The 57,671-nt window shown below is 68.0% G+C and carries 50 protein-coding genes and 4 pseudogenes (1 of these 54 running past the window's edge); 29 read left to right on the top strand and 25 right to left on the bottom strand.

What is annotated here, in order from left to right; genetic code table 11:
* The 3 genes in view from ACPCJR_RS24470 to ACPCJR_RS24460 are tightly spaced (each overlapping or abutting the next) and all read right to left on the bottom strand, a layout consistent with a single transcriptional unit that may run on beyond the window.
* Positions 1–300 carry the 5' portion of a YcbK family protein gene (locus ACPCJR_RS24470; protein ID WP_391515831.1) on the bottom strand. 291 nt of this gene lie to the left of the window's left edge, so the window shows 300 of its 591 coding nt (coding positions 1–300); its start codon is at positions 298–300; its stop codon lies beyond the left edge, outside the window.
* Positions 297–1,430, bottom strand: a complete 1,134-nt coding sequence (locus ACPCJR_RS24465; protein WP_391515833.1) for a type IV secretory system conjugative DNA transfer family protein — start codon at positions 1,428–1,430, stop codon at positions 297–299. The genes ACPCJR_RS24470 and ACPCJR_RS24465 overlap by 4 nt, the downstream gene beginning before the upstream one ends.
* The gene (locus ACPCJR_RS24460; RefSeq protein WP_391515835.1) at positions 1,427–1,561 is read right to left on the bottom strand and encodes a hypothetical protein; all 135 of its coding nucleotides are present in this window, start codon (positions 1,559–1,561) and stop codon (positions 1,427–1,429) included. The genes ACPCJR_RS24465 and ACPCJR_RS24460 overlap by 4 nt, the downstream gene beginning before the upstream one ends.
* Positions 1,562–2,150: 589 nt before the next feature.
* Here ACPCJR_RS24460 and ACPCJR_RS24455 point away from each other — a divergent pair.
* The 11 genes from ACPCJR_RS24455 to ACPCJR_RS24405 all read left to right on the top strand — a co-directional run bounded on the left by ACPCJR_RS24455 (position 2,151) and on the right by ACPCJR_RS24405 (position 16,665).
* Positions 2,151–3,092 carry a DotH/IcmK family type IV secretion protein gene (locus ACPCJR_RS24455; RefSeq protein WP_391515836.1) on the top strand — a complete coding sequence of 314 codons (942 nt, stop codon included), beginning with the start codon at positions 2,151–2,153 and terminating at the stop codon, positions 3,090–3,092.
* 188 nt (positions 3,093–3,280) lie between these two features.
* Entirely contained in the window at positions 3,281–4,612 is a 1,332-nt protein-coding gene (locus tag ACPCJR_RS24450) for a DotG/IcmE/VirB10 family protein (protein WP_391515838.1), read from the top strand.
* 42 nt (positions 4,613–4,654) lie between these two features.
* The gene (locus ACPCJR_RS24445; RefSeq protein ID WP_391515840.1) at positions 4,655–5,911 is read left to right on the top strand and encodes an FHA domain-containing protein; all 1,257 of its coding nucleotides are present in this window, start codon (positions 4,655–4,657) and stop codon (positions 5,909–5,911) included.
* A gap of 26 nt (positions 5,912–5,937) precedes the next feature.
* Positions 5,938–7,275, top strand: coding sequence for a type VI secretion system baseplate subunit TssK (gene tssK, locus ACPCJR_RS24440; protein ID WP_391515842.1), 1,338 nt, complete (start codon positions 5,938–5,940; stop codon positions 7,273–7,275).
* Positions 7,276–7,468: 193 nt separating this feature from the next.
* Positions 7,469–8,905 (top strand): type IVB secretion system protein IcmH/DotU, encoded by a 1,437-nt coding sequence (gene icmH / locus ACPCJR_RS24435; protein WP_391515843.1) that lies wholly within the window; start codon positions 7,469–7,471, stop codon positions 8,903–8,905.
* Positions 8,902–11,769: a type VI secretion system membrane subunit TssM gene (gene tssM, locus ACPCJR_RS24430; RefSeq protein WP_391515845.1), complete on the top strand. Its 2,868-nt coding sequence runs from the start codon at positions 8,902–8,904 to the stop codon at positions 11,767–11,769. Before icmH ends, tssM begins: the two co-directional genes overlap by 4 nt.
* A complete protein-coding gene (gene tagF / locus ACPCJR_RS24425) occupies positions 11,766–13,262 on the top strand; it encodes a type VI secretion system-associated protein TagF (protein WP_391515847.1) in 1,497 nt (498 codons plus the stop codon). The genes tssM and tagF overlap by 4 nt, the downstream gene beginning before the upstream one ends.
* Entirely contained in the window at positions 13,259–14,323 is a 1,065-nt protein-coding gene (locus ACPCJR_RS24420; protein ID WP_391515849.1) for a protein kinase domain-containing protein, read from the top strand. The genes tagF and ACPCJR_RS24420 overlap by 4 nt, the downstream gene beginning before the upstream one ends.
* An 82-nt stretch (positions 14,324–14,405) precedes the next feature.
* Positions 14,406–15,374, top strand: a complete 969-nt coding sequence (locus tag ACPCJR_RS24415; RefSeq protein WP_391515851.1) for a DUF4123 domain-containing protein — start codon at positions 14,406–14,408, stop codon at positions 15,372–15,374.
* Positions 15,371–16,201, top strand: coding sequence for a hypothetical protein (locus ACPCJR_RS24410; RefSeq protein ID WP_391515853.1), 831 nt, complete (start codon positions 15,371–15,373; stop codon positions 16,199–16,201). Before ACPCJR_RS24415 ends, ACPCJR_RS24410 begins: the two co-directional genes overlap by 4 nt.
* Entirely contained in the window at positions 16,198–16,665 is a 468-nt protein-coding gene (locus ACPCJR_RS24405; RefSeq protein WP_391515854.1) for a hypothetical protein, read from the top strand. Before ACPCJR_RS24410 ends, ACPCJR_RS24405 begins: the two co-directional genes overlap by 4 nt.
* Before the next feature lie 72 nt (positions 16,666–16,737).
* Here the strand turns inward: ACPCJR_RS24405 and ACPCJR_RS24400 are convergent, their stop codons facing one another.
* The 17 genes from ACPCJR_RS24400 to tssA all read right to left on the bottom strand — a co-directional run bounded on the left by ACPCJR_RS24400 (position 16,738) and on the right by tssA (position 31,797).
* Positions 16,738–17,259, bottom strand: coding sequence for a DUF3617 domain-containing protein (locus ACPCJR_RS24400; protein WP_391516819.1), 522 nt, complete (start codon positions 17,257–17,259; stop codon positions 16,738–16,740).
* Positions 17,260–17,326: 67 nt separating this feature from the next.
* Positions 17,327–18,364, bottom strand: a complete 1,038-nt coding sequence (gene tssG, locus ACPCJR_RS24395) for a type VI secretion system baseplate subunit TssG (RefSeq protein WP_391515857.1) — start codon at positions 18,362–18,364, stop codon at positions 17,327–17,329.
* A complete protein-coding gene (gene tssF / locus ACPCJR_RS24390; RefSeq protein ID WP_391515859.1) occupies positions 18,361–20,169 on the bottom strand; it encodes a type VI secretion system baseplate subunit TssF in 1,809 nt (602 codons plus the stop codon). Before tssF ends, tssG begins: the two co-directional genes overlap by 4 nt.
* Positions 20,170–20,407: 238 nt before the next feature.
* The gene (locus ACPCJR_RS24385; protein ID WP_391515861.1) at positions 20,408–21,073 is read right to left on the bottom strand and encodes an ankyrin repeat domain-containing protein; all 666 of its coding nucleotides are present in this window, start codon (positions 21,071–21,073) and stop codon (positions 20,408–20,410) included.
* A 2-nt stretch (positions 21,074–21,075) separates the two neighbouring features.
* Complete coding sequence (locus ACPCJR_RS24380) at positions 21,076–21,648, bottom strand: hypothetical protein (RefSeq protein ID WP_391515863.1); 573 nt, start codon at positions 21,646–21,648, stop codon at positions 21,076–21,078.
* Positions 21,649–21,660: 12 nt separating this feature from the next.
* Complete coding sequence (locus tag ACPCJR_RS24375; RefSeq protein WP_391515864.1) at positions 21,661–22,131, bottom strand: hypothetical protein; 471 nt, start codon at positions 22,129–22,131, stop codon at positions 21,661–21,663.
* Positions 22,132–22,134: 3 nt separating this feature from the next.
* On the bottom strand, positions 22,135–23,112 hold the full coding sequence (locus tag ACPCJR_RS24370) for a DUF4123 domain-containing protein (protein ID WP_391515866.1): 978 nt from the start codon (positions 23,110–23,112) through the stop codon (positions 22,135–22,137).
* Positions 23,102–23,590, bottom strand: coding sequence for a type VI secretion system baseplate subunit TssE (gene tssE, locus ACPCJR_RS24365; RefSeq protein ID WP_391515868.1), 489 nt, complete (start codon positions 23,588–23,590; stop codon positions 23,102–23,104). Before tssE ends, ACPCJR_RS24370 begins: the two co-directional genes overlap by 11 nt.
* Before the next feature lie 4 nt (positions 23,591–23,594).
* Positions 23,595–24,398: a type VI secretion system accessory protein TagJ gene (locus ACPCJR_RS24360; protein WP_391515870.1), complete on the bottom strand. Its 804-nt coding sequence runs from the start codon at positions 24,396–24,398 to the stop codon at positions 23,595–23,597.
* Positions 24,399–24,423: 25 nt separating this feature from the next.
* Positions 24,424–25,773: a type VI secretion system contractile sheath large subunit gene (gene tssC / locus ACPCJR_RS24355; protein ID WP_391515872.1), complete on the bottom strand. Its 1,350-nt coding sequence runs from the start codon at positions 25,771–25,773 to the stop codon at positions 24,424–24,426.
* Between the two features lie 98 nt (positions 25,774–25,871).
* The gene (locus tag ACPCJR_RS24350; protein WP_391515874.1) at positions 25,872–26,363 is read right to left on the bottom strand and encodes a hypothetical protein; all 492 of its coding nucleotides are present in this window, start codon (positions 26,361–26,363) and stop codon (positions 25,872–25,874) included.
* Between the two features lie 339 nt (positions 26,364–26,702).
* A complete protein-coding gene (locus ACPCJR_RS24345; RefSeq protein WP_391515876.1) occupies positions 26,703–26,942 on the bottom strand; it encodes a DUF7336 domain-containing protein in 240 nt (79 codons plus the stop codon).
* A gap of 33 nt (positions 26,943–26,975) precedes the next feature.
* Positions 26,976–27,296, bottom strand: coding sequence for a hypothetical protein (locus ACPCJR_RS24340; protein WP_391515877.1), 321 nt, complete (start codon positions 27,294–27,296; stop codon positions 26,976–26,978).
* Positions 27,297–27,541: 245 nt separating this feature from the next.
* Entirely contained in the window at positions 27,542–28,531 is a 990-nt protein-coding gene (locus ACPCJR_RS24335) for a DUF4123 domain-containing protein (RefSeq protein WP_391515879.1), read from the bottom strand.
* 7 nt (positions 28,532–28,538) lie between these two features.
* Complete coding sequence (gene tssC, locus ACPCJR_RS24330; protein WP_391515881.1) at positions 28,539–30,059, bottom strand: type VI secretion system contractile sheath large subunit; 1,521 nt, start codon at positions 30,057–30,059, stop codon at positions 28,539–28,541.
* A 2-nt stretch (positions 30,060–30,061) separates the two neighbouring features.
* A complete protein-coding gene (gene tssB, locus ACPCJR_RS24325; protein ID WP_391515883.1) occupies positions 30,062–30,607 on the bottom strand; it encodes a type VI secretion system contractile sheath small subunit in 546 nt (181 codons plus the stop codon).
* 122 nt (positions 30,608–30,729) lie between these two features.
* On the bottom strand, positions 30,730–31,797 hold the full coding sequence (gene tssA / locus ACPCJR_RS24320; RefSeq protein WP_391515885.1) for a type VI secretion system protein TssA: 1,068 nt from the start codon (positions 31,795–31,797) through the stop codon (positions 30,730–30,732).
* A 283-nt stretch (positions 31,798–32,080) separates the two neighbouring features.
* Between tssA and tssH the strand changes: the two genes are divergently transcribed.
* From tssH to ACPCJR_RS24270, 10 genes are all read left to right on the top strand, one after another.
* The gene (gene tssH / locus ACPCJR_RS24315; RefSeq protein ID WP_391515887.1) at positions 32,081–34,714 is read left to right on the top strand and encodes a type VI secretion system ATPase TssH; all 2,634 of its coding nucleotides are present in this window, start codon (positions 32,081–32,083) and stop codon (positions 34,712–34,714) included.
* Positions 34,715–34,788: 74 nt separating this feature from the next.
* On the top strand, positions 34,789–35,265 hold the full coding sequence (locus ACPCJR_RS24310; protein WP_391515889.1) for an Hcp family type VI secretion system effector: 477 nt from the start codon (positions 34,789–34,791) through the stop codon (positions 35,263–35,265).
* Positions 35,266–35,374: 109 nt separating this feature from the next.
* Positions 35,375–36,397 carry a LysM peptidoglycan-binding domain-containing protein gene (locus tag ACPCJR_RS24305; RefSeq protein WP_391515891.1) on the top strand — a complete coding sequence of 341 codons (1,023 nt, stop codon included), beginning with the start codon at positions 35,375–35,377 and terminating at the stop codon, positions 36,395–36,397.
* Positions 36,398–36,410: 13 nt separating this feature from the next.
* Complete coding sequence (locus ACPCJR_RS24300) at positions 36,411–38,924, top strand: type VI secretion system Vgr family protein (RefSeq protein WP_391515893.1); 2,514 nt, start codon at positions 36,411–36,413, stop codon at positions 38,922–38,924.
* A 6-nt stretch (positions 38,925–38,930) separates the two neighbouring features.
* A complete protein-coding gene (locus ACPCJR_RS24295; protein WP_391515895.1) occupies positions 38,931–39,887 on the top strand; it encodes a DUF4123 domain-containing protein in 957 nt (318 codons plus the stop codon).
* Positions 39,887–40,594, top strand: a complete 708-nt coding sequence (locus tag ACPCJR_RS24290) for a hypothetical protein (protein ID WP_391515897.1) — start codon at positions 39,887–39,889, stop codon at positions 40,592–40,594. The genes ACPCJR_RS24295 and ACPCJR_RS24290 overlap by 1 nt, the downstream gene beginning before the upstream one ends.
* Before the next feature lie 13 nt (positions 40,595–40,607).
* Entirely contained in the window at positions 40,608–41,057 is a 450-nt protein-coding gene (locus ACPCJR_RS24285; RefSeq protein WP_391515899.1) for a hypothetical protein, read from the top strand.
* Between the two features lie 160 nt (positions 41,058–41,217).
* Entirely contained in the window at positions 41,218–41,637 is a 420-nt protein-coding gene (locus ACPCJR_RS24280) for a tetratricopeptide repeat protein (protein WP_391515901.1), read from the top strand.
* Positions 41,638–41,673: 36 nt separating this feature from the next.
* Positions 41,674–42,381: a hypothetical protein gene (locus ACPCJR_RS24275; protein WP_391515902.1), complete on the top strand. Its 708-nt coding sequence runs from the start codon at positions 41,674–41,676 to the stop codon at positions 42,379–42,381.
* A gap of 453 nt (positions 42,382–42,834) precedes the next feature.
* Positions 42,835–44,436, top strand: coding sequence for a hypothetical protein (locus ACPCJR_RS24270; protein WP_391515904.1), 1,602 nt, complete (start codon positions 42,835–42,837; stop codon positions 44,434–44,436).
* 120 nt (positions 44,437–44,556) lie between these two features.
* Here ACPCJR_RS24270 and ACPCJR_RS24265 read toward each other — a convergent pair whose 3' ends face one another.
* The 3 genes from ACPCJR_RS24265 to ACPCJR_RS24255 form a co-directional block, all read right to left on the bottom strand.
* A complete protein-coding gene (locus ACPCJR_RS24265) occupies positions 44,557–44,895 on the bottom strand; it encodes a hypothetical protein (RefSeq protein ID WP_391515905.1) in 339 nt (112 codons plus the stop codon).
* Positions 44,896–44,922: 27 nt separating this feature from the next.
* A complete protein-coding gene (locus ACPCJR_RS24260) occupies positions 44,923–46,059 on the bottom strand; it encodes a S8 family serine peptidase (protein WP_391515907.1) in 1,137 nt (378 codons plus the stop codon).
* Positions 46,060–46,827: 768 nt separating this feature from the next.
* Positions 46,828–47,007: a hypothetical protein gene (locus ACPCJR_RS24255; protein WP_391515908.1), complete on the bottom strand. Its 180-nt coding sequence runs from the start codon at positions 47,005–47,007 to the stop codon at positions 46,828–46,830.
* A gap of 144 nt (positions 47,008–47,151) precedes the next feature.
* Here ACPCJR_RS24255 and ACPCJR_RS24250 point away from each other — a divergent pair.
* The 3 genes and pseudogenes from ACPCJR_RS24250 to ACPCJR_RS24240 all read left to right on the top strand — a co-directional run bounded on the left by ACPCJR_RS24250 (position 47,152) and on the right by ACPCJR_RS24240 (position 51,768).
* Positions 47,152–48,294 (top strand): annotated as a pseudogene (locus tag ACPCJR_RS24250) (IS3 family transposase).
* Between the two features lie 596 nt (positions 48,295–48,890).
* On the top strand, positions 48,891–50,816 hold the full coding sequence (locus tag ACPCJR_RS24245) for a hypothetical protein (protein WP_391515910.1): 1,926 nt from the start codon (positions 48,891–48,893) through the stop codon (positions 50,814–50,816).
* Entirely contained in the window at positions 50,764–51,768 is a 1,005-nt protein-coding gene (locus ACPCJR_RS24240) for a carbohydrate kinase family protein (protein ID WP_391515911.1), read from the top strand. The genes ACPCJR_RS24245 and ACPCJR_RS24240 overlap by 53 nt, the downstream gene beginning before the upstream one ends.
* 27 nt (positions 51,769–51,795) lie before the next feature.
* On the opposite strand, the pseudogene ACPCJR_RS24235 reads toward ACPCJR_RS24240, so the two are convergent.
* Positions 51,796–52,233: pseudogene (locus tag ACPCJR_RS24235) on the bottom strand (NADAR family protein); the annotation flags it as partial.
* A 163-nt stretch (positions 52,234–52,396) separates the two neighbouring features.
* On the bottom strand, positions 52,397–52,660 hold the full coding sequence (locus ACPCJR_RS24230) for a hypothetical protein (protein WP_391515913.1): 264 nt from the start codon (positions 52,658–52,660) through the stop codon (positions 52,397–52,399).
* 129 nt (positions 52,661–52,789) lie between these two features.
* Here ACPCJR_RS24230 and ACPCJR_RS24225 point away from each other — a divergent pair, with 129 nt between their 5' ends.
* The 5 genes and pseudogenes from ACPCJR_RS24225 to ACPCJR_RS24205 form a co-directional block, all read left to right on the top strand.
* The gene (locus tag ACPCJR_RS24225; protein WP_391515915.1) at positions 52,790–53,911 is read left to right on the top strand and encodes a phosphoribosyltransferase-like protein; all 1,122 of its coding nucleotides are present in this window, start codon (positions 52,790–52,792) and stop codon (positions 53,909–53,911) included.
* Positions 53,908–55,806, top strand: a complete 1,899-nt coding sequence (locus ACPCJR_RS24220) for a hypothetical protein (RefSeq protein ID WP_391515916.1) — start codon at positions 53,908–53,910, stop codon at positions 55,804–55,806. Before ACPCJR_RS24225 ends, ACPCJR_RS24220 begins: the two co-directional genes overlap by 4 nt.
* On the top strand, positions 55,799–56,986 hold the full coding sequence (locus tag ACPCJR_RS24215; RefSeq protein ID WP_391515917.1) for a hypothetical protein: 1,188 nt from the start codon (positions 55,799–55,801) through the stop codon (positions 56,984–56,986). Before ACPCJR_RS24220 ends, ACPCJR_RS24215 begins: the two co-directional genes overlap by 8 nt.
* Before the next feature lie 239 nt (positions 56,987–57,225).
* Positions 57,226–57,492 (top strand): annotated as a pseudogene (locus tag ACPCJR_RS24210) (GNAT family N-acetyltransferase); the annotation flags it as partial.
* 81 nt (positions 57,493–57,573) lie between these two features.
* Positions 57,574–57,671, top strand: a pseudogene (locus ACPCJR_RS24205) (transposase); the annotation flags it as partial.

Below are 57,671 nucleotides of genomic sequence, written 5' to 3'. Positions count from 1 at the left end.
GAGATCGAACAGACGCGGCTCCATCCAGACGGCCCGGTCGTCGTCGCGGATGTCGCGCATGAACCAAGACAGAAGCAGGATCTGCGTCCTGTCGTAGCCATCCGCATCGCGGAAGCGGCTGAGCACCTCCGAACCGTCCGGGCGCACCAACCAGAGGCGGTCGCGGCCCGCGGGCGCGGCGCGCAGCGGCTCGACCGCTGCCGCCACGGCCCGGTCGAGACCCGCCGCGAGGCCGACGCCGCCGAGCAGGGCGCGGCGCGTGAGGCCGGCGCGCGTGGGGCCGGCGGCGGAGCCGCTCACCGGAACGCGGCCGGCGAGGCCGCCCGGAACTTCGGGCTGACGGTCAGGCTGACCGTGCGCTCGCCGACGAAGGCGCGCTCGCCCCCGGAAGCGACCCGGACGGTGCGGGCGGTGCGGGCAACCACCGGCAGGCTCACCGCGCCGCTGCGGGCGAGGTCGTGATAGCGGCCCATGCCGGCGAAGTCCCGGTCGAGCCGGTTGAAATTCGCGGTGAAGCTCGCCCGCGCCTCGGCGATGCCGACCGTGAGGCCCGATTCGAGGGCGATGCCCCAGACGCCCTCCTCGGTCGAATCCTCCGGCCGCACCGCCGCAGCCGGGCCCGAGGGGGCCGCCGGCACGCCGGTGTTGTAGAGGTAGTCGCGCCAGTTCGGCGGCCGCAGCGCGAGGCGGGCCGGGCGGGCGATCTCGAACGCACCGAGCGTCAGATAGAGCCGGCGGTCACCCCTGCGCTCCGCGAGCCTGTTCACCTCGGTGATCACCGGAGGAATCAGGGTGCGGTCGATCATCAGCGGTTCGAAATCGTAGCGCCGGTCGAGTTCGGCTCCATAGGCGCCGTCGAGTTCCGCGTTGATCCGCGCGGTCTCCTCGGCGAAGCCCTGGCGGATGCCGACGCCCCGGGCGGCCTGGGCCAGCACCTGCTGGCGGATGTCGCCGTTCTTCGAGAGCAGACCGCCGTAGCGGCCGTAGATCGGCGAGCCGGGATCCTGCAGCAGCTCGTAACTCGTGTTGGGATCGGGGGTCGGCAGCGTCGCCGCGCCGCTTCCGCCGGGTCCGCCACCACCGCCACCGGGCCCGCCACCGCCACCGCCGCCGGACCCTCCACCGCCACCGTTACCGGACCCGCCACCGCCGCCGGACCCGCCACCGCCGAGGAGTCCCTGCATCGGCGTCGCCCCCGCGCGGCTCGCGATGTTGGGATTGTTCTGCCCCTGGGCGATCGGGTTGAGGCCGGGATTCTGGGTCTGGTAGGGCGGATAGAAGCCGCCGTAGCCGTAGGGGATCACGGGAGGACCGAACAGGAATCCGGGTGGGGGCGGCACCTGGGTTGCCGCGACGATCGGGTTCAGCTGGGCCAGGGCCGGCCCGCCGCCGAGTGTCGCGAGGACGGCGGAAAGGACCGCCCGCCTCACAGACCGCGCCGGCCCATCTCTTCCTTCAGGAAGGTTCGCGTGCTCTCCGGCGATCCGGAGCGCCCCGCGAGAGAGCAGGCCTGCAGGGAGAGCGCGCAGGAGAGAGCGAGAACCAGCCATAACGACTTCATGTCCGATCTTTCCGCCTACCAGAAGTTTTGTCATGGTCGCTCGCTCCGGTCGCCGTCAATCGATCGATCCGGGCCGATCCGGCGTGATCCACCGTCTGTTGCGCGTCGGTCACACGGTTGCCGCGCGAGGGGCGCTTCGGCAGACCATCTCGCCACAGAACTGGTCATTCTGTCACTTATATTGGTAAAAGAAGCGGTGTGATCCGAGCAGCATTGCATTATGTCGCCCTGAGGCGGCACAGTCCCGCGCCACGGCGGATCGGGCAGGGGCGGACGAGGCCGGCAGATGAGACGGATTTCGGCGGCGGGATTGATCGCCCTGTCGGCGGCGCTAGCCTCCGGAGACGGGCCGGTCGCGCAACCACTGCGCGTATCGCAGAGCCAAGGAAGTGCCGCGGCAACGCCGGCGCCGTCGGCGCGCGCGGCCCCGGGCGCTGCTCCGCAACAGCCGGCCCAGGCTCAGCCCCCGCAGGCCCCAACGCCGCAGAATCCACCGGCCCAGGCGGCGGGCGGCGGAAGCGGCACCGCGTCCACGCCACCGCCGCCGCGCGAGCTGACGCCCGCGGAGATCTCGGCGCTGCAGAGCGTGATGACCGACCGTTCCGGCGGCGCGATTCTGACTCCGGGCAATGTCGGGGCGATCCGCAACCGGGTGATCGACGCCCAGAGCGCCGCCACCGCCGCCGGCTACTCGGACGAGCCGCCGCCCAAGGTACGGCCCCGGCTGATGAGCGTGCAGCCCCAGGTGGACATGAGCGCGCCGCAGACCGTCCACCTCGCCTTCGGCATGGTGACGCCGATCACGATTCTCGACGCGGGCGGGCGGCCCTGGCCGATCACGGCCTCCGCCTACGACCCGCGCATGTTCTCGGTCGATGGCGGCGGCTGCGGCGGGCAGGCCGCCGCGCCGGGCGAACGGCCGACGACGATCCACATCATGCCCTGCCGGGTCTCCACCTACGGCAACATCTCGATCACCCTGGAGAACTACCCCCTTCCGATCGTCCTGATCGTGCGGAGCGGCGGTCGCGGGGTCGAGGCGGTGGATCTGCCGGTCACGATCGAGGTGCGCGGGCGTGCCGCCCCCGCCCGCACCGCCGAAGCCGAGCCCCCCGCCCTGACGAGTGCCGCCGCCGCGAGTGCCGCGATCCGGCCGCCGGACGCGCGCCAGATCCCGCCCGGCCGCCACACGGCGCTGGCGGCTGCGCCGGCGGGGCCGGTGCGCACCATCGCGGCGCGGACGGGGCGCGGCGGGAGCGGACACGATCCCGACCGGCTGATGGACGATTTCGGCCTCGGCACGCCGCCGCGCGGTGCCGTGCGGCTCCAGGCCGACGATGCCGCCGTCACGGCCTGGAGCTACGGCGGCCGGCTCTACGTCCGCGGGCCGGTCATCGTGGTGAACCCGGTGCAGGACGCGATGGCCCAGACCCCGGACGGGATGCGGGTCTGGCGCTTCGACCGGCCGGTGCCGCGCCTTCTCGTCACCGATGCGGACGGGCGCGAGCGGGCCGTCACGATCGAGTTCTAGAGCATCGTCCCGAAAGGTGGCCGCCGGCTTTCGGAAAAAGACGATGCGAAACAAGAGGCTAGACCATCGTTCCGGCAGGTGGCCGCCGGCCTTCAAAAAATGACGATGCATGAACGGGGACCCGGAGCGTCGTCCTCGATCGAAGATCCGGGACGACGCTCCAGCACCACCGACGGGAGGGTTTCGGGATGCCGACCATCGCACTGATCCTCGCCGCCGCGCTCGCCGGGCCGGCGGACGGGCTGGTGATGCGGACGCAAGCGGAGGGGGCAGAGGCGGCCGCGGTCCAGCCCGCGCCGCAGGCCGCCGCTCCCTTCGTGCAGCCGCCGCTCCCGGGACAGGCCCCGGCCGCGCCCAGCGTAGTCTACCAGGGACCGCCGGGACAGGCCCTGTCCGATCCGGCGATCGAGGCGCGCATCAACGCGCAGATCCAGGCCCTGATGACCCCTCCGAGCGGCGGCTTCACGGTGCAGCGCTACGCGCGGCCGGAGAACGGTTCGGGTGGTGCCGCATCCTCCGGCACGGCCGGCGGTGGGCTGTCGCGCCCGGCGGCTCCTCTGCAGCAGGCGGCCTACCCGCAGGCCGGCGGCGCGGGCGGCTTCCCGGGCCAGGGCATGCCGAACCAGGGCGGCTTCGGACAAGGCGGAGCGGGCTCGGGTGGTCCGGGGTTCGGCGCTCAGGGTCAGTCCGGCTTCGGGCAGCCCGGTCATTCCGGGCAGGCCGGCTATCCGAATCCGGGCGGCTTCCCGCAGGGTCAGGGCGGCTTCGGCGGGCCCGGCGGGGCGCAGGGCGGCTACCCCGGCCAGACAGGGGGCTACGGGGCGGGGGGACCCGGGGGCGGCGGCTTCGGGGGCAGGCCCGGCGAGCGGCTCTACGCCGTGGCCCGGGCGGGTGACACCGTCTACGCCTCGCTCGATCAGGGCTTCAACTCGGACGATCCCCAGGCGCCGATCTTCGCCACGGTCTACGACGTGGACGGGGCGGGGCAGTCCGGCCCGCTGCACGGTGTCCGCCTGATCGGGCAGATCGTCTACAGCACGAATCAAGCCGCGATCCAGTTCACGCAGATCGTGCTCGTCGACGGCCGCCAGTACCCGCTCAAGGCCTACGCGATCTCCCCGCGCGACGCCCGGACCGGCGTCTCGCGCGATGTCGACGACCATGCCTTCGAGCGCTTTGCCGGGCTCTTCGCGGGCGCGCTGATCCAGGGCGCCGGCCAAGCCGGGCAGCTCCTGCTGCAGACGAACCGCAACTTGGTGATCGACCCGGTGACGGGCTTCGCGGCCTCGTCGCCCGGCGGCGGCCTGCGCACGCAGGCCGCCCTCGGCGCCCTGCTGCCGCTCGGCCAGACCGCGACCGCGGTGGGTGCGCAGAACTTCAACAAGCCGGCCACCATCGCGGGGGCGCCGGGCCTGCCGATCGGCGTGGTGTTCTTGGAGCCGCCGGCCCTGCCGCGGGACGCGATCACCGTCGGTGCGCCGGGCTCCCGACGGCCGGCCGGGATCTCACGCCTGAATTGAGCCGAGCCGGATCGGCGAGACCGCGAGAACTTCAGTGGCGCGATGACATTCCTGCTTCGGATCCTGCAAGCGCCGGGCGGTGTTCCGGAGGCCGGCGCGCGGCGTCTCGATCCCGGCGCCGGCCCGCTCACGATCGGGCGGGGCTCCGACAGCGACTGGATGCTGCCGGACCCGGAGCGGCACATTTCCAAGGTGCATTGCCGGATCGAACCCGGGGCGGACGGCCTCTACCTCGTCGACCTGTCGAGCAACGGCGTGTTCCTCGCCACCGAGGCGCGGCCGGTGGGGCGCGGCAACCGCCGGGCCCTCGACGCGGGCGACAGCTTCCGGATCGGCGATTACCGCATCGGGGTCGCGCGCGAGGCGCCGGAGGGCTCGCCGGGCGTGGGCGATGCGCCCGCCCCGGTCGCGGTCGGCATCTCCGCGATCCTCGACGGCACGAGCGAGGGGCACGAGCAGCGCGCGGCCCGCAGCCTCTCGGCTCCGGCGAGCGACTGGCTCGCCACGGTGCCGGGCGGCGCGGCCGAAGCGCAGGTCGTGCTGCCCTATGGCTGGCAGGGGCCGCCGGCCACGGACCTCACCGAACTGCCCGAGGCGCAGGCGGAGAGCGTCAGCGATTTCGCCGGCCGCAGCGAGCATGTCGCCCCGATCAACGAGGCTCTGCACCTCGCCGAGCCCCGGGTCCTGCTGCCATCCAACTGGAATCTCGGGACAGCCGCCGGGTCCTCCCCCAGCGGCACGTCGAAACCGGCAGAACCGGACTGGGCCGAGGCTTGCGCCACCCTGATCGAGGGGACGGGCCTCGGCGGCCTCGCACGGCAGACGGACATCGTATCGGGGGCCGCCGACCGCGACGCCCTGGTTCGGGCAGGCCAGCTCCTGCGCCGCCTCGTCGATGTGCTGGCGACGGTCGAGGCGGTGCAGCGCACCACCGAGCGGGATCTCGGCCTCGCCGAGCGACCCTCGGGCGCCGACCTGCCGGGTCTCGTGGCGGACCTCATCGCGGCGGGCGACGCGGAATCGGGCGATCGTCTGGTCGCACGCCTCGCGGACGTGGCGCGCGACGCGCGGGCGCTCGGCGTCGCGGTGGCCGAGGCCGCCGACGCGGTCGGAGCGCAGATTCAACCCGAGGCGATCGAGGACGCCGCCCGGGAGGGCACGCGGCTCGCGGTCGGCCCGCTGCTCAAGGCGGCCTGCTGGGAACGCTACGCCGCCGTCCACGCCAACCTCACGGGCGGGGCGGGCGCCGCCGACGCCGTCCTCGCCACCCTGCGCCGTCTCTACGGCCGCAGCGCCTGACATCCGACAGCGATCCCGGAGCCCCGATGCTGAACGAGAACCGCGTGGTCTGGTCGGAGGGCATGTTCCTCCGGGTTCAGCACTTCCAGCAGGCCGACCGCTGGACCGAGCGCTTCGTGCGCGGCCTGACCCGCGACCTGATTCCCTACCCCTGGGGCTTTTCCGAGATCGGCATCAACCGCGAGCTGCTCGGGGTGGGCCGCTTTGCCCTCTCGCATGCCCGCGGCATCTTCCCGGACGGCACGCCCTTCGAGGCGCCGGGCGACGCCGACCTGCCGCCACCCCTCGAATTGCTGCCGGGCACGCGCGAGGTGACGATCCATCTCGCGCTGCCGATGCGCCAGCCCGGCAGCCCCGAGGTCGGGGCCGACCGGCGCGAGGACGTGGCCGCCCGCCTTCGGCGCACCGCCTACGACGCGCCGGACGCCAACGGCGACGGCTTCGCCACCGCGAGCCTGGAGGTGGGCCGGCTGCGCCTCTCCTACGCGCCATCGGACGGGCCGCTCGCCGGCACCGAGCGCCTGCCCGCCGCGCGCGTCGTCGAGGTCCGCTCGGATCTCACGGTGGTGCTGGACGAGAAGTTCGTGGCGCCCTGCCTCAACTGTGCCGCGGAGAGCCCGCTCGCCGCCCTGGTGGCCGAGTTGCAGGGGCTGGTCTCGCACCGGGCCGAGGCGCTCGCCGCCCGCATCGCCGACCCGACCGTGCGCGGCACCGCCGAGATCGCCGACTTCCTGCTGCTCCAGGCGCTCAACCGGGCCGAACCGCTGCTGCGCCACGCCAGCGCCCAAGCGGGCCGTCTCCACCCGGAGGCTTTCTACGGGTTCTGCCTCGCGCTCGCGGGCGAGATCGCGACCTTCACGGCGCCGTCACGCCGCGCGACGCAGTTTCCCGATTATCGGCACGACGACTTGGCCGGCACCTTCGCCGCGGTCTTCGCCGACCTTCGCGCGGCGCTCTCCGCCCTGCTGGAGCAGATTGCCGTGGCGATCGACCTGCAGGAGCGCCGTCACGGCGTGCGGGTGGGCGCGATCAACGACCGGGCTCTGCTGCGCGGGGCCGGCTTCGTCCTCGCCGTGCGCGCCTCGCTGCCCGCGGAGAACCTGCGCCGCGCCCTGCCGAACCAGATCAAGATCGGCCCGGTCGAGCAGATCGCCCAACTCGTCAACGTGGCGCTGCCGGGCATCGGCGTGCGTCCGCTCGCGGTCGCGCCGCGCCAGCTCCCCTATCGCGGCGGCACCACCTATTTCGAACTCGACACCACCAGCCCCCTCTGGCGCGAGCTGGAGCAGTCGAGCGCGATCGCGATCCACGTCGCCGGAAACTTCCCCGATCTCGATCTCGAACTCTGGGCGATCAAGGGATAGCGGCGCGTCTCTCAGGACGACGCACGACTCCCCACCCCGGCGCCGGACACCGGCTCCGTGACGCCGAGCGGGCCTTGTGCGGTTCTTTCCCGTTCTGGTAGCGGCCAAGTCGCAAAAATATCCTAAGTTTCATCTCCGGATGCGAGCCGTGCGGGAGCGGGGGCGGGGCGATGAGGATGAGTCGGAGAGGGCGATGATGGAGGCGGATCCGCGCGCGTTCGACTCCGAATCGACGGTGGTGAAGCCGACGCCCGGCGGGGTGCGGGCGGCACCGGTGCTGCGGGTCGATCCGCCGGCCGCTCCGCCGCCCGAGCCCGGCGCGCGAGAGCCCGAGGCCGGCGACTTCGCCCGCACCGGGATGCCGCCGATGGTCGAGGCGGCACTGCCGCTGCTCAGCCTGATCGCGCGGCTGCGCGCCCTGTCCGGCGCGCCCGACCTTGAGGCCCTGCGCCTGCGCGTGATCGCCGCCGTGAAAGCCTTCGAGGCGGCGATCCTCGGCGTCGCGGTGACCCGCGAGCGGGCGCAGGCGGCCCATTACGCGCTCTGCGCCACGATCGACGACGTGATCCTCAACGCCTCCTGGGGCGCCTACAGCGTTTGGGCCCGCCAGGGCATGGTCTCGACCTTCCACACCGACGTCACCGGCGGCGAACGCTTCTTCGATCTGCTCGCCCACCTGCACAAGGATCCGGGCTCGAACCGGGACGTGCTGCTCCTGATGTATCACTGCCTTTCCCTGGGCTTCGAGGGGCGGATGCGGGTGCACCCCCAGGGGCATCTGGAGATCGGGCGCATCCGCGAGGGCCTCTACCGGACGCTGCGCGGCGAGGCCGAGCGGGAGTTGTCGCCGACGTGGCGCGGCATCGACGCGCGATTGACCGAGACCGGCAGCCGGCGCCTGTTCTGGGCGGCGGCGGGGCTCGCGGTCCTGGCGCTCGCGGGCCTCTACCTCCTGCTGCAGACGGCGGTGAACCGGCGCTCCGACGCGACCTTCGCGGCCTTCATCGCCGCACCGCCGAACGCGCCGCCCAGCCTGCACCGCGAGCGCGCGGCCGCCCCCGAACAGCCGCCGGAGACGAAGCCGGCGAAGGCCGAGAGCACCCTGTCCGACAGCCTGCGGCAGGTGCTCCGGCGCGAGATCGACGACGGGACGCTCGACGTCGTGCCCAACGGCAACGGCGCCACCCTGCGCATCCGCAACGCCGGCCTGTTCGACAGCGGCAGCGCCGAGGTCTCGCCGGGCTTCGTCGCCCTGTTCGAGCGGATCGGCCGGGCGCTCCGCAACGACGACGTGACGGTTCAGGTGATCGGCCACACCGACAACGTGCCGATCCGAACCGTGCGCTTCCCCTCGAACTACGAGCTGTCGGTGGCCCGCGCCGAGGCGGTGGCGGCGATCCTGGCCAAGTCCGTCGGCACCGACGCGATCCGCGCGGAGGGGCGCGGCGAGGCCCAGCCGGTCCGCCCGAACGACAGCGCGGAGAACATCGCCCTCAACAACACCCGCGAGGGTCGGGCCCAGAACCGGCGCACCGAACTCGTGATCCGCCGCAACGACCCGGGCCGGGAGGCGCCCCCCGAGGGAGGCGGACAGGCGGCCGGGGACGAGTCCGCGGGAGGCGCGCCGTGAACATCCTCAACTGGATCTACGAGATCCGCTCCTACGCCACGACCTATGCGGGCAAGGTCAAGGCGTGGTGGCTCGTCGCGCTGATCTGGGCGCTGGTCGCCGCCTGCGTGGTGTTCTTCTACGGCGAGGCCGTCTCCTTCGGGACATGGCGTCCGTTCGCGGCCATGCGGACGCGGCTCTACGCCGTCGCCGCGATCGCCGCCGCCTACGTCGTCTACTGCCTCTACCACCTGATCCGCGGGCGCCGCCGCGACCGGGCGCTGATCGACGCCGTCTCCGAGGCCGACCCGGCCCGGGCGGCGCAGGACGACGTCGCGGAGCTGCGCGCGCGGCTGCGCGACGCCCTGAAGCTCCTGCGCCGGACCATGGGCCGGCAATCGGTCTACGCCCTGCCCTGGTACGCGCTGATCGGGCCGCCGGGCTCGGGCAAGACCACGGCCCTGCGCAATTCCGGCCTGCGCTTCCCGCTCGCCGACAGCGTCGGCGAATCGGTCTCGGGCGTGGGCGGCACCCGGCACTGCGACTGGTGGTTCACCGACGACGCCATCCTGATCGACACCGCCGGCCGCTACACCGCGCAGGAGGGCGACGGCGAGGCCGACGCGGCGGGCTGGCAGGGCTTCCTCAAGCTCCTGCGCAAGCACCGTCGCCGCCAGCCCCTCAACGGCGCCATCGTGATGGTGGGCGTCGACACACTGATCCAATCCTCCGCGCCGGAGCGGCTCCACCACGCCCGCACCATCCGCAAGCGCCTGCGCGAGCTCGACGCGGCCTTCGGCCTGCGGGTGCCGGTCTACCTCGTGCTCACCAAGGCCGACCGGCTCGCCGGCTTCCAGGCCTTCTTCGAGGATCTGCCCAAGAGCGACCGCGAGCAGGTCTGGGGCGCCACGCTCGGGCCCCCGAAGGGCGGCACCGAGGGCCGGGACCTCGCCGACCGGTTCGGCCACGCCTTCGACGGGCTGGTGGCGCGTCTCAACGACCTCCTGCTGAAGCGGCTCCAGGACGAGACCGATCCGGAGCGGCGCGCTCAGATCTTCGCCTTCCCGAGCAAGCTCGCCCTGTTGGCCGAGCCCCTGCACGAGACGGTGGGCGAGATCGCCGCCGCCTCGCGCTTCGACCCGCCCCCGCGCATCCGCGGACTCTACCTCGCCTCGGCCGAGCAGGACGGCGCCGTCCTCGACCTCGTCAGCCGCACGGCCAGCCGCCACTTCGCCCTCGACCTGCCGCGCTTCGGCCCGACGGGGGCGGGCGGGCACCGCAGCTTCTTCCTGGCGCGGCTGTTCCGGGACGTGATCTTCAACGAAGCCAACCTCGTCTCGACCAACCCGGTGACGGAGCGCCGCCGGGCCATCCTGCGCCGGGTCGCGGGCGGGCTGGCCGCCGCCCTCGTGCTGGGTCTGACGTTGGTCTGGCTGGCCGCCTACCTGCGCCAGGAGAGCCGACTGGCCGACACGGATGCGCGGCTCGCGCGCTACACCGCCCTGGCCGCCGCCCTGCCGGTGGAGGCGGTCGCCGATGCCGACTTCGTGCGCGCCGACGCCGTGCTGTCCGGCGCCCGCGACGCCGCCGCGGCCTACGCGCAGGATTCGACGCCGCGCCTCCTCGCCGCCTTCGATCAGGAGGCGAAGGTGCGTGCGGGCCAGAGCAATCTCTACGAGCGGGCGCTGAACGGCTACCTGCTGCCGCGCCTCCTCGTCGCGCTCGGCACCGACCTGCGGCGCGGCGCGGCGGGCGGCGACCGGGCCGCGGAGAGCGGGGTGGACAGGCAGGGGGAGCGGGCCGGCGAGAAGCCTGTCGGGAAAGCGGGAGAAAAGCCCGCCCCGGGGGCGCGGGCCGCTGCGCTGTCGGCCGCTTCCGAGCCGCCCGCTCGGCCGAAGAAACCGCGGAGCCGGCAAGGGGAGACCAGCGCGGACACCACCCCGGAGGCCGCGCCGCCGGCCTCACCGACCCTGCAGGAGACCCTGCGCCTCTACCTCATGCTCGGCGGCGAGCAGAGTCTGGACCGGACCTTCGCCGCCGAGCGCCTCGCGGGGCTGTTCGCCCGGCTCCATCCGGACGAGGCGCAGGCTCCGCTGCGGGCGAGCCTCGACGGCCACGTGGCCGCGCTCCTCGCCCGCCCGCTCGTCCCGATCGACCTCGACCTGGACCTCGCGGCCCGGGCCCGCGACCGGGCCGACCTGCGCGACCTCGCCGGGCGCTGGGCCGAGGCCGGCGGCGAGCGGGCCTGCCGGGCGGCGACCGAGCGGCGCTATCCCTTCGACCGCGCCGCGAGCGCCGAGACCAGTCTGCACGATTTCACCGCCCTGTTCGGGCCGGACGGCCTGTTCCCCCGCTTCTTCCGCGACCACCTCGCGGATGCCGTCGACACCGAGGCGGAGCCCTGGCGCTGGCGCAACGGAGAGGGCGACGCGGCCCTGCTGCGCAGCTTCGCGGCGGCGGACGAGATCCGCCGGGCCTTCTTCCAGGACGGCGAGGCCCGGCCCGCGGTGAGCTTCGAGGTGACACCCCTGCGTCTCGACGCGGAGGCCAGCGCCGCCTCCCTGATCAGCGACGGGCAGGAGGTGGCCTATACCCGCGGCAGCGCGCGGCCGTTGCGGCTGACGTGGCCGGGCAAGGGGCAAGGGAGCCCGGCCGCGCGGGTGACGGTGCAGCCGGGCCCCTCCGAGGCCGTGTCCTTCACCGGGCCGTGGGCGCTGTTCCGCCTCGTCGATGCCGGGCGGGCCGAGCCGGCGGGCGGCGACCGGGTGCGGCTCGCCTACAGGGCGGGCGGGCGCGAGGCGAGTTTCGAACTGCACAGCCTCGCGCGGGCGAATCCTTTCGCGCGCGACACCCTGCGGGCCTTCCGCTGCCCGAGGTTCCCGTGACGGAGCGGCGCCCGGCCGCCAAGGCGGCCACGGTCGCGGAGCCCGCGGCGGTCGGGTTCTTCGGCAAGGTCCCGACCCGGGGCGACTTCGTCAGCCGGCGGCTCGGCGGCGCCCTGCACGGGGCGCTCGACCAATGGCTGTCGCGGGCCGTCGTGGCGAGCCGCCGCCAGCTCGGCGAGGCGTGGCTGCCGGCCTATCTCGTCGCCCCGGTCTGGCGCTTCGTCCTCGGCGGCGGCACGATGGGACCGCACCCGGTCGTCGGCGTGCTGATGCCCTCGGTCGACCGGGTCGGGCGCTACTTCCCGCTGGTGCTGGCCGCCGAGATGCCGGGCCTCGCCGATCCCTGGCGCCTGTTCCGGCTGGCCGAGGACTGGTTCGACGCGGCGGAGGCGCGGGCCCGCGCCTGCCTCGACGACGATTTCGACTTCGACGTGTTCGAGAGAGGGCTGAACGCCTTCGGCCCTCCCGGCATCCCGCCGGAGGCACCGGACAAGAGCGGGCCCTGCCGCTTCGGCCTCGACGGCGAGGCCGGCCTGATCCGGGCCTATGCGGACGCGGTCGAAGGGGTTCTCGCGGGTTCGCAGCCCGCCTTCACGCTGTGGTGGACGAAGGGCTCCGAGGCGGTGGCGCCCTCGCTCCTGCTGCACCGGGGGGCGCCCGCGCCCGAGCAATTCGCCGCCCTGCTCGACGGGCGCTGGCAGGATTGGGGCTGGCAGAACTGGCACGGCCCCGTTGGCGGGCCGGCGCAGGCGCCGTCCGTCCCGCCGGCCGTGCCCGAGGCGAAGCCCACCCCGTCCCCCGAGACCGCATTCCGGCTCGTCGGCGCGGCGCGCTCGCACCAGGGCACCCGCCGCAGCCGCAACGACGACGTGATCGTGGCCCGGCCGGATCTCGGCCTCTGGGCGGTGGTGGATGGGGCCGGCGGCCACGCCGCCGCGGATCTCGCCGCCGCGGCGGTGGCCGAGCGGCTCGGCGCCTTTCCCGTCGGCCTCGGCGCCGCCCCGGCCCGCGCCGAGATCGAGGCTCTGCTGCGGGAGGCCAACGCGGCCCTGCGCGCCCGCGCCCGGCGGCTCGGGCCCGACGCGATCGTGGCCGCGGTCGTCGTCGTCCTGCTGGTGCGCGCCGGCCGCTACGCCGTCGCCTGGGCGGGGGACGCCCGCGCCTACCTGCTGCGCGGGCGGACGCTCACGCCGCTCACCCGCGACCACGCCACCCGCGAGGGCCGTAAGGTCGTCACGCGGGCGGTGGGCGCCGAGGACGCCTTCGCGCCCGAATGGGTGGACGGCGCGGTGCGGCCCGGCGACCGCTTCGTGCTGTGCAGCGACGGACTCGTCGGGGCGCTGGGCGAGCGCGCTCTCGCCCAGGTGGCCGGCCACGGCAGCCCGTCCGCGGCCGTGGCCAGCGCCATCGACGACGCCCTGATCGCCGGCGCCCGCGACAACATCTCGGCCGTCGTGGTCGATGCGGCGGGGGACGAGGGCGAGGCCCGATGAGCCGGGAGGACGAGGCGGCGCGGCGCGAAACCCTGCGGGTGCAGGTTCGCCTCGACGCCCTGGTCGGCGCGATCCTGCGCGGCGGTGACGGCCAGCCTCGCCCGGAGGCCGAGCGCCGCGCCCTGCTCGACGCCGCCCGCGCGGCCCTCGACCGGCTCGGCGACGGGGCTGTGCCCACCGCGGACGCCCTCGATCCCGGCGATGCCTCGTTGGTGCCCGAGACGGTGATCGCCAACACCTACACGGTGCGCGAGCGCGTCGGGCGCGGCGGGCTCGCCGAGGTCTACCGGGTGCGCCACCGCGACCTGCGGGAGGACCACGCCGCCAAGATCCTGCGCCCCGAGCGCGCGCTCGACCCGGTGCTCGCGCGCCTGCACGTCGGCGAGGCCCGCGCCCTGTTGGGCCTCGACCATCCGGCGATCCCCCGCGCCCGCGAACTCCTGCGCCACGGCGACGGTCGCGCGGTGATCGTGATGGACCTCCTGCACGGCGAGACCCTGGCCGAGGCGATCCGCGCCCGCGGGGCCCTGCCGCTCGAATCCGTCACGGCGCTCGCCCGGCGGCTCGCCGGGGCGCTCGCGGCCGTCCACGCCGCCGGGCTGGTGCACGGGGACGTCTCGCCGGAGAACGTGATGCTCTGCGGCGGACCGGAGGGCGCGACGCTGATCGATTTCGGCGTGGTGCGCCGGGCGGGCGAGACGATCCCGGAGGTCGAGTTCGCCGGCAAGTGGTCGGTCGCCGCCCCCGAACAGCTCGCCGGCCGGCCCGGCGGCCCGGCGGCCGATCTCTACGCCCTCGGCCTGCTGCTGGCCGCCGCCGCCCGCGGCGAGCGCCTGGGGCTGGGGCGGGACCGCGAGAGCGCCCGGACCGCCCGCGCGAGCCTGCCGGATCCCGGGATCGGCGGGCGGCTGGAGCGGGTCGTGCGCGCGCTGCTCCGGGCCGACCCGGAGAAGCGGCCCGGTGCGGAGGAGGTGGCGCGGCGCCTCGATGGGACGCCGCTCTCCCGCTTCTTCGAACGCATGGTTTCGTCACGTTTCTCGAAGCCTACAAGGGTCTTGTAGTGCCATTAAGTGATTTTGCTCGTCATGATGGACAATTAATCGAATTGATTGTGCCCATGTGTTGCAATTTCGGATTTATATAATGGTAGAAATTCAAGAAGGTCTTGCAACGGCGGCACGTAATCGCTTGGCCGAAATCGTCGTCGGCTTCCGGGAAACGGGCTTTGCGGTCATCGATGGCGGCCAATTCGAGGATTTCCCGTCCTTGCTGAGGCGGGACGGATTGTTCGGGCGCTCGCTGTTTCTCGACCATGCCAATATCGAGATCGAGCGGGCCGGTCCTTGGCTGGTCGCGCTGGCACAGGCGCAGGATGCCGCCGAGCGTGTCCTCGGCCTGGTCGGCGACGTGCCGGCAGCGGTGTTCTGGTCCTGCACGGGTGGCGAGGCCGTGCTCTACCGCCATCTGCGCACGATCAACCAAGCCCGCATCCCCGCCTGGTCGGCGGCCGGGGAGGCTCCGCCGCCGGAGACCGGCTCCGGGGAAACCTACGAGACCGTGATGTTCCGGCATTGGGATCCACGGGTTCTCGGCCCGCTCATGCCGGCCCTGGATGCGCGTCAGTTCGCCCGGGTGCTGGGGCCGGCCCAGGAGATCGCCTTCAGGGCGGACGAGTACGGCGGCCTCAAGCGCATCCCGGTCGATCTGAGTTGGCCCGAAGCCGCGCTCGGGATGCTCACGATCCGGTCGGAGCAGATGCGCGCGCTCAGCGAGCGCCGGATCGAGGCCCGGCGGAGAAGCGTCTCGGCCTATCTGCGCGATCTCGCCGACGGTGCGCTCGACGGAACGTCGGAGGCAGACCTGCGTGCTCATGTGCTGGCGAGCGAGGCGCGGGCACGGACCCTCGGGATCGTCACGGAAGCCGGACATTGCCGCTGGGCCTTCCTGATGATGATCACGCGGGGGCGGATCGGTGAAGACCCGGCGGTGTCCTCCTACATCCGCAACGGCGTGCGCTCGCCCGACGATCATCTCGAGGACATCATGGATGCCACCTCGCGGTCGGTCCGCGGCTCGAGCGGGGCCGGCCCCGCCGTCGGGGGCCGGCCGTGAGTTACGGCCTCGAGACGATCGGCGGCCTCGTCGGCGGAATGGCCGGCGGCGGCTGGGGGCTTGTCAAAGGCGCAGCCGTCGGCGGAGTCCTCGGCGCCGGCATCGGCGGCGTGGCCGGGGCCGGCGCTGGAACCCTGGCCGGCGCCGCGACCGGTGGCCCGGGCGGGATCATCACCATCCCGGCCGGCGCAGCAGGGGGCGCGTTGGCCGGCGGCATCGGCGGTGCGGCCATCGGCGGCGGATACGGCGCCGTCACCGGCACGCAGCACGGGGTGGAGAGCGGCCGCGCGTGGGGCCGCTGGCTGAGTGAGAAGGTCGATGAGGCTCAGAAGAAGGCGAAGGCCAAGCCGAAGACGGAAGCCGATACCGATTGCAATGGCTGCAAGCCGGCGAACCCCTGCGAGCATCTTAAGAAGGGCAAGGGTGATGGGCCCTATCGTGGAGGCGGTCACGGTAACGGCAAGGATGTCGGTACAAGCTCGCCTCGTGGCGACGAACTCGACTCGCACCACATGCCGGCGAAGCAGTCTTACAAAGGGCTCGGATTGAGCCTCGAGGACGGTCCAGCGATCCAAATGAGGCCAGAGGATCACCAAGACACAGCAGATTACGGAGGCCGTGGGCAAAAGGCACGCGATAGCCAAAGAAAATTGATCGAGGGCGGCAATTTTGATAAGGCATTTGAACAAAGTGCCGAAAATGTCAAGGATATTGCCAAGCAACGTGACGATCCTGGACGATACGATGAGGCCATAGAAGAGGAAAGATTATATAGAGAGTGCCTTGAGGAACATGGCTTATTGCCGAAAGGTAAGGACAAAACATGAGTGAGTGGATTATCAGGCCCCTCGTCGGTGTTGGACCGCTCGATTTCGGCATGCTGCGCTCGACGATCAGCGCACAACTCGGGCCACCACGCTCACAGAGGCAGTATGCACCGGACGATCTCCGCGAGTCGCGCGGCCAGGGCGCGCGCGGCTACGACGTGATCCTCGGCTACGATCCAGAGCGTCTGACCGATGCCACCTTTCCCTCCCGACCGAATGGCGTGACCGTCTTCGGCCTGGATGTCTTCACCACCGATCCTGACCGGCTGGTCGCGCGGTTGAAGCAGGAGAACGGCGGCGCCTACGCCGTCGTGCAGGACACGTTGTTCGCGTTCGAGCGCCTCGGCATCGTCCTCAGCGACTGGGACGACCGCGACAGCAGCGACCGCTGGCTCGCCGCCGGCTCCGCCAAGGGCTACGGTATCATGGTGGGATCGGGTGGCCCGGACCGGATCGAGACGTAGGCGGTCCCGCTCCCCGCCCGATCGCCTCGCCGGCCCGTGTGGGGAGCCGTCGCGATCGACCCGGGGTCGTCGTCACATCCCCTTGCCGGGCACCTGCCCCTCGCATTCGCCGACCCGGCGCGACAGCGTCAAGATCTCGGAGGAGGCTTTCGGGTAGCCGAGGATCAGGGTCTGGGTGGTGCTCGACACGAGATCCGGCTTGAAGTGAAAGGTAAGAACGACCTTGGAGCCGTCGCAATCCATGGCGAAGGCGAAGCCGTCGGGCAGGTCGCGGGTCTCGCTCAGCCGGCAGCCCTTCATGAAATCCGCATTGCCCGTGTACTGCGCCATCGTCTCGCGGCGGAAGGCCTCGTAATCGGCCGAGGCGAGGCAGGTGCGGCTCTTCACGCCCTGGTCCTGGAAGCGGCTGTTGCGGCTCTCGGTCTCGTAGAGGCCGGGCACGAAGACGGGCCGCGGCGTCAGCAGCGGCGCGGCGTCCCGGGAGGGTGCCTGCGCGGCGGCCGGGCTGGCCAGGAGGACGGCGAGCGCTCCGCGGACGCCTCGACCGTACCGGCCTCGACGACGATGTGGCCTGGACCGGAGAGGAAACATCATCACCTGCAGCCTTGGAGGCACGCGCGATCCCGGGAGCGATCACCGTCCGGGAACCCAATGCGCGGCCTCACAGCGCGCCCCGCATCGGATCGTGCACGGATTGGTCCGCGTCCCGCTCCGCCGGGAGCTGGCGCAGCCAGGCGTTCCAGCCGAGGGAGGGCGGGCGCGCGCCGAGCTGCGCCTCCGGCACCTCCTCCTTGCGCAGGATCACCTGCACGTCGAAATCGAGGCCGGGATCCATGGTGAGGCGGACCAGCTCGACGAGTTCGGCCATGCGGGCGCTGCCCGGCGCGAGGGCCGCGAAGGCCGCGGCGCCGACCGGGCCGACCACGACCCGGAAGGTGCTCGTCGCGTCGAGCACGCCCGCCCCCGCCACCGCGTCGATCCCGAGGCGGCCATAGGCCGGGTTCGGGCCGGCGAGCCGGGTCTGCTCCTCCGGCGCGATCGGCAGGCGGCGGACCCGGAAGGGCTCGATCCGCACGGGCAGGCCGAGCCGGTCGGCCAGCAGCACTTCGAGAGCGGCGGCCGAGCGAACCTCGCGTCCGAGCAGGCCGGCATAGGGCAGCAACTCCGCGTCGGGCGTGGCGAGGCGGTCGCGGTGAGCCGGCAGCATCAGGCCGGCCAGCGCCCGCAGTGCCTCGCCGATCCGGTCGACGGGCTCCGTGTCCCTGCGCCTGCCCGGCCGGGCGATCCGCGCCGGGAGCCGGTACTTCTCGTCGGCGTCGAGGAAGGCCGCCGCCGCGCGGGCGACGAAGAGGTCGAGGAATGCGGCGAGCCCCGGACTGCGCGCCCGGCGCTCGCGCAGGGACACCTCGGTATAGACCGGCGGCAGGGGGCCGAGCGGCCCGGCGAGCCCCAGGAAGGCGGCCTCGGGCGGGCCGCGCCGGTCGAGCCCGAACTGCCCGGCAGGGGCCAGCGGCGTGGCGACGTGGCGGCTCGTCAGCGCCCCGACGACGAGGGGCGGCTCGGGCAGCGCCTCGTCGTCCTCCGGCCGCGGCGCCGGGCGGAACGCCTCGATCAGGCGCAGGGCCTCGAACGGATCGAAGCGGTCGATCTCGGCGGCGAGCCGGTCGCCGAGGCGTTCCGGAATCTCGGGCGCGCTCACGCCAGCGGCCTTGCGCCGGAGCGGGGCGCCCAGGTCTTGAGCGGCTGCGAGGCCCCGCGCAGGCGCAGGCTCAGCCGGGTGAAGCTGTTGAGGTTGACGTAGAGACCGAGGAAGCGGTCGAGCACTTGGCCCAGCAGGAAGGCGGCGCCGGGCTCGGCGAAGCGGCCATCGACCTCGACCGTCACGTCGAGCCCGCGGGCGAGGCTCCCTTCCGGCACCCGGGCGGTGGCGCGTCGGTGCGTCACCGAGACGATGGCATCGATCAGGCTGCGGGTCTCGGGGGCGTCCCGGTAGTCGTAGAGGCGCAGGATCTCGCGCAGCGCCTCCGGCCCGCCTTCGGAATTCGACAGGGAGAGGTGGTTGAGGGTGAGCTGGGAGATCAGCCGCCAGAGCAGGCCGTCGCCGGGCTCCAGCCGCAGCGTCGGGGTGAAGGGCGTCAGCGCCCGCAGGCGCCCGACCTCGCCGGGGCCGCGCAAAACCTTCAGCAGCGGGTGCTCGCCGCCATAGGGCAGGCGGGCCGGCAGGTCGCGGTTGAGGCAGGTGGTCTCGACCGAGAGGACGGAATCGGTCGGTGAGGCGGGCGAGGCGTCGCCATCGACGAGGGCAAGGCGCGCATCCGTGCCCTCGCCGCTCTCGGGCAGGTGCCGGCGGCGCAGCTGCCAGTAGAGCGCGCCGGCCCCCTCGGCGCCGGTCAGGGTGCGGCCGAACAGCGGGGTCGCGTCCCGGCCCTGCCCGGCCCGGTCGGTCAGCGTCACCCGCTCCACCGCGTAGACCTCGCGGGTCGCGTGGCGGCGGGAATCGGGCACGATCGGGTATTCCTGCATCGCGCGCGTCAGCACCACCGGCTCGGCCCGCTGCTCGAACAGGTTGACCACCGGGGTGCAGCCGAGTGCGAAGGTGCCTGGCGCGCAGGCCCGCTCCAGGTCGGCGGCGTGGCGGGAGAGATAGAAGAAGATCTCCAGCCGGTTGCCCGCCCGCCGCAGGGTGCGGGCGGAGATCCGCGACAGGTCGAGGTAGAGGAACTTTTGGGGGTAGGCGAAGAACTCCGTGAGCAGCCGGTAGGCCGGATGCGCGCGCGGGGCGGGGGGGAGCACCGCCTCCTCCGGCGCGAACCCTACCGCCCGGATCGCGCCCGGCCCGATGAAGCTGGCCGAGCGGTCCTCCGGGTGGTCGGCGAGCGCGATCTCCAGGCACTCGTTGAGCAGGAGCTGGTAGAGCGCCACCGCCTGCCGCCAGGGCGCGCGGAGATAGAAGCGCAGGGTGTCGAGGCCGAGATCGGTGAAGCTGACGGCGGGATCGAGCGTCTCGATCACGAGGCGCAGGCTCGCCGGCGCCTCCACGTGCGGGCAGGGCGGCGCCACGAGAGGCCGCCCGGTGAGCGCGGCGGCCGAGACCCGCACCGGCCAGAGCGCCACCTCCTGCGTCGTGCGGAAGCGGCAGATGTCGCCCTCGACCGGCTCGCTCTCCACGCTCGCCCCGCGGGGCAGCACGATCGCCTGCTTGAGGTCGGGGGGGAAATCGAGCTGGGTGACCGCGAGCGCCGGGATCGGCGCGAGGTAGTGGGGATAGAGGAATTCGAGCAGCGACTCGCTGATCTCGGGAAAGTCGTCGTCGAGCTTCAGCCGCAGGCGGGCGGCGATGAAGGCGAAGCTCTCGATCAGGCGCGCGACGTGGGGATCGTCGACCGCGTCCGGCGACAGCCGCAGCCGCCCGGCGATCTTGGGATGCGCCCGCGCGAACTGCCCGCCGAGCCCGCGCAGAGCTTCGAGCTCGGAATTGTATTGGCCGTAGAGGCGGTCGTTCACGGGGACGGCTCCGGGTCCGGGCGAGCCTCAGGGCACGGATGCGGCAGGGGCGCGCCCGCAACCGAGGATAGGGCGGGCGTCCGGCCGCGACCACGGCACCACGAGACGACGGCCGGTTTCTGTCCCGCCGGAGCGCCGGCGCTCGGCCCGCTTTCCTGTCGGGCGCGGCGGGCCCGCCGAATGCGGCCAGCATCGCCGAGAGCCGGCACGCTCCGCTCCCGACGCAGGACCCGGTCCGTCACGGCCTCCCGGTCAGAGCGCGGACGATCTCGGCTCTGACGGCGGGCGCACAGCGATCGACCGGCGGCAGTCTCTCGACCGCACACCTCCCGTCCAGATCGGGGGCGTCCGGATCGGCACCGGCTTCGAGGAGCAGATCCGCCATCGCCACGTCCAAGCGGTTCACTGCCATGCCCAAGGCAGTCCGCCCCTCGAAGCCGCCGGGCAGATTCATCGTCCGGCAGGCGCCCCCGGCCAGCAGGAGGCGGGCGAAGTCGTGGTCTCCGTCCTCGACGCACCAGCGGAGCGGACTGTCGCCCTCGCCACCGGGGGTATTCGGGTCCGCGCCGGCCTCGAGCAGGAACCGCGCCATTGCGTCGTGTCCGTTGAACAGCGCGCAGAGGAGTGGCGTCCCGCCGCCGAAGCCGAGCGAGGTTCGCTCGATATCCGCCCCGTGCGCGAGCAGGAGCCGCACCATCGCCAGGGCTGCGTCGTGCTCAAGCTCCGCGATTACCACATGCAGGGGGCTGCGCCCGAGATACCCGTCCTCGACCTGATCCGGGTCGGCGCCACGCTGCAACAGAGCTTCCACCCGCGACACGTCACATGCCTCTATGGCCTCGAATAGACTGTTCGGCATGCTCTTGTTACCCCGATTTTGGAAAACAGAAGGATGCTTGTCCAAGTTTATATTCGCCCGTCGATGCGGGTTGCATTGCCAAGAGATGCTTCACAAATTTCGAGATATCTCTGGAGCATCGATCCGATCTTGCGAGAGTGTTCGTCGTCGCTGGTGGAAAAAGCAGCAATGTCACTTCTAAACTCACTGATGCATTTTTTTATATTTATTTCGAATTTATTTTCGATTTTGTCTATATCTGCAGCAATGCTCCAATAATAGTCGCTGTCAGAAACTATGCAGAAGCTTTCCAGATAATCAGAAATAAAATAAGACGGCTCAAAATATTTATTGCGCACCTCCTTCAAATCGCCCTCCTGAGGCGACAGCGAGTACCAGTCGGTCATGTACTCTGCTAGTCCACCACACGCGACCGTAAAAATCCCGGCACTGGAAAGGCCTTGACAGATCTGGTCGCCATCATCACGAAAATCTCCTTCGAAAATTGCCGCCACCCACTGCTTTCTTTTGAGGAAATCAGGATGATAAAACGCTCCAAAGCCTGGATCGATGTCGAATGCAGGAGCGACAGCTTCTGACAAAGCACATTTTTTCGCAGGATCTAACAAATCGAATGACATAGTGGATGGCCTTTATTTATACCTGATGATCGCGGGGGGAGCGTTTGGTGGATTTATCTCCAGAGATGGAACGCTTCTCGGCCTCACCACGACTTGGGTTCCATCGCTAAGCTCGCCGATGCGCACGTTGCCGCCAGGCGATTTCACGTTTCCAGGCTGCATCGAGTCGAAGTCTGCGTCGGCCGCTGACATTCCTCCCGGCTTTTTATATTGTTCTGTGCCATCCTTGAGAGTTGGCTTGTCCGGATCTCGCGTGGCATCATTCAAAACATCTTCTTTTGTCTTCGGTTTGTTTTTTGCGTCAGCGCATTTTCCCACACATTCTTCCGGCTTCGCTTCATTGAGAACGGCGTTGCCTCCACGCGCCATCTCTTCCAGCCGCTTCGCACCTTCAATGACACGATATCCGCGGTAAGCCCGGTAAGCCCAGCCTGCAGCAGCAGCGAGACCTTCGATAGCAGGTAAAAGCGCTACGACAGCCATGTGTCAGGCTCCCCGCTCGACGCGACGCCCCACCGCGATCATCTCCGCAACGAGCGCCGCCAACTTGTCGTCTGGTCGTCCCGGCGCAGTCGTCAGGTATCGATGCAGAGGGCTTTCGCGCTGCGCGATCGTCTCACCACTCATCGCCATCAGATGCGCCCATTTCCCGAATGAGCGCTCGGAGGTGAGCCCGAAGCTCCGAGCCGAAACCTCATATCGCATCACGTCTTGGTAAAGCTCAACATCGTTGCGCTTTGACGCATGTTCCGGAACAGTTTCACGCAGGAAGGTCATGATGCGGCGGCGAGAGGCCTGCACGCGCCGATCGCTCAACATGGCGACCTGCTCTGACCGAATGGTGAGCATTCCGCCTGTCGCAACTGGCCAATCCGGATCGGCGACCACCCGCTTCAAGCCTCCGTAATCCTCCGCCCAGAGCGCGATCTCGGCGGTGGGGCCCACGATGCGGGCGAACTGCGCCGCCTCCAGCACCGGCAGCAGCGCCCCGAGCACGCGCGGATCCCAGTGCCGGAACAGCACGGTCTCGTCCTCCATCCCCGAGCCGTCCTCCGGCGGCTCGCTCCCGCCCGCCGCCGCCCAGGCCGGAATACGGACCATGTTGAGGGTGCGCAGGTGGTGATACAGCACGGCCTCGCCGTCAGCGCAGGACCAGAACACCACGCCCGGCCGGCCGCCGACCAGGGCGAAGATGCGCTCAGGCGCGTCCGCGCCCTGCGCCAGCGCCACCAGCCACGGACCCGCCCGCTCGATCTCGGCATCCGCGTGGTCGAGGAACAGCGAGCGCCCGAACAGGCCCGCGCGCCGCAATTCGTCCGGCAGGTCGTCGAACAATCCGCCGTCGAGCACGGCGCAGCCGTCCGGCCCGAAGGTGCGCGCCCGTTCGGCCAAGCGCTCGGGGAATGGGCCCGAGGGCGCCGTCTCCCCGGACGACGCGGCCGGGCCGATGATCTCATCCGTCATGGCGGCTCTCCACCAGAAAACTGCGGATCGCCGGGTCGAGGGCGGTCTCGAAGGCGACGGGTTCGGGGGCCTGGCCGGTGTCGGACCCAAGATGGACTGCCGCCTCGATGCGGATGCGCAGCAGGCGCTCCAGCGGGTCGCGGCCCTTGAGCACGCTCACGCGGACGGCGCGGAAGCGCGGCTCGAAGGCCTGGATCGTCGCCTCCAGCGCCCGGGCGAGGTCGGTGCGCTGCTCGGGCGTGGCGAGCGGCGCGCCGACGAAATCCTCGACGCCGTAATGCGGCAGCGCCTCGCGCAAGGCACCGAGCGCGGCCGGTGGGGTCGCGGGCAGGCGGCGGGTGTTGAGCAGGGCTTCGAGGTCGCGCCGGAACCCCTCGCGCACCCGCCGCAGCTCTTCGGAGCGCGCCCGCGGCGGATCGACGGCGCGCTCGGGCTCGTCGTCGATCAGGCGGTCGAGGAGGGAGGGCTGCAGCCGCATCGGCTCAGGCCTCGAAGGCGACGCGCGCGAGGGTGAGCAGGTCGCGCGCCGCCTCGCCGACGAGCCAGACCCGCTGGCCGCGCCCGCGCACCGCGCCGCCGGGCGCATCGATCCAGGCGGTCTCGCGGGCGAGGCGCTCGGCCTCGTTCGCGTCCGGGTCGTGGTACTGGGCGAGGACGAGGAAGGTCGCCTCGCGCCCGTCGCGCAGGCGGGTCTCGCAGCGGCGCCAGAGGAGGTCGCGCGGGCGCTTCGGGGGCGCGAAGGCGAGGCTCTCCACCCGCTCCGGCGCGAGCCAGAGATAGCGGCCGGCCAGCGTCAGCACCTCCAGCCCCGCCTGCGACAGGTCGCAGACGTCGCGGGTCTCCTCCGCCGGGCCGTCGTCGATCCGGGCGCGGACCGGCGGCATCGCCTCCAGCGCCTGGCGCGCCGCTGCAGCGGCCTCCGCATCGCCCGCCCGCACAGCGAGGGCGAGGCGCATCGCCTCCGCCTGCCGCGGGGTCGGCCCGTCGATGAAGTCCGGCACCGCGCCGGTCTCGTACCACGCGACGCGGGCGGTGGCCCCGCGCAGGAGGTGGCGCAGCAGGGCGATGGCCGGAGCCTCGGCGGGTGCCTGCTCGGTCGCGACCTGCAACTGCGCCTCGGCCCGGTCGAGGGCGCCCTGGAGGATCAGCAATTCGGCGAGCATCGCGCGGGCGGCGGTATCCGCGGGTCTCGCCTTCACGGCCTGGGCTGCGGCGGTTGCGGCCGCGTCGAGGCGCCCGGCCGCGAGGTGCTCGGTGAGGGTGGAGGGAGTGTCGAGCGCGGTCATGCGGGCCTCGTTGCGGGTCGCGGGCTCAGGCCGCGTTCTGGGCGGTGGTGACCTCGGCGACGAGCTGGAAGCTCGCCGCCACGTCGTCGAGCTGGAAGTGCGGCTGGAGGCGCAGGGTGCAGCCGAGCACGCCGGGACGGCCGGGAATCTCGCGCACCTCGACGCCCGCGTCGCGCAGGGGGTAGCGTGCCTTCAGCTCCGGCGCGGCGCTGTCGCTGCCGAGGCGGTACTGGGCGAGCCAATCGACGATCAGCCCCTCGACCGCCGCCGCGCCGCCGAGCCGGCCGACCTGATCGCGCATCATCACCTTGAGGGTGTGGGCGAAGCGGGAGGCGCAGAGCACGTATTGCAGCATGGCCGCGAGCCGCGCGTTCTCCTCCGCCGCAGGCCCGGCGGCGCGGGCGGGGCGGTGCAGCGAGGGGTTGGCGTTGAAGACGAGGGCGGCGGTGAAGGGCAGGGCGCCCACGGGGATGATGCCGTGGTCGGAGAGCTGCCGCTCCTGGTTCGCGGTGAGGCGGATCTCGACCGGCGGCTGCGCGGCGAGCCCCGGCCGGTCGGTGTCGAAGCTGAGCGTCGGCAGGTCGGTGACGAGCCCGCCGCCCGCCTGATCCTGGGGGGCGCCCCGCAGGTCCGCGAACCAGCCTGAGACCCCGAAGGCACGCAGCACCACCCGGGCGAAGGCGTAGACCGGGCTGCCCCAGAGCAGCTCCCGCCCCTCCGCCCGCACCACCTCCTCGAAGGGAAAGCCGTCGGGGCGGGGGCGGTGGTGGGCCCGGTGGGGCGTGCGCATCAGGATACGGGGCGCGAGCAGCCCGACGAAGCGGCAATCCTCGCGGGCGCGCAGGCTCTTCCAGCGCACGAAATCCGGCCCCTCGAAGGCGGCGGCGAGGTTCGGCAGGCCGTCGAGATCGGCAAAGCCGTCGAGCGCCAGGGTCTCGGGCCGCAGCGCCGCCAGGAAGGGCGCGAAGGCCGCCGCCGCCACGCCCGCGATGCCCTGGAGCGCGGAGATGTCGTCGGTGCGCTGCGCCGGATCGATCCGGTGGCCGACCGCGTAGTCGCCGAGCAGCAGCCCGAAGGGCTCGCCGCCGGGCATGCCGAATTCCCGCGCGTAGACCAGTTCGAACAGGTGGCTCTGGTCGAACTCCACCGCGCGCTCGAAGTCGCGGGCGAGTTCGCGCCAGGACACGGCCAGCAGCTTCACCGCGACGTTGTCGGTCCCTCGCGCCGCGACAACGAGGTAGGCGAGCCCGCGCCAGCGTGCCTCCAGGGCCTGGAAGTCGGGATGGTGCAGGATCGCGTTGACCGCCCGGTTGAGGCTCCGGTCGATCAGCGCAATGAGGCGGTCGATCCGCGCGAGCGCCGCAGCGAGTTTCATGGCCTCTCGGGACATCGCCTCCGATTCCTGCGCTTGTGCCTGCCCACAGCCGAGCTGCAACGTGTTCGGCGACCAGCTTCGGGTGTCTGAGAAAGCACTCACTTCACGGTGAAGTAAGCATCGACAGCTGACATAATATAGTTTTTTGTCCTTTTGTTGAAAAATGGTTCATAGGCGAAGTGTAATATCTCTGACTTTAGCGAGTTTGTATCCGTTCCGAAGATATTATTCAGGCAGGCGGGCGCACCAAATATGCCGTAAAACTTGTGTTCAGATGGAATCCAGATTACGTACCTTGCGGATGAAAAAATGACTTCAATGAAGACTTCCTCATGACCGAAATTGAAAAATTCGTCGAAGGTAGCGTCTGCGCTTCCTACCGAAGAAAAACTGAAATCATCATCAAACTGAGCGTGCGTAATGTTGAAAGTGGGCCTCGAACTGATCGACATTAGAGTGATTAAATTTTCAAAATCAGATTTGTTTGGCGACTCAATGAAGAGAATGCCATGAAAACCGTTTCGCTTTAGCCACTCCTGTTTGGGAGCCATATCGGTAGTAAGGTCTTCGCGTTCGATGAAATTTTTCATAGCCGAGACCTGATTTCCGTGTGGAATTTTTGATCTAACTGAGCATGCGTTAGGTTAAAGATAGATCTTGAATCGATGCCGACTTGGCCGGAAAGAGCCTCGAACTCATTTTTGTTTGGTTTTGATATAAAAAATTTACTTCATAATCCATTTCGTTTCAGCTATCCTAAGTTTGGCTTCATACTACGCCTCAAATCGTTATGTCCGATGAATTTGTCCACGGCCAAAACTTAATCCCGTGCGATATTCAAATAATACGAATTCATTTTACTATATATAAAACTTTAAACCATACCGTTGACGCAAAAGACTCAATCGACAAGAATCACAGGGCTAATTTTATTTATCACGATAAATAATTGTCTCAAATCCGCTTTTCCAATGATCTTCTCCGACAGTGTAAGGGTGGATTTGAAATCCCTCTTTGTCATCCTTGAATCCAGGTAAGATTTCCGCACGCCGTTGAGCTGCCTCGGCATCCTCTCGGCTAAGGTAAACACCGATGAGCTTCACGTCATCCTCCCGATCTATATCAGAGAATTCATGAATATGATAAAGCAAATGAACGGTTTGCGGCATTTGTATCTCCGTATGATTTTCGATTTCGAAATCTTACTCGAAACCCCGGTCGCCCCATTTTTTTATCTTATTCCAAACTGATCCGGGTCCTTTAGGCGCACCTTTCCCAACCAGCCGGTCAGCGAATTGTTTGCCATTCTCGTCGATGTATGGTCGCTCACCTTCAAAGTCTGACGGAACATCGTCTGCTTTTTCTTTTCCTGAACCGCGTTTTGGCTTTTTATACTGACGCGACTCCATGCATTGATCGGCGCAATTCGCCTTATTGCCCTCGCTGAGGCCCTTCGCAGCATTGGCCTTGTCGGTCGCCGTGCTGTCGCCCGTTCCGAAGACCCAGTCGAGACCGCGGCCCACCCCGCCCCCGACAGTCCAGCCGAGACCGCCTCCCACCGTCGCTCCGAACCCGCCGCCGACGGCCCCGCCGGCCGCGGCGCCGGCAGCGCCCAGACCGATCGTACCACCCCCTGGGAGGACCAGCGTCCCCGCGCCCGCTCCGAGGCCGGCCCCGATCGCAGCACCGGCCCCGGTCCCGAGCGCACCGCCCACGCCGGCCCCGATCGCGCCGAGCCCGACCTCCCCGATACCCTCGAAAGTTCCGGTCAAGGACCGCGCCCCGGCATCCGATCCGCCTCGCGCCGTCTGATGGCCGACGCCGTCCGAGCGAGAAGCTCGCGGACCTGTTCGTCCGGATGGGCGTCTCCCGTTCGGATGAACGCGATGGCCCGCGGCGTGTGCAGGATGCGCCCTTCGCTGCGCAGCATCAGGTAGGCCCAGCGGCCGTGTGCGGCCTCGCTTTCGAGGCCGAGCGCCCGTCCGTGCCGTTCGCTCTCGCGCACGAAGTCGAGCAGTTGCCGGTCCGTCGCGTGCTCCGTCATCACGGGCGCGCTCTCGCGCAGGTAGCCCGCGATGCGCCGCCGGGAGGCCTCCAGGCGACGCTGGTTGAGGGCGTCGGCCTGCGCGGAGCCGATCGTCAGCATGCCGCTCGACGCCGGAGGCCAGGACGCATCCTTGAGGATCCGCTTCAGACCACCGAAGTCGGGTGCCGCGAAGGCGATCTCCTCGGCCGCCCCCATGATGCGCGCGAACTGGTCTGCTTCAAGGACGGGCATCAGGGCGCCGAGCACGTGCGGGTCCCAGTGCCGAAACAGGACGGTCTCGAAGGTCTCGGCGCTCTGTGAGCGCGCCGGTCCCGCGAGACCATTCGCAGCCCAGGCCGGAATTCTGACCCTGTTGAGCGCGCGCAGGTGCCGGTACAGCATCCTATCGCCGCCCGGGCACGACCAGAACACCACGGCCGGCGCGGTCCCTGCCAAGGCGAAGACTTTGGCCAACGTGTCCTCGCCCTGGTCGAGCGCCACGAGCCAAGGGCCGGCCGCCTCGACCTCCTTGTCGGCGTGGTCGAGAAACAGCGAGCGGGCAAAGAGGCCCGCGCGCCTCAACAAGAGCGGCAGGTCCTCGAAAAGGCCGCCATCGAGGAGAGCGTAGCCCGGACGGGAAAAGGCGCGAACGACCGCGGATAGACGGTCCCGAACGTCCGATTCCTGCCCGACCGTACGATCTTCTCGATCCGATCCGGGAGCCGCCGACATCCTCCCATCAGCCCTGGCGCGGGATGCGGGCGACCATGCGCAGCGAGGTGGTCAGTTCCTCCATCTGCAGCCAGGGCCGCATCCAGGCCACCGCGTTGTAGGAGCCGGGCCGACCCGGGATCTCCTGCACCTCGACCTTGGCCTCGCGCAGGGGATAGCGCGCCTTCATCTCCGGCCCGGCCTCGTCGTTGGCGTTGACGTAGTTGCCGATCCAGCGGTTCAGCCACTTCTCGCAATCCTCGGCCTCCATGAAGGAGCCGATCTTGTCGCGGCCGATCACCTTCAAATAATGGGCGAAGCGGGCGGTGGCCATGATGTAGGGCAGGCGCGCGGAGATCGCGGCGTTCGCGGTCGCCTCCGGCCGGTCGTACTTCGCGGGTTTGTGCGTGGTCTGCGCACCGAAGAACACGGCGTAGTCGGTGTTCTTGTAGTGGCACAGCGGCAGGAAGCCGAGCTTGCCCAGCTCCGCGTCGCGCCGGTCGGTGATGCCGACCTCGGTCGGGCATTTCAGGTCGAGGTCGCCGTCGTCGCTCTGGAAGACGTGCATCGGCAGGGACTCGACCTTGCCGCCGCTCTCGGCGCCGCGGATCGCGGTGGCCCAGTTCGTCTTGGCGAAGGCGTCGGTGAGGCGGGCGCCGAGCACGTAGGCGGCGTTCGACCAGCAATAATGCTCGTGCGCCATGGCGAGCCGTTCGCCGGGGACGCCGGGGGCCTCCTGATAGTCGAACTCGTCGACCATCCGGGTCTCGCGCCCGTAGGGCAGGCGCGCGAGAACCCTCGGCATGGTGAGCGTGACGAAGCGGGAATCGGACGAATCCCGGTAGGAGCGCCACTTGGCGTACTCGACCGTGTCGAAGATCTTCTCCAGATCGCGCGGCCGGGCGAGATCGCGGAAATCCTCGAAGCCGAACAGCTTCGGGCTCGCCGCCGCGATGAACGGCGCGAAGGCGGCGCCGGCCACCCCCGAGAGCCCCTGAAGCATCTCGATGTCCTCGAAATGGTTCGAGAACTCGTAGTCGCCGATCAGCGCGCCGTAGGGCTCGCCGCCGGGGGTGCCGAACTCGTTCTCGTAGATCGATTTGAAGATCTGGCTCTGGTCGAACTCGGCGGCCTTGAGCAGATCCTTGGCGAGTTCGCGTTTGGAGACGTTGATCACCCGGATCTTCAAATTGGTCGAGGTCTCGCTGTTGTGGACGAGGTATTTCAGCCCGCGCCACGAGCCTTCGAGCTTCAGGAATTCGGGCCGGTGCATGATCGCGGCGAGTTGGCGCGAGATGCGGGCGTCGATCTCGGCGATCGCCCGGTTGATCGTGACCGTGAGGTTGCGCTCGAAGCTCACCGTGCCTTCGAGGGCGCTCTGGGTGAGCGTCCGCAGCAGGTCCTCGGCGCGGTCGGGGGCGGTCTGCTTGGTCGCCGCGATCGCTGAATCGAGCAGGCCGGCGCCCGCGCCGATCGCGCCGGTCACGTCGCGCGTTTCCGGGCGGGCCTCTGGGCCGCCCTGCGGCCCGGTCTGCGTGTCGTTCGACATGGTCAGGCGGCTCCGTCGGAGGTCGGTGCGGAGGTCGGGGCGGAGGGGGCCGGACCGTTCCGGTCGAGTTCGTCGACGAGCCGCCGCAGCTGGCCGTCGTCCTGCAGGATCCGCTCCAGCAGCAGTTCGAGATCCTCCGAGCGGTCGGCCTTGGTGAGCAGGTCGCGCAGCTCGTTGCGGGTCTCGAACAGCCGGGCGAGTGCCGGCACCTGCCGGACGATCGCCGCCGGCTCGAAATCGTCGAGCCGGTCGAAGCGCAGGCGCACGGGCATCTGCGTGCCGTCGTCGGCCAGCGTGTTGTCGACCATCAGGTTCAGGCCCGGCGCCATCCGGGCCATGACCTCGTCGAAATTGTCCCGGTCGATCTGGATGAACTTGCGCTCGCGGAAGGGCTTGAGCGGCTGGGTCGGGTCGCCCGTGAAGTCGCCGAGCACGCCGACCACGAAGGGCAGCTCCTTCTCGACCAGGGCGCCCTCGGTCTCCACCTCGTACTTGATGTGGACGCGGGGCTTGCGCACCCGTTCGAGCTTCTCGTGAATGCTGGACACGCGCGCTCCTCTTCAGCGGAAAGGGTGGTCGGGCGAGGGCGGGCGAGCGGGGCCGCGGCCCGCTCCCGCCCCGAAGACGGGCATGCGACGGCACGCGCCGCCGGATCTCGGCCGGTCCGGCCTCATGGCCCGCGACCCTCGCCGGTCTCGATTCCGGCCTGCCGCAGGAATTGCCCGCGCCGCTCGCCGTCCGGAATCAACTCGCCGAGGAGGTCGAGGAGCGTCATCCGCCCCCGTCGAACCACGGTCTCCAGGGCGTAGGAGATCGGCGAGTGCGGCTCGGTCCGCCGGAAAAAGGCGGCGACCTTCAGGAGTTCGTCGAAGGCCTCGTCGCGGCTCGCGATCTCGCGGGCGGCGGGGCGGAACCCGTCGGGCTTCGGCGCGGGTGCCGCCACGGCGGTCTCGGGCGGGGCTGGGCTCTCCGCCGGCCCCGGGTTCGGCTCCGCCTGCCACGCCGTGCCGAGCAGGCCGCGATAGACGTCGAGCACCTCCTCCAGCACGGTGCGGATGTTGGCGAGGGGCGGCGCGGCGCTGCCGCAGAAGGCGTCGAGGGTCGCGCTCATGCGCTGGAAGGCCTTGTGGGCCGCCCGCGCCGCCTCGGCCTGCCTCCGCAGGGCATCGGAGCCCGTCTGCGCCCGCGCCTCCAGGAAGTCCTGGCCGGGGCGCGCCGCCTCGCGCCCGCCGCTGCGGGTGTGCCAGAGGGCGTGGGCGCCGAAGGGGTGGCCCGGCAGCAGGGAGACCATGCGGATCGGCTGGATCAGCACGCCCTCGCCGCCGATGCCGTTGAGGCCCGCCAGCGGCGAGAGCCGCCCCTCGGCGTCGTCCTCGTCGATGGAGTGGAGGTCCGGCCAGTAGCGGTCGATCAGGCCGTCGATCAGGGTGAAGCCGGCGGCGAGGCCGGCGAAGCCTTCGGTCCGGACCAGGGCCTCGATCAGCCAGGCGGCGACCTCCAGATCCTTGCTGCGGCTCGCCAGAACCTCGCGGGCGAGCGCGCGCACCGCGATCCAGCCAGCCGGCACCGTCACCGGCTCACCCGCGGCCTCCGCCGCACGCTCGGCCGAGCGCGCCTGCGAGCGGGCGTCCTTCAACCGGAGGTAGGGTGAATCCGCATTGAGATCGGTCCGGAGATCCGGCCCGACCGGATCTTCCTCTCGAATGTGATTCAGGATTTCAGCAAGATCAAGCGGCATACAGGAGCTTAGATTTCAGTCCGCAGCAGTTTCTAGGGCAAGCGCCCGGGTAGGTGAAGGCGCCCGGTTGAATTTTCTGTCAAACGGGACGGATTGATACCGGATCGTCAAATTTTATCAGTCCAAAGAGTCTGGATCGGATACGTAAGTCGTCCATAGATTGAGAAATCCTCCGATTTTTGCCGTCTAACTCGTAAAAGATCCGGGTTCGTGGGGTTTCCAGGCGTCCGGCTTGCGCTATAAATCGCCTTCATTGATACCACCAGAAGGAGAGTTGCCCCGTATGCCGACCTTCGACCTGCACGTGGTCGTGGGCCGCCTCGATCCCGGCCTGCGCCGAGCGCTGGAGCGGGCCGTCGGGCTCGCGGTCGGGCGTGAGCACGGCAGCGTCGAGGTGGAGCACTGGCTGCTCGCGCTGACCGAGGAGGGGGAGCGGTTCTGCGCGAATCTGCGGGCGCTGGGCTGCCCGGTGGAGACCGTCCGGGCCGAGTTGACCCGCGGCCTCGACCGGATGCGGCGCAGCGGCAGCGGCGCGCCCTCCCTGGCGCGGGGCACCCTCGGTTGGATCGAGGAGGCGTGGCTCACCGCCTCGCTCCGCTTCGGCCGCGACGCGGTCGCCCCGGCCGACCTCGTCCTGGCGCTGACCACCTCCACGGCCCTGCGGGCCGCGATCCGCGATGTCGCCCCCTCGCTGCGGATCGATCCGGGCGCGGCGGAGACGCACGCGACGGATGTGCCCGCGGAGACCCCGGAGAGAACATCCGGCGCGGCGGCAGGTCAGGACGGCCCTGAGATCGATCGCTACACGCTCGATCTGACGGCGGAGGCGCGGGCCGGGCGGATCGACCCGGTGATCGGGCGCGAGGCCGAGCTGCGGCAGGTCGTCGACGTGCTGCTGCGGCGGCGCCAGAACAACCCGATCCTCACCGGAGAGGCCGGCGTCGGCAAGACCGCGGTGGTCGAGGCGCTGGCCCTGCGCATCGCCGAGGGCAGCGTGCCCGAGCCGCTGCGCAAGGCCTGCATCCGTGCCCTCGATCTCGGCCTGCTCCAGGCGGGCGCCGGGGTGAAGGGCGAGTTCGAACGGCGGCTGACCGCGGTGATCGCCGCCTGCCGCTCGGCCGCCGTGCCGGTCATCCTGTTCATCGACGAGGCCCACACGCTGATCGGCGCCGGCAACCAAGCCGGGGGAAGCGACGCGGCCAACCTTCTCAAGCCCGCCCTGGCGCGGGGCGAGCTGCGGGCGATCGCGGCCACCACTTGGTCCGAGTACAAGCGCCACATCGAGCGCGACCCGGCGCTGACCCGCCGCTTCCAGGTGGTGAAGGTGGCCGAGCCCGACGAGGCGACCGGCGCCCGGATGCTGCGCGGGCTCGTGCCCGCGCTGGAGGCGCATCACGGCGTCACCATCCGCGACGCCGCCGTCGTCGAGGCGGTGCGCCTCTCGGCCCGCTACCTGCCGGCCCGGCAATTGCCCGACAAGGCCGTGAGCGTGCTCGACACCGCCGCGGCCGCGGTGGCGATCGGACACCAGGCCGATCCGCCCGCGATCGAGGATCTGCGGGCGGACCTCGCCGGCCTGGAGGCGGAGCGCGTCGCCGTCGCGCGCGATCCCGGCGCCGACCCGGCGGTCCTCGCCGAACTCGACGCCCGCTTCGCCGAGGCCGAAGAGCGACTGTCGGCGCTGCGCGACCGGCTCGGCCACGAGCGCGCGCTCGTGGCCGAGATTGCGGCGATCGATGGTGCCGGGGCGCAGGACGGGGCCGAGATCCGCGACGAGATCCACGATCGTCAGGCAAGCCTTCGAGCCGAACTCGTCCGGCTTCAGGGCGAGACGCCGCTGATCCACCCGGAGGTCGACCGCGCGGCGGTGGCCGCGGTGATCGCCCGCTGGACCGGCATCCCGGTCGGGCGGCTCGTGCGCGATGCCGCGCGGGCTGCGCAGGATCTCGAGGCGCGTCTGCGCGCGCGCGTCACCGGCCAGGATCCGGCACTCGCCACCATCGCGGCGGCGATCCGCACCGCGGGCGCCGGACTCGCCGACCCGCGAAAGCCGCCGGGCGTGTTCCTGATGGCGGGCACCTCGGGCGTCGGCAAGACCGAGACGGCGCTGGCGCTGGCCGAGGCCCTGCACGGCGGCGAGGCGAGCCTGACCGTCGTCAACATGTCCGAGTTCAAGGAGGAGCATAAGGTCTCCTCGCTGGTCGGCGCGCCGCCGGGCTATGTCGGCTACGGCGAGGGCGGCGTGCTGACCGAAGCGGTGCGGCGGCGCCCCTACGGCATCCTGCTCCTCGACGAGGTCGAGAAGGCGCATCCGAGCGTGCAGGACGTCTTCTACCAAGTGTTCGACAAGGGGAGCCTGCGCGACGGCGAGGGACGCGACGTCGACTTCCGCCACACCACGATCATCCTGACCGCCAATGCCGGCTCCGACACGCTGGCGGCACTGGCCGCCGACCCGGAGACGATGCCGGAGGGCGAGGCGCTGGTGGAGGCGATTCGCCCGGAACTGCTCCGCCACTTCAAGCCGGCCTTCCTCGGGCGGGTGACGATCGTGCCCTACCGCCCGCTCACGCCCGAGATCCTGGGCCGCATCGCCCGGCTGCAGTTGGAGCGGGTGCGGGAGCGCTTCGCGGGCGCCCACGGGGCGCGGCTCGCCTGGACGCCGGCCGTGGAGGACGGGCTCGTCGCCCGCTGCCTCGCCGCCGATATCGGCGCGCGCGCCATCGAGGGCGCGCTGACCCGCGAGGTGCTGCCGGCGCTCTCCGACCTGATCCTGGCCCACGCCCTCGACGGGCGCGCGGTGCCGCCGATCGATCTCACCGTCACGGGGGACGGCCGCTTCACGGCCGCGCCCGCCGCCGGAGCAACCGCCGGGGCCGCGCCGCCCCCGGTCGCGCCCCCGCCGCAGGTCTCCTGAAGAGGCCTCGGCGATCTCGCACGGGCCGGACGCCGCCCGCATCCACCACACGAGAGGACAGGGATTACACAGACATGCCGATTTACCTGCAGATCGACGGTATCCAGGGCGATGCCACCCACGAGTCGCACCGGCGCTGGATGGACATCGAATCCCTGCACTGGAACGTCACCCGCAACATGAACACCTTCGCGGGTTCGGCGGCCAACCGCGAGGCCTCCGAGCCGACGGTGAGCGAGGTGACGCTGACCAAGGTGAGCGATTCCTCCACCACGAAGCTGTTCCAGGAGGCCTGCGCGGGCCGCAACGGCAAGACGGCGGTGCTGCACCTCGTCACCACCGGCAACCCGGGCGACACCTACATCGAGTTCACCTTGCACAACACGCTGATCGCCGGCTACTCGGTCGGCAGCACGGGCGACCGGCCGATCGAGACGGTGACGCTGAACTTCACCAAGATGGAGGTGAAGTACACGCCGTCCGACAACCAGAACGCGGCGCAGTCGCCGATGATCGCCTGGTACGACCTCGCCACGGCGCGGGCCTCCTGAGCGGCCTCACCTTTCCAGCGACAATCGCGGAAGCCGCGCGCGCGGCTTCCGCCCGACCGCGGCCGCGGGGCGCCGTGGGGCGCGCCCGCCCGCCTTTCCGGGGGAATCGATGAAGCCCGTCCGCTACGTGCTCAAGGCCGGCGACACGCTGTGGAGCGTCGCCGAGGCGCATTACGGCGATCCCGGGCGCTGGCCCGACCTCTACGCCTACAACAACCGGCCCGACATCGTGGCCCTGACCGAACGGTCGATCGTCGATCCGGGCCGCCTCGCGCCCGGCCAGGCGATCTTCCTGCCGCCGGGCGAGGCGCGCTCGAGCCAGCGCCGCGCACCGGCGAGCCGGGCGACGAAGGGGGGCGCCCCGGCCTCCGGCCTCGGAGGCAGCGGGCTCACCGGCGGCATCCGCGGCGCCCAGGCGGGCGCGACCCTGACGGCCGGCGGCCTCGCGCCGAACCCGGCCGCCGAGACTTTCGTCAACGACTTCGCCCACGGGTTCAACCTCGACGGCACGCGGCTGTCGCTGCGGGGCGCGGGCTTCAGCGCAATCCTGACCCTCTCGGGCCTCGTCCTGCTGCAGAGGACGGGCCGGGTGCCGCTGATGCGCTACAGCAACCGCGCCGCCGAGGCGCAGGCGCGCGGCCAGTCCGCGCTGGTGCTCGGGCGCCTTCTCGCAACGGAGGAGACCCGGCTCGGCTGGAACCCCGGCAGAGCCCGCAGCCGGCTCGAGACGCCGCTCGCCGACCATGCCGGCGCAAAGCCGCCGGAGGCCGCCCTGGCCCGCGGGACGACCGCCCGGGGCGAGCCGGCCTGGATCGGCCGGATCGCGCTGCCCGACCTCGCCGGCCGCATCGCCGGCCATGCCTACGTGACCCGCGGCGTCTCCGTGGCCCTCACGGTGAGCGGCACACGGGATGGCGCGGCTGCGGCCGACGGCCAGGGCGGCTGGCTCTGGGTGGACGGCGAACCGAGTCCGGCCGTGCTGGTCCTCGGGGCGACCCTGTCCGAGACGGCCGTGACGGCGGGCTGCGGACTGGCCGACGCCGCCACGACTCTCGGAGCAAGTGCGGGACACGGCATCGAACCGGTGGCGGCGATGGCCGCCTCGTGGACGCCGGTGCAGATCGGCGGCTGAGCGGCGGCATGCGATGAACGAACCCGTACGCTACACGCAAGCCGGTCGCCTGATGGCGATCGAGACGGTGCTGGGCGAGGACGCGCTGCTGCTGGAGCGCTTCGAGATCGAGGAGGGCATCAACCGCCTCTTCACCCTCCAGGCCCGGGTGCGGGCCCAGCGCGCCGAAGTCCGCCCCGAGGAGATCGTCGGCACCGCCGCCGACCTGCTGCTCACGCTCGCCGACGGCAGCCAGCGCGCCTGGAACGGGCTCGTGACCGAGCTGCACGAGGGCCCGCTCGTCACCCGCGGCGCGCGCCAGTACGCCCTGACGCTGCGCCCCCGCCTCTGGCTGATGAGCCAGCGCCGCGACTGCCGCATCTTCCTCGAACAGAGCACGCTCGAGGTACTCGAGACCCTCTGCCGGGAGCACGGTATCCGCGACTATGATCTCGCCGGCATCACCAAGAAGCCGGAGAAGCGCGACTACGTCGTGCAGTGGAACGAGACCGATCTGGCCTATCTGCTGCGCCGTCTCGAAGAGGAAGGTCACTTCTACTGGTTCGCGCACGAGCGCGGCCGGCACACGCTCAAGCTCGGCGACCACCCCTACGCCTACGACGGCAGTGCGGAGACGCAGGTGCGGCTCGCCTTCGGCTCCTCGGATGCCGAGCACATCCACGACTGGCGCCGGCAGGTCTCGTTCACGCCGGGACGCCGCGCCGGAAAAGACTACGAATTCCTGACGCCCAACCTCGATCTCGCCTCGCGGACCCCCTCGATCGACCGAGTGCCGGAGAACGCGGCCTACGAACTCTACGAATACCCGGCGAGGGCCCTGACGCGAGAGGCGAGCGAGCAGGCCTCGCGCTTGCGGGTGCAGGCGACGGAAGGCGACTTCGACCGGGTCGAGGGCCGCTCCTCGGTGCGCACGCTGGCGGCGGGCGGGCGCTTCACCCCCTACGAGGTGGCGCACCCGGATCACGTCTACCCGGCGCAGGTGGTCACGCAGATCCTGCACCGGGCGGAGGACCCGACCTACGAGAGCGGGGCGGGCACGCCGCACTACGAGAACAGCTTCGCCACCCTGCCGGCGGACCGCCCGGCCACGCCGCACCGCACGATCCCGCGCCCGCGGATCGACGGGCTGCAGATCGCGCGGATCGCGGGGCCTGCGGGCGAGGAGATCCACACCGACGCGTACGGGCGCGTGAAGCTGGCCTTCCCCTGGGACCGGCGGGCGAAGGGGGACGGCACGGACACGGGCTGGGTGCGGGTGACGCAGAGTTGGGGCGGGACGACGTGGGGCCAGCAGATCATCCCGCGGGTGGGGATGGAGGCGCTGGTGGCCTACCAGGAGGGCGACCCGGACCGGCCGATCGTCACCGGCATCGCCCCCAACCCCAACAACCCGGTGCCCTACGCGCTGCCGGCGCACAAGACCAAGCTCGTGATCCGCTCCGACAGCTACAAGGGCACGGGCTACAACGAAATTTCGATGGAGGATGGGGCGGGTGCGGAGAACCTGTTCACGCACGCGCAGAAGGACATGACCACGAAGGTGCTGAACGACGCCACCGCCCGCGTCGACGCCAACCAGATCGGCAGCGTGGGAGCAAACCACTCGTTCGAGGTGGCGCGCAACCAGAACCAGGCGATCGGCGGCTCGCGCTCGCTGACGGTGGGGGCGGTGGGCGGTGCTGCGACGGCGGCGCTGGGGGCGGCGATGGCGGGTCTGTCGGGGCAGACCGCGGGCCTGCTCGGACAGGCGATGCAGGTCGCCATGCAGGCCGCGGGCGGCTCGGATTCAGGCGGTTCGGGCGAGGACGGAGGTTCGGGCTCCGACCCTGCCGCCCTGGCCGGGATGGCCGCGAGCTTTGCCGGGCTGGTCGGGGGCGGCGGGATCGGCGGTCTGCTCGGCGGCGGTGTCGATGGGGCGCGCGCGGGCGTCAACGACGCGAGCGTGCGCAGCATGCTCACGGGCGGTGGGGCCGGCATGGCGGGCTCGGGCGCGCAGCTCGCGGGTCAGGTCGGACAGATGATGGGCGGCCTGGGCGGTGTGATGAACACCCTGGTCTCCAACTTGAGGAACGACTCCACGGGCGTGGCCGCGACCGAGCAGGTCGGGGTGAGCAAGGTGGTCAATGTCGGGCAGACCTTCGCCACGCAGGTGGGCAAGGCGTGGTCGCTGTCGGTGGGCGAGAGCGCCAAGACGCAGATCGGCAAGACGGCGCAGGTGATCGTCGGGCAGGCGTCCGAGGAGCAGGTGGGCCAGACCAAGACGATCGATGTCGGTGCGGTGTTCGAGATCCAGGTCGGTGAGCGGTTCATGATCACGGTCGGCGAATGCCGGCTGCAGATGGACAAGTCGGGCACGGTGACGATCGAGGCGCCGAAGACGACGATCGTGAAGGGTGGGGGCGCGCAGTTCACGATCGGGCCGGGGCCGATCCTGTACGTGCCGGACTTGGTCAAGGGCGGTGGTGGTGCGCCTCCGGCCAACTGCCTCAGGCGCGCCGCTGCCAGCGGCTCCGCATTCGTGAAATAGCGGACGATGACGCACGACCTCTCGTCCGGCTTGGGCCCTTCGGCGACGCTGTCGGCCGCTGTGGCGTGGCTGCCCGAGCCGGCCTTCGCCGTCATCGACGGCGCCTGGTTCGACGATCTCCCGTCGATCTTGACCGCCGCCCGGCTCACGCATCGTTCGCTCTTCCGCGACGAGGGCGATCGGGACACGCTTCTGGCTGGCCCTTGGCTCGTCGATCTGGGCGGCGTCGATCACGCCGCTCGGATCGATCGCGTTCTTTCCGTGGCAGGCGGACATCCCGCTCTGGTGGTCTGGTCATGCCCGGCGGGTGAGGCGGCGCTCCACCGGCACCTGCGCGGCCTCAACGAGGTGATGTTCCCGCGCCGGCCACGTCTTGGGCCAGACGCAGACGCGTTCGTCGAGCCGGCCGGCGCGACGCACGAGCGCCTGCTGTTCCGCCACTGGGACCCGCGAGTGCTGGCCTCGGTGGCGCCTCTGCTCGACGAAGAGCAGGCCGCCCGCCTCCTCGGCCCCTCGCAAGGCGTCGCGCTCGATGCCGGCTACGGACGCGGTGTAGCGTTGATCCGCCGCCCGGAGGGCCTGCCGGATGCGCCGGCCGGACCGCTTCGCTTCACGCCCGAGCAGATCGCCCAGCTCGATGCGCAGTACGCCGAGCGTTTCCGGTGGAACACGGTGGCCTACCTGCGGCGGCACTGCGCGGAGGAACTCGCCGATCTCGACGACCGCACGCTCTTCGCAGGCGTCGTGCGCACCGAAGCGCAGGCGCGCGCCCTGGGGCTGCACGAGGGTCCGCAGCTGCGCAAATGGGCGTGGCTGTGCGCCCAGCCCGACTTCGCGGGGCACGAGGCGGCGACGCGCGCCTTTCTCGCGGATCGTGCGAACGGCCGTGATCCGAGCGCGCGGTTCGAGCGGATGTGGACGCGGATCGTCGAGCGCCTCGATGCCGGGCGGGAGATGTTCTGATGGCCGGTGGCGGCGGACCAAGCGATACTGACGACAACCTGCCTTCGGCGTCCGATGCGCGCTCGCCATCCTTCGACACGCCGCGCATTCGCGATCCGCTGAGTCCGGGGCCGGCGTTCGTCGATCCGTACGGCAACCCCAAGATCGGCGGTGGGTTCGGCGTCGGTGGTGGCGGGCCCGGCAGCGGTGGGGCGCGCGGTTCGAGTGGTTCGGGTAGCGCCGGCGGACGTGCATCAGGTAGCCGCGGGCGAGGACAGAACGCGCGGAATGCAGGGAGCGGCGGCGACAAACAAGCGGACGAACCCAATTGCGATCTGCTGTGCGAAGCTGTTAAGCAACGCCAGTCCAGAAAGAGACGTCGGAGATATGTTGGGAAGACGCCAAACAAAGACTCTCCGACTGGCCTAAAAGTCCGGGAAAGAATGCGCTCCGAAGGGAATCTGCGCGACAACCCTCTGACAGGCAAAGAAGAATTTCGAGATCCCAATGGGAAATGGTATCCTGTTGACTCAAAAGACACAATTATGGGGCACTATCCCGTCGATGCTGTGGATTATTGGAATGACAATGGTAGATTTTCAGGGGCCAGATCGCCCGTAGTTCGGAAATGGATGCTGGATTCAGATAATTACAGACTTGAGTATGGGCCTGAGGGTTTTAGCCGCGGAGCGAAGACAAAGTCAAAATATCTCCCTCCAATGGACTAACGAAAGACTCTCGATGGATAACTTTGTTAAACTTGAAAAAAAAACAAGCTCTGAGATCGACCAGCTGCTTAGATCAGCTGGCTTAGCTGCGCGCACCGCTGATCTAAATCAAGCCATCACGCTTTGTCTCAAGGCTTGGGCTCGTTTACCCGAACCTAAGGATAGGTGGGATTTTTATCCTCAGATTATTTCGAGAGGTTTGGTGGAATATTATACTAAGATAGGAGATAAGGAGAATATGGAAAAATGGATTGACCTTACTTATTATGCATACCGTGATGATTCTCGAACTGATATATTCTTAAACATGCTAGAGGCAGAGTGCTTGTATAAAATGGGTATAGACAGCAGGGCATTCGACATTATCGCTCAAGTTGAGAAAGTGACTGGAAAAATCCCTCCAGAAAATCTAAACAACGCTTCCGTCAAAGCATATTTGAATTCCGCGTCGATAAAATCATAAATTAGCGGGCTAGAAATTTCGTTTGCACAAGATAAGTTAGTCTAGATTGCTATGTATAATCGAAATTTATCCAATAAATAACTTATATGTCACACCTTTATTTCAGTCTCCCAATTTTAAGTGCAATATTTATCTGCTGAGGTCGAGGAAGGTTTGACTCATGGAACTCGACTCCGAGATCTACAATTCTATCAAGCTCCTTAGTGCGCGCGGCGAACATCTCGTCGATCGCGATCGTTATTTGGAGGCCGTGACTGCCTTCAAGACGGCGATCGACCTGCTTCCGGAGCCCAAGGAACAGTGGAGCGCCTGGACTTGGCTTGCTGCCGCAATCGGTGACGCATACTATCTCGACGACCGGTTCGCTGAGGCGCGCTCTTGGTTTCGCGCCGCAGTGGCTGGCCCGGATGGGCTGGGCAACCCGTTCATCCATCTCCGCCTTGGGCAGACCGCTCGCCGCCTGGGTGATGAGAAGCGGGCCGTGGACGAACTCCTGCGCGCCTATATGGGCGATGGCGTGGACGTATTCGAAGACGATGTCGAAGACTTGGCCTTCCTGAGGGCCCATGTGAAGCTGTGACGACACGATACGCTGAAGTCCGGCCTGGGCGGCGTGATGAACACCATGGTCTCGAACATGCGCAACGACAGCACGGGCGTGGCCGCGACCGAGCAGGTTGGGGTGAGCAAGGTGGTGAACGTGGGCTCGGCCTTCGCCATGCAGGTGGGCAAGGCGTGGTCGCTGTCGGTGGGCGAGAGCGCCAAGACGCAGATCGGCAAGACGGCTCAGGTGATCGTCGGGCAGGCGTCCGAGGAGCAGGTCGGCAAGACGAAGACGATCGATGTCGGTGCGGTGTTCGAGATCCAGGTCGGCGAGCGGTTCCTGATCACGGTCGGCGAATGCCGGTTGCAGATGGACAAGTCGGGCACGGTGACGATCGAGGCGCCGAAGACGACGATCGTGAAGGGCGGGGGCGCGCAGTTCACGATCGGGCCGGGGCCGATCCTGTACGTGCCGGACTTGGTCAAGGGTGAAGCGCCGCCTCCGCCCTGCCCCGATGAAGTCGAGGCGCTCACGACCTCGGAGCTGAGGCAGGTAGCGCATGCGGCGCGCGACAGCGCGGCCGAAGTGGGGCTGCGCGGGCCTGAGGACGAAAGGCGCTGGGCCTATCTGTGGCTCAAGACCGGCGGTGAACTGGACCAGGAAGGCGTTCACGCCTTCCTGGCAGATTCGGACCACGGTACGACTGTACGGGAAAGGTTTGACCGGCTGTGGACTGAGACACTCGCCAACCTCGTTGCCCAGGCGAGTGCGGGCCGATGATCTGGCTTTTGCCTCTTATGCCGGCCATCGCTGGAATCGGCGAGCGAATGGCGGCCGGTGCTGCGGCTCGGGCCGCGGCGCAGCGTGCGGCTCAGCGCGGTGCGCGCGAAACAGCTCAAGCCGCCGTAAGCCGAATGAGCAAGAACAGGGACAAGCCAAACGGGTGTTCAGTGCTGTACCGACCCGTAGTCGGAAAGCTTGGAAAGGGTGCGAGGATCGTGCTTCAATCTGCTGCAAATGCAGGGAAATTTTGATGGAGCGGGCGATCGGGATCGAACCGACGACATTCAGCTTGGGAAACGGACTCGGGTGTGTCGACCGTGAAGTATCGAGCTAGTCGATTTTCCTTAAATCCCTTTGGGTCCAAAGGCTTTTGACATTTAAGCGAGTCTATGGGGATGATAGGATCTCCATCGCCCGTTGTACGGGCTGTTGTACGAGCTTTGAATCGCCATGGCATCCGAAAAATTCTCAACGAGCACCCGAAGGATCTCGAACGAGGATGTCGCCGCTGCAGTGAAGCATGCTGCGGCCGGGAAATTCAAAGGCATGAACGTCGAGTGGCGTTCCAAGTCCGAGCCTGCTCTCGTACTCCGAATGAGGGCTATGAAGGTGTCGTGGCTCCTTCGCTATCGAAGCAAGACGGTGACGCTCAAGGTTCCGATCGAGACAGACGTCGGCGTTATCGAGATGGGGGCCCATCTCGCACGCCTGATGCTCGGCGAAGGCGGCGACCCAAGTCTCGCGTTGCGCAATTTCGAGGAGCTGGTCAGGGATACGACGGGACAGCCTGAGCAGTTCACTCTCATCTCCGTGCGCGTCCTTGAGATTCTGCCGAGCAACGGCGGCGAGAAGGTAAACACTTGGACGTGGGGCGAAGGCGTGGAGGCCTTTCTCGCCATGAAGCGGAAAAAATTGAAGGAGCCATGGCGAACTGAATACGAAAAGACGCTGAGGCTCCCTCCCTTCCAGAAACTCTGGAACTTACCTTTGGCTTCTCTGGATATCGGACAGCTAGACGATGTTCGCGACGCAATCGCAGAGTTGCGTGGCGAATCGACTGTCTACAGGGCGGTCCAGCAATCGAAGGCCATGCTTGATTGGTCTTGGAAGTACAAAGCGAAGGCCTCCGGTCTGACAACCCAATACGACTGGTGGCGGCGATGGTCAGTCGACTATACACCGAAAAGGAGACGCCGTAAGCCGACCATTCGTGAGGTAGCTCGAACCCTGCTGTTGGCCGAGCGTCACCGTTCTCTCTCCGAACGCGAGCATGCCACTGGTCCCGGTGCGCTCGGCGCTCTCTGGGCCGTAGCACTTACGGCTCAACGCGCCAGTCAGATTGTTGGGATGCGGGCCGACCGTATGTTCGTCTACGATGACGTCCAGGCCGACGCACGCTCGCCGCGTCCACACCCAACGGGGCTATCGTTCGACGACGGACTGCCGGGTGATTGGCGTATCTACAACTGGACCTTGAATGAAATGAAGGCATCCCAGGGTGACGAGCTGCCTCACGCGCTTCCGTTGCCCCCGGAAGCAGTGAGCATATTGCTGAGCTTTCAGAACTTGGAAGGTCCGCGGAAGACCCCGTTCTTATTTCCGAGCGCCAAAAGTTCTTCCAGTATCACTAAATCCGGATTGAACATCTTGTTGTATCGCTTGGATGGTCGCCGCCAGCAGGGAACGCGAGCTTCAAAAGCAAAAAAGCCGAGACCCCCCAAGGTGCAACGACCGCCGCGGCCAAGTCTATTTGAAATACACAATATTCGGTATTGGTCGCCCCATGATGTGCGCCGAACGTTGACGACGTTCCTTCGAGATCGACGACTAGGTGGCGCCGCATCGGCTATCCTCGGACACCGCGACGACCGGGATTCTCACGATGCAGACAACGACCGAATGAACGAAGTTACGGAGATCCACTATAATCAATCCCAGAGGATCGGGTTAAAGGCTGAAGGCATGAAATTATGGGTGGATGCTCTTCTGTCCGCTTATCGCGAAGAGGTTATAATTTTCGACAATCAGTTTCCGGCAGACGTATCTGTATAGTGGATCCCGGCGATTGCGCGGACGGCCCCGTTGATGATCACCGGTGATGCAGTCGGTCCCGGATGGGTGATAATTTCGGCTGTTGCAAGCGATCAGCGTCGACTGGTCGCGTCGTTTTCTTCAAGGTTCCTGAACAATTTGCATATTACTTGGAAAGTCGACACGGATGTCGGACGATGACAGGTCCGCCTTGAGGGAGGGCAGGCTTTCAACAGGTACGATAACATCGATTGTCTGGCCCGTGACCGAAAGGGATCCTGGCACGATCTGGCCTCCGTGAGTCGCGATTCGGAGTTCGAGATCATGCCCCCAGGCCTCGAGTGCCAACCGGCGCTCCTGCCTTGATTGATCCCCGAACCAGCGGCGGCATTGCGCCGTGATGCGAACGCCTTCGTCCCCGCCTGCAGTCGGGACCGTCATACCGCGATTGCGCAGCTTCTCGATCTCACGGGCTTCCATAGCGAACCCTTATAGCACAGGCATCGGTCACGTAGTAGGTACGATAGCACCATAGCGCGCCAAGTCGAGACGGCCTTCGCCCACGACGTTGGGCGGCTGCGCGAGACCGGAAGTTGATTGGGCAAGGAGAAGTTTTTTGATGGTCGCGGGGGTCGTCGGGTCTCCCCGTTCGCGGCAATGCTCGAGCAAGAGTGCTACGGCCCCCGCCACGATAGGCGTGGCCATTGAACTGCCGCTCTCGCGACTGAACAGGTCCACGCGTTGGGCGGCAGAGTCGGGCCTGCCGTCCGGCAGTCGCGGCACCGGAACCGTCGACATCACGTTGACCCCGGGGCCCGCGAGATCCGGTTTCGTCTCTCCGTAGGCTGTAGGGCCCCTGCTTGAGAAATCGGCAGGAAGGAATGTACGTTTCGTCAGTGCGCCGACCGTGATTGCTCCGCGCGACTGGCCCGGACAGCCGAGTTCGGTGTCGACGGTGTTTCCATAACCGAACCGCCTCAGGCTCTCCGCTCGGCTGTGCTCGTTGCCCGCCGCGACGCAGGCGATGACGCCAAGGGCCACGGCGTTGTCGATCGCCGTGCAGAGGGGGCAACGCCCATCGGCGCAAGCCCAACCATGGCCGCGGTCCGACCATGCCGGGAGGTGATTGAAGCCGAGGCTCAAGGAGATCACGTCGGCACCGAGATCGAGCGCTGCGTCGATCCCCTTGGTGACCTGCGTGTACTGGCCGCTTCCGTCGCGTTTCAGCACCTTGACGTTCAAGAGATCAACGTCTGGGGCGACACCTCGGAACACGGTATCCTTCGATGCGATCGATCCCGCACAATGCGTGCCGTGCCGTCCCGGCAGCGCAACGTCCTCTCCACATACGCTTACGGATGCGGCGACCGCGAGGTAGGGATGTTGCGTGTCGACCCCCGAATCTAGGACCGCTACACGGACCCCGCGGCCCGTCAATCGGCCCACCTGGCTCTGAAACTGGCTCAGACCTACGTCGATGATCGCATCGTCCATCAGTGTCGGGTTCATCACTGGATCGAGCTCGATGAGACTAACGTCGTCATTGTTGTGCAGCGCAAGCGCTTGTTGCGCGGGAACGGATGCAGCAAGGGAATTTGCCAAAATCAGCGGCATGCCCTCTCCCTTTGTCAGCAGTTCCCTCATCGGCTCGATCTCCGCCCCGATCCGAGCCTTGAACTCCAGCCACGTCTCACCTTGTTTCGGTCGACGTGTCCCAAACTGCACAACGAGCGGAAGGCACCCCTCAGCCGCCTCGCCTCCGACATGGGCCGCGACCGCTAGCATCTCCCGTTCGTCGAGAGCACGTCCAACTCCGCCGATGCGGCGCAGTACGTTCTGCAGTAGAGGACCGACCCTCATATTTTCAGCTCCGCAATCATACGGCCTCGCCCTGAATACGGTCGTCCGTTCCAGTTCGAGACCAACTTAACGTCAGGACGCCGCTCCCGTACAAGAGGATTTTCCAGTGTCTACTGCTAGTCGAATTTGCTCGGCTGAGATCCGGTCTGCGTCCAGCATTTCAACAGTCTGCCATAAATAATCTGGCATCCGCTCTGCTTAGCGAGGCCTCTGTCCATTTACGATAGCTTGAAATAGCGCCTTCGCCTGACTGGCACGCCGCAAAGAACAGGTGGCGCTCGGCCTCACATACTGCGCCGCGCAAACCATGACGGGCTGACTTCTGGGGGTTCCGGCGACGCCCGGCGATCGCTCCCTCGCCATTCTCCGGATTTCGTCTATCCCGGTTCGGCGGAATGATAACCTATCCACATACCTTCCTGCTCACCGCTTTGCTTGAAATGCCCGATGCGCTAGCTTCCCTCGAAATTTCCGCATCCGAGGCCTGACTATGACAACTCTGCCCGCTGAAGCAGGCGGCTTCTCAGAACAGGTACGCGGCAACCCGCCCGATTATGTCCCGAAGGCCGTGTCCCGGCCTGAAAGTCCGCTGATGCACGACCATCGCCGCCGCAACGTCTCGGTCCAGAACTGAGCCCATTCGCAGGCGTGGGTTCTGATCGCGCGTGTCTTGGCATTGATCATCCCGCAATCGGGGCAGGCTTGGGACGTGCCGGGCGGATCGGCAATCACGACATCAGCACCAGCGTTCGCAGCTTTGTACTGGACAAGTTGGACGAGGAGAGACCGCGCGGCGTCGTGAACGGACCGTGACCTGACCGGCTGGCTTTGGACCGGGCGGATTGAGAGGATCTGCCAGGATCAAAGGAGTTGGATATGCGGCGAGGCCAGAAGACGAACGCGGAGCAGGTCGTGCTCAAGCTGCGTCAGATTGAGGTGCAGACGGCCCAGGGCAAGAGTTTGGCCCTTGCATGCAGGGAGGCGGAGATCTCCGAGCAGAGTTACTACCGCTGGCGCAAGGAGTACGGCGGCCTTCAGGTCGATCAAGCCAGAAAGATGAAGGATCTGGAGCGCGAGAACGCTCGGCTGCGCCGGCTCGTCGCCGACCTTTCCCTAGAGAAGCAGGTGCTGGCGGACGTTGCCTCGGGAAACTTGTAGCCCCCGAGCGGCGCCGGCAGGTAGTCGACGGCATCCGTGAGAAGTACGGCCTCTCGGAACGTCACGCCTGTCGGATCGTCGGCCAGCACCGGGGCACGCAGCGCTACGTGCCGACCGTACTGACCGATGAGGATGAGCTGACCCAGGCCATCATCGCCCTGGCGTCTTCGTCACGGACGCTACGGCTACCGCCGCGTCACCGCGCTGCTTCAGGCGGCCGGCTGGCAGGTAGGCAAAGACCGGGTTCAGCGCATCTGGCGTCGCGAGGGGCTGAAGGTCCCCAGCCGACATAGACCCCGCAGCCGCCTGTGGCTGAACGACGGCTCCTGCGTGCGGCTACGACCACTTCACCGCAATCACGTCTGGAGCTTCGACTTCGTGCAAGCCCAGACGCACGATGGCCGCAGCCTGCGCATCCTGACTCTGATCGACGAGCACAGCCGGGCTTGCCTGGCGCTGAAGGTGGCGCGGCGCATCAACAGCCTCCGTGTGATCGAGGCGCTGGCCGACGCGATGTGCCTGCACGGCATCCCAGAGAACATCCGCTGCGACAATGGTCCTGAGATGATCGCAAAGGCGTTGCGGAAGTGGGTCGCAAAAGCTGGCTCGCAGATCCAGTACACCGCGCCAGGATCCCCGTGGGAGAATGGCTATTGCGAGAGCTTCAACGGCAAGCTTCGTGACGAGTGTCTACGCCAGGAGATCTTCTACTCGCTGAAGGAAGCACAGATCAGGATCGGTCTCTGGCAAACCACCTACAACCGCGTCCGACCGCATTCTTCGCTAGGCTATCGGCCGCCCGCGCCCGTCAGCTACCCAAATCTGGCTTTCCGGCTACCCATGGCCGCGACCATGCAGTAGCCTCTCAATTGGCTCGGTCCACAATACCGGTCAGATCAAATCGCCGCCGACCTGTTTCTGAACCTCATCCTCGGCCGCAGTTCGAAGCAGGCCCTGTACGGCATCGAGGCGGACCCGGAAGCACAGGAAAGGCGCCGGCGCGCCGCCGTTGAGCTTTTCCTGGCAGGTGTCCGGGCTGATCCCTCCTGATGCTTGCCATCTGCCCCCCGGTCGCATCGTCCTGGATGTCTGCTCCGATATCTTAGTGAAGCTCGGATCGATGGTTTGTCCCCGAGGCGGGGCGGCCACTGGACCGGACGCCTCCGCCGACATGCGTCCGCTCCATCTACGAAGTTAAACACTCGAAGCCGGACAGCCGAAATTTCCGGACGTCCGCCTATCACGCCGCCGTCGAAATCAAGCAGGCATGTTCGGCGGCCGACGACGTTTCGTCACCGGATGGTGCATCCTCACCGGTTCGACTCCCGATCGGATCTGTTATGGAACATAGAAGGAACAAGATGCCACCCCTCGGCAGGGGCGGCCTCTCGACGGCCTGACGAGCAGGGCCGGTCGATTTGACGTACAGGTTCGGATCGGATGATTGAAAGGGCACGATGACGATCTTTGCCGACAAGCTTGCATCGCTGGCCTCGACGGTCCGCATGGGCGGCACGGGACCGGTCCAGGCGCTCGCGGCAGCGCTTCAGGGAGGTGCCGGTCGACCAGCCGTCGCGATCGGATCCGGCGGCTCGGCGATCATGGCCGAGTTCTTCGCCCGTTGTAGGTCCACGCTCGGCCTGGGACCGACTGTCGTGCAGACACCCATGGAATTCGTCCTCTCGCAGGATGCCTGGGAGACCTTCGACGTTTGGCTGTTCAGTGCCGGAGCGGACAACCCCGACGTATCGGCCGCACTCACCGCGGCGACGGGATCGCGCGCCGCCGGAATTCTGGTCCTCACAGTGAACCCACATGGGGCGACGGCCATCGCCGCCGGCAAGCTGGGACGCGCGCAGGTTCTGGTCGCACCCGTCGCAGAACGCAAGGATGGGTTCCTCGCGACGCACTCGCTCGTCGCGATGGTGACCTGCACGCTTGCTGCCGCGGACCTGCTGGCCAAGCGGACTCCGGTCCCATTGTCGGTGGAGCGCTACGCCGCCGAGGTCGAGCGCCTCGTACATGGGATTGGGGAGGGCGCCTCAGCCTTCCGGGCAGGGGACACGGTCGTCGTCCTCCACGATCCACAATGCCGGACCATCGCAGTGCTCATCGAGACCTCGCTTTGGGAGACGGGCATCGCCCCGGTCCAGCGCACCGACTTCCGAAACTTCGCACATGGCCGGCACGTCTGGGCTGCACGCCATCCGGACAGCATGTTCATCCTCGCCATCACGACGGCGGTGTCACGAGGGATATGGGCGCCGATCCGGGACGCGCTGCCCCGGACCGTGCGCATGGGGGAGGTCGATCTGGGACAGGCCGGGCGCCTCAGGACCGCAGCGTCCGTCGTCGAGGGCTTGGTGGCCGTGCGGTCTATGGGTGAGGCGACGGAGACCGATCCGGGAAGGCCGGGAAGGGGCGACTTCGCCCCGGCGATCTACGGGGATGCCGCCTTGGCGACCCTGGCAGGCCGGCTCGGCCCGTCCCCCCGGCACAAGCTTGAGGCGGTGCATCGGCATGACGATCCTGCTTGCCCAGACGTCCCAGTCGACTTTGCGCATGAAGCATGGCTCGACTCCCTTCAAGACAGCCGCATCGGCGGCATCGTGCTCGACTACGACGGAACCGTTGTCGCGACCGAGGCCCGGTTCGATCCGCCTAGGAAGGACGTGGTCGACGAACTCGTCCGGCTAGCGGATTCTGGCATCGTCGTGGCCTTTGCGACGGGCCGAGGCGGCTCCGCCGGCGAGGCGCTGCGCCAAGCCCTTCCCGCCCACCTTCATCCCGGGATCACGGTAGGCTACTATAACGGTGGCCATATCAGGCCGCTCAGCGTGAACATCGAGGACGATCCTCCCGAAGCCAACCGAGACCTGGCAGCCCTGGCCGATTGGATTGAGCGCGAGGGACTTATGAGGCCTGGGGCCACTCTCAGGCGCGGTCGGATCCAGGTCACCGTAAGCCATGCGGACGTGCTGGAGCCCGCCGCATTCATCGCGTCGCTCGACGAGTTCCCAGCGATTGCGCAGGGCAGGATCAAGGGAACGAGCTCGCACCACAGCTTCGACCTGCTGCCTTCCCGGACGAGCAAGACGCTGGTCTTGGGCGATCTTTCGAGGATCGCGCCCGCCGGCGTTCAGGTGCTGGCGATCGGCGACAGTGGGGAGCCCGGCGGCAATGATGCCGAGCTGCTGGCTGTGCCACCCAGCATCAGCGTCGACGGAGTCTGCGGCAGTCTCCGCGGCTCGTGGTCCGCATTCGGTCGTACGATCCGAGGGCCGAACGCACTGCTGCGGATTTTGCGCGCGTTGCGCGTGGAGAACGGGCATGGTCGGCTCGACCTTCGATTCCTCGCAGCGAGTTCCCATGACCGGGCGTGAGCAAACGGCTCCATGCCGTCGAGGCCACGTCGTCGGGACCGGCTTCGTCGCACTCGACCGCATTCACGTTGGAACGACGCGGCCGCTTTTCGAGGAGCTGGGAGGATCCTGTGGTAACGTGCTGATCTCACTGGCGATGCTCGGCCGGCCGGTCGTACCGCTGCTTCTACTCGGCATGGATCCGGTAGGTGCGCGATTGGAGCGCGACCTTCGCTTGGCCGGTGCGGACACGCACCACGTCGCCCGGGTGCCGGAGGTGCATTCGCCGGTCGTCGTCGAGCTGCTCGACCCCGCCTCGGGCGACCATCGGTTCTCCTCTGCCTGGCCGGAGTCGAAGGATGCACTCGGGGCCTTCGAGCCGATCACGCGGCGCCAGCTGGATACCGCAAAGCCGCTGGTGACCTCGTGCGCGATCTTCTACTCCGACCGGGTTTCCGGGACGATCTGCGAGGCGATGGAGGCGGCTGCCGCGGGCGGCGCGATCGTCTACTTCGAACCATCGTCGATCGGCGAGCCGGAACTGTTCGACCGCGCCCTCGCTACCACGCATATCCTCAAATGCTCGACCGAACGACTCCCCTCCGATGTCATCGCACGCCTGCGTCCTGAGGCCTTTGGGGTCGTGACGGCCGGCGAGAGGGGACTGGAGCTTCACCACGACGGCAGATCATGTCGCTTCCCGGCCCACGAGGTCGAGGCTCTGAAGGATGCGTGCGGCTCGGGCGACATGGTCACCGTGGGCCTGATCGACACCCTCCTACAGTCCTGGGCTTCCTGCCCTTCGGCTCTCTCGATCGCGTCGATGCACGCCGGGATCGTTGCTGGGCAGCGGCTGGCGGCCGCGAACTGCGCCCACGTCGGCGCTCGTGGACTGTTCCGCGAGTGGGGCGCCCCCCATGCCCGGTCGATCCTCGCCGAGGTCGCGGCGGGCGTCGGGCGGCGCGAACCCTGACGCGTCCGCTTCGACCCGCAGCTCAGCCCGCAGCTCCATCAGCAGTTCGCCAAGCATATTGCGCCCGGCGCCGTTGACCTCGCCCCAGAGCCTGTTGACCTCGTTGTCGACCGTGGCGCTCTCGACCAGCCGCGCCCCGCCCGTTGAGAGTAGCAGCTGGCGTAGATCCTCGTGCTGCGTGAACTTCGCTCGCAAGACGCCGCGCATCCTGTCGAATTTGGTTCGCGACCAGCCCGGGACGATGTCCCAATAGTATAGCCCGTGGGCGGCCATCGCGACCAATGCTGGCGAAGGAGCTGCCAGGACCCAAGCCCTTACTGCGGGCTTGCGGGCCTTTCCCGCCTGATAGGCGTGCTCGCTCGTCGCGAACGTCTCGCCTTCGAACTCGAGGGGCCGGCGGTAGAGGTTGCTGAACGCGCCGTAGGGTTTCTCGCTCGCTCTGTAGAAGCGGATGTCGGCATCCATAGCGGTCGCGCCTCCTTGCGAATCGGCGTGCTTTCTGATTGCTTAATAGCATGAAACCGAGTGCCGAAGATAGAGCAAACTTGGCGGCCCGGATCGTCCGTGCACGGCAGATCTGCGGACTGACGAATGCAGAAATTGCCTTAAAGGCAAGTGTCGATCCTGGTCAGACTTCGCGGATACTTGCCGGCAGGTTCAGAACAATCAGCGGCAATGTATTGCAAATATGCAACGTGCTTGGCTTCGATGCGCAGGTCGATGGGATGAGGTCGGACGCTTCGTCCAGGTCGACGTCGACGGAAGTTGCCTGGGCGAGGCTCGAGGCCTCCGTCCGGCGGGCTTGGGACGAGACGCCGGCAGGCGCCGAACGGTTGGCGCGGGTGATCGACGCGGTAGCGGAGGTCGGCCGCCGATAGTGCGCCACCTGCAACGCAGGATTTCTCCACACGACGCCGTTCGCTGTGAATCTGAGTGCAATGGAAACTGTGCCGTGTATTGCTGGACACGATGTAACCCGGTCCGAAGCGACCGGCGTGTCGGCGAGACCGGGAGGAGGAGGGTGAAGAAGGAACTGGCCGAGGCTCTCCTGGCCAAGATCATGGACTGGTCCGACCAGGAAAAGGCGCGGGAACGGGCTCGCCTGGAAACTTTCGCGGGCTACAAGTACGACGAGTACCAGCAGTTCTCGCCGGGTCGCCGATTCATCGAGAGTCTCGCCCTGTGGCTGGCTCAGTTCAGGGCGGGCGACGAACGTCGGACGGCCTACGATTTCGTATGCGGCCGCCTCATCTTCTTCAGCGCGAGCGAGGTGAACCACCTCGTGGAGCTGACCTTCCCGACCATCATCCGGCCAGGGCTGATCGCAAGGGCGTCCGACCGCAGCGGCGTACCTCCCGAGCGCATAAAGGCGGCCACAGCGACGATCGAGTACCGCACGCTGCACCGTCGCACGCTGTATCTGGGGATGAGCGACGGTGCGCGAACGGACTGGTTTCGCCGCGCGAACCCGTCTGTGTCGAACGAACAGGTCTTCCATGCCTACGATGTCTCGGCGGTCAAAACCTCCGACATGGTAGCCAGTCTGAAGAAGGATCTCGCCGCTCTGACGGGCGCCGAACCCGTCGGCGACGCGGCCTTGTTCGAGAACGTGGTCCTCCTGGACGACTTTACCGCCAGCGGCACAAGTGCAATTCGTTTCGACTCCGACAGTGGCAAGTGGAAGGGCAAGATTCCGAAGATCATCGAGGAACTGGAGAAGCCGGAGAGGCTCGGCGCCTGCGTGGTCTCGGGCGTCAATGTCATCATCGTCGCCTACGTCGCGAGCGACCAGGCGATCGATCACATCAGAGACCTTCTGCCCCGCCTGCCCTTCGCCAAGGGGACCGTCGAATTTCATGTGGTCTGCCGGCTTGGACCGGATGTGCCGCTCGATCCCGCGCGCGATGCCGCGTTCTTCCAGCTCATGGCCGACGACCGATACTTCGACCCCGATGCGGACGACGAGCACGGTGCGGTCGGCGGCACGACGAAACGATACGGCTACGCCGACGGCCGGCTGCCGGTGGTGTTGGCCCACAACACGCCGAACAACTCCGTATACGTACTTTGGGCTGAGGACGTGCATGCTGTGCGCGGCCTGTTTCCCCGCGTCAGCCGCCACCGAAAGTTTCAGCAGCCGTGAGGAACCCGTTCCGCATACGCGCGTCTCAACGCGCCGTCGCCGACGAGGAATTCGTTCGCCTGTTCGGAGCGGGCGCGCTCGATCTCATGCAGAGCGTCGGCGACCCTTGGGGCAGCCTCGTTTTCCTCCGAAGCGCCCCGGGCGGTGGCAAGACGACATTTCTGCGCCTGCTCACCCCGCGTCCGCTCCGCCTCGCCGACTCGCTCGCCAGTGGCAGTCCGAACGTCAAGGCCACCCAGGAAGCGCTCCGCGACGTAGGCGCGATCGGTACGCACGGGCCTGAACTGCTGGGCGTCATGGTCGAGTTCACCAGCGAGTATCGCGAACTGGCGGCTTTCGACCGCGGCAACGCCCTATTCCGGGAGCTGGTGAATTCGCGCATCGTCATCGCCACGCTCCGCGCCGTACTTGAGCGCGTCGAGCGGCCGTTTCCCCGCGACCTGGATCAGATCCGGTTCGAGTGGGAGCCCGAATCCGGTAGCACGATCCCCGCCAGCGCCACCGGCCAAAGGCTGTTCGATTGGGCGTCGCAGATCGAGACGGACTTCTACGGACGCATGGACGTTCTCGGCGATCCGGAGCCGATCAGCGGCGGACATGCCCGCCTCGACGGGCTGAAATGGTTCGCCCACGCGCGCATCACCGGCCACCAAGGGGAAGTGGCGGCAAAGCGCGTCCTTCTGTTCGACGAGTTGCAGACGCTCTCGGCCGGGCAGCGCCAGTCGTTGATCGACTTCATTTCGGGCGCCAGGGAGCGATGCGGCGTCTGGATCGCCGAGCGCCTAGAGGCGCTGACTCACAAGGATCTCCTCTCGCAGGGCGCCCTTGAGGACCGAGACTACAACGGCATCATCCAACTCGAGCGCAGGTGGAGCGATCGGAAGGCGGCGGCTTATGCGAAGTTCGTCGAGTCGATCGCCAAGCTCAGGGCCGCCAAAGCCGACAACTTCGGCGAACGCGACCTCTTCTCGCTTCTCTCGAACGGCGACGACCTCGCAGTCTGGGGGAGCGCCTTCGAGAAGGCCTGCGCCGACATCGAGGCGAGAACGCTCAACGGAACGAGCGCCAATCCCCGCTATGATGTCTGGCTCGAAGCGGCGCGCGCGAAGAGCGGCAATGCGGTGGAGCGCGCGGTGCACTGGCGCATGACCGAGATCCTCATTGCCCGCGACCGCAAGAATGCCCAGCAGGCCTTCGACTTTCTCGCTCTGTCGGAGGATGAGTTCGGGAAGCGCCAGAGCAACGCCTTGGCACGCGCCGCTGAGCATTTCGTGCGCACGGAGATCGGAGCCCCGATCTATTTCGGGCGCGAGGCCTTGAGCGACGTCTCCTCGTTCAACGTCGACCAGTACCTTGAGGTCGCCGGCGAGGTGTTCGAGGAGCTGTCAGCCAAAATCCAATATCAGCGCGACAGACCCTTGCCGCTTGCGGCGGAGCGACAGCACGGCATCATGCGCGACGTCGCACGGAATCGATGGGAAGGCCTGATCCGGCGCCTACCGCGCGGACGCGAGGCGCGAACGCTCCTCGAAGGCATCGGCGCATTCTGTCGCGCGCAGACGTTCCGCGAAAGCGCACCCTACGCCCCGGGGGTCACCGGCATCGCGATCACAATGCAGGACCGCGGGACGCTGATCGACAGTTCCGACGAGAAGATCAAGCACTTGCTCGGCTTGCGCGACGTGCTCACCTCGCTGGTCGCGCACAACCTGCTGATTCCCAGGCTCGACCACCGCAACAAGGACAAGAGCTATGTCGTATTCTACCTGAACCGGCTCTTGTGCGTCCATTTCGGCCTGCCGCTAGGGTACGGCGGTTGGCGGGAGAAGAAGCTCAAGGACCTCATCGATTGGCAGGAGCACGGCAGCCAGGAAGAGGAGCCGACCTTTGTCTGAGGGCGAAGCGGTCATGCGATGGGATCCGTATTCCCTAACCTGCGACAGCGACTTCGATGGCTTCTGGTCGCGGCTCCTCGGCCAGCGCGCCCGGCGCTTGCTGCTGGTCCTCGGAAAGGGCTTCGACGTGCGTGCGCTCGAGGCCGCACGGCGGCTGCGCAGTCTTGGCGCTGACCTCGACGTCTGGCTGCTCGCCTTCCACAACGGACAGGATGACAGCGAGCTACGCCGCAGGAGGACGGACGGCAACTTCGAGGGCCTCACCCGGCTTTTCGGCGTGTCCCGCATCAGTGTGATCGACATCGACATCGGGGGAGCGTTCGCCTCTCCCGTAGCCTCGGTCAACACGTATCGCCAGCTGCGCGGCGCCGGCGACCCGACGCGGTACGACGATGTGATCGTAGATATCAGCGCCATGCCTCGCATGGTCGCGATGACCAGCGTCGCGGTGCTGCTCAAGATGCTCGACGACGCCGGCAGGACCGGAAAATGCGTCAACCTTCACGTCGCGACGGTCGAGAGCGTCTCGGCGGATCTGAACGCCGGCCAGGGATCGCTCCGCGACCAAGTCTCTTTCGTGCGAGGATTCTCCGGCGAGCTCACCGCGCAGACGACCAAGGATCTTCCACATGTCTGGTTTCCCGTGCTCGGCGAGAATCAGCGCGACCGTCTCGACAGAATTCACCAGCATCTGACTCCCGACGAGATCTGCCCGGTCATTCCATTCCCGTCTCGCGAGCCGCGTCGAGGCGACGAGATCATCTACGCCCACCGGGAGCTCCTATTCGACACGTTTCAGGTTGAGCCGAAGAACATCCTGCTCGCTTGCGAGTATAATCCCTTCGAGGCCTATAAGCAGTTGTTCGAGGCAATGGACCGCTATCGACGTGCGCTGGGCGAGCTCGGCGGCTGCAAGGCGTTCGTATCGCCGCTCTCCTCCAAGCTTCTGTCGATCGCGGCGCTGCTTGCCTGCTACGATCACCTGTTCGGTGAGGTGCCAGGCAAGCGCCTCAAGGTCGGCATCCCGTACATCGAGACGGCAGTCTACGCCGATCCGACGCAGGAGCCCGATACGCCGTTCGAACTCTACTCGATGTGGATTCGCGGTGAGTGGGAGCTTCCGACAACGGAGACTTCCGAGGAGGCCGTCCTCGAAGGCCCCTCCGGACGCCCCAAGTGACGCGAGTTGGCTGGCGAACATCCGGCGACGGCCGACGTCCATGTGCCGATGGTGCTCGGCGTATGAAGAGCGTGCGTGCTGCCGCTAGCGCTTGCCCCTTCGCCGGAACGGGCATGGCGGCACGTCGTCTTCCACCTCATCGCGAGCTAAGCGGGAAAGTGGGTGACGACGATGGATTGAAGGCGGCGTATCGAGGCGGGTGTCGAGCCAGCCAGAACCTCTCATCAGAGCGATAGGCCATGGAAAGCCCTACCAACATCGTGCGACTTCGTCAGCCCGAGGACATCGACGATCCCCTAACCGAAGTGCTGCGAGCCGGGGCTCGGCGCCTTCTCGCGCAGGCGGTCGAGTTTGAGGCCGAGGCCTTTTTGACGGCGATGCACTACCGTCACACGGTCGAGAACTCGGTCTATGTCACACAGGCCGCTCATCGGAGCGGGGTTGGAGAGGCTTTGCTCCACGCGCTGGTAGCCCGCTGCGAGGCTGGCCCTTGGCGTCAGATGGTGGCTGTGATCGGCGGCAGCGCGAACGCTGGTTCGATCGCCCTGCACCGGAAGGCGGGATTTACGCACGTCGGCACCCTAAGTTGTGGCCTCGATCTGGCTACCCAGCAATCCGGCACCTTCCGCGGCCAGACCAAACTGTCGAAGTACGGCAACGCCCGGCTCAGGCGTACGCTTTGGCT

Origin of the sequence: Methylobacterium sp. NPDC097929 (genome assembly GCF_049543375.1) — a bacterium.
Taxonomy (GTDB): domain Bacteria; phylum Pseudomonadota; class Alphaproteobacteria; order Rhizobiales; family Beijerinckiaceae; genus Methylobacterium.
This window is presented reverse-complemented; position numbering and strand designations above follow the sequence as displayed.

Coding starts and splice junctions, on each gene's coding strand:
- icmH (WP_391515843.1), top strand. CDS start 7,469: ATGATGGAGGCGGATCCGCGCGCGTTCGACTCCGAATCGACGGTGGTG.
- ACPCJR_RS24450 (WP_391515838.1), top strand. CDS start 3,281: ATGCCGACCATCGCACTGATCCTCGCCGCCGCGCTCGCCGGGCCGGCG.
- ACPCJR_RS24380 (WP_391515863.1), bottom strand. CDS start 21,648: ATGTCATTCGATTTGTTAGATCCTGCGAAAAAATGTGCTTTGTCAGAA.
- ACPCJR_RS24445 (WP_391515840.1), top strand. CDS start 4,655: ATGACATTCCTGCTTCGGATCCTGCAAGCGCCGGGCGGTGTTCCGGAG.
- ACPCJR_RS24275 (WP_391515902.1), top strand. CDS start 41,674: ATGAACACCATGGTCTCGAACATGCGCAACGACAGCACGGGCGTGGCC.
- ACPCJR_RS24310 (WP_391515889.1), top strand. CDS start 34,789: ATGCCGATTTACCTGCAGATCGACGGTATCCAGGGCGATGCCACCCAC.
- ACPCJR_RS24375 (WP_391515864.1), bottom strand. CDS start 22,131: ATGGCTGTCGTAGCGCTTTTACCTGCTATCGAAGGTCTCGCTGCTGCT.
- ACPCJR_RS24400 (WP_391516819.1), bottom strand. CDS start 17,259: ATGATGTTTCCTCTCCGGTCCAGGCCACATCGTCGTCGAGGCCGGTAC.
- ACPCJR_RS24335 (WP_391515879.1), bottom strand. CDS start 28,531: ATGTCGGCGGCTCCCGGATCGGATCGAGAAGATCGTACGGTCGGGCAG.
- ACPCJR_RS24245 (WP_391515910.1), top strand. CDS start 48,891: ATGACGATCTTTGCCGACAAGCTTGCATCGCTGGCCTCGACGGTCCGC.
- tssE (WP_391515868.1), bottom strand. CDS start 23,590: ATGCGGCTGCAGCCCTCCCTCCTCGACCGCCTGATCGACGACGAGCCC.
- ACPCJR_RS24285 (WP_391515899.1), top strand. CDS start 40,608: ATGGATAACTTTGTTAAACTTGAAAAAAAAACAAGCTCTGAGATCGAC.
- ACPCJR_RS24360 (WP_391515870.1), bottom strand. CDS start 24,398: ATGACCGCGCTCGACACTCCCTCCACCCTCACCGAGCACCTCGCGGCC.
- ACPCJR_RS24280 (WP_391515901.1), top strand. CDS start 41,218: ATGGAACTCGACTCCGAGATCTACAATTCTATCAAGCTCCTTAGTGCG.
- ACPCJR_RS24460 (WP_391515835.1), bottom strand. CDS start 1,561: ATGAAGTCGTTATGGCTGGTTCTCGCTCTCTCCTGCGCGCTCTCCCTG.
- tssC (WP_391515872.1), bottom strand. CDS start 25,773: ATGAAACTCGCTGCGGCGCTCGCGCGGATCGACCGCCTCATTGCGCTG.
- tssC (WP_391515881.1), bottom strand. CDS start 30,059: ATGTCGAACGACACGCAGACCGGGCCGCAGGGCGGCCCAGAGGCCCGC.
- ACPCJR_RS24405 (WP_391515854.1), top strand. CDS start 16,198: ATGAGTGAGTGGATTATCAGGCCCCTCGTCGGTGTTGGACCGCTCGAT.
- tssA (WP_391515885.1), bottom strand. CDS start 31,797: ATGCCGCTTGATCTTGCTGAAATCCTGAATCACATTCGAGAGGAAGAT.
- ACPCJR_RS24305 (WP_391515891.1), top strand. CDS start 35,375: ATGAAGCCCGTCCGCTACGTGCTCAAGGCCGGCGACACGCTGTGGAGC.
- ACPCJR_RS24420 (WP_391515849.1), top strand. CDS start 13,259: ATGAGCCGGGAGGACGAGGCGGCGCGGCGCGAAACCCTGCGGGTGCAG.
- ACPCJR_RS24345 (WP_391515876.1), bottom strand. CDS start 26,942: ATGCCGCAAACCGTTCATTTGCTTTATCATATTCATGAATTCTCTGAT.
- tssK (WP_391515842.1), top strand. CDS start 5,938: ATGCTGAACGAGAACCGCGTGGTCTGGTCGGAGGGCATGTTCCTCCGG.
- ACPCJR_RS24455 (WP_391515836.1), top strand. CDS start 2,151: ATGACCGACCGTTCCGGCGGCGCGATTCTGACTCCGGGCAATGTCGGG.
- ACPCJR_RS24270 (WP_391515904.1), top strand. CDS start 42,835: ATGGCATCCGAAAAATTCTCAACGAGCACCCGAAGGATCTCGAACGAG.
- ACPCJR_RS24415 (WP_391515851.1), top strand. CDS start 14,406: ATGGTAGAAATTCAAGAAGGTCTTGCAACGGCGGCACGTAATCGCTTG.
- ACPCJR_RS24265 (WP_391515905.1), bottom strand. CDS start 44,895: ATGGAAGCCCGTGAGATCGAGAAGCTGCGCAATCGCGGTATGACGGTC.
- ACPCJR_RS24260 (WP_391515907.1), bottom strand. CDS start 46,059: ATGAGGGAACTGCTGACAAAGGGAGAGGGCATGCCGCTGATTTTGGCA.
- ACPCJR_RS24300 (WP_391515893.1), top strand. CDS start 36,411: ATGAACGAACCCGTACGCTACACGCAAGCCGGTCGCCTGATGGCGATC.
- ACPCJR_RS24295 (WP_391515895.1), top strand. CDS start 38,931: ATGACGCACGACCTCTCGTCCGGCTTGGGCCCTTCGGCGACGCTGTCG.
- tssH (WP_391515887.1), top strand. CDS start 32,081: ATGCCGACCTTCGACCTGCACGTGGTCGTGGGCCGCCTCGATCCCGGC.
- ACPCJR_RS24290 (WP_391515897.1), top strand. CDS start 39,887: ATGGCCGGTGGCGGCGGACCAAGCGATACTGACGACAACCTGCCTTCG.
- ACPCJR_RS24370 (WP_391515866.1), bottom strand. CDS start 23,112: ATGACGGATGAGATCATCGGCCCGGCCGCGTCGTCCGGGGAGACGGCG.
- ACPCJR_RS24350 (WP_391515874.1), bottom strand. CDS start 26,363: ATGAAAAATTTCATCGAACGCGAAGACCTTACTACCGATATGGCTCCC.
- ACPCJR_RS24240 (WP_391515911.1), top strand. CDS start 50,764: ATGGTCGGCTCGACCTTCGATTCCTCGCAGCGAGTTCCCATGACCGGG.